Consider the following 57,671-nt stretch of genomic DNA (forward strand, 5'->3'; position numbering starts at 1 on the left):
AATCTTTTATATTCCTCTAACGATAAGTCTTCCAATGTTTTGCCGCTTTCAATGCAGTACTTTACAATGTTTCCTACAATAAAATGTGCATCTCTAAAAGGAATGCCTTTTGTTACCAAATAATCTGCAAGGTCTGTTGCATTTATAAATCCAGATTTGCAGGAATTAACCATATTTTCTTTGTTAATTTTAAGAGTTTTAAGTATTTCATTTATTACTATTAAACTCATTTCTACTGTTTCAATAGAATCAAATAAAAATTCCTTATCTTCCTGCAAATCCTTATTATATGAAAGTGGAAGACCTTTTAGTACTGTCAATAGTCCAATCAAGTTTGCGTATACTCTTCCTGTCTTGCCACGGATAAGCTCCAGAGCGTCGGGATTTTTCTTTTGAGGCATTATGCTACTGCCTGAACAGAAACTATCATCAAGTTCAATAAATTTGAATTCATCGGTATTAAATATAATAAAATCTTCTGCAAGTCGAGAAAGATGCATCTGAATCATAGCACAAATGAATAACATTTCAAGAATAAAATCTCTATCAGATACAGTATCAATGCTATTTTCTGTTATACTTTCAAAGCCAAGCTGGTTTGCTACAAAAAACCTATCTATGTCAAATGTTGTTCCTGCCAAAGCAGCAACTCCAAGGGGATTTTGATTTGTTATATTAAAATTCTGTTTTAATCTTAACAAATCTCTTTTCAGCATCTGTGCATATGCGAGAATGTAGTGAGAAAAAAGTATTGGCTGTGCCTTTTGAAGGTGTGTATATCCTGGCATAATTACATCTATATTTTCTTCAGCCAATTTTATGATAGTATTTATCAACCTTTTTACCAGCTCTTGAAGATATAAGTTCTTTTCACGACAAAATAACCTTTCATCAAGTGTAACTTGGTCATTTCTGCTTCTTGCTGTATGAACCTTTTTACCAACTTCTCCTATTCTTTTTATTAGCTCTTTTTCAATTAACATATGAACATCTTCATCAGAAACTTTATATTCTATTATTCCTGATTTAAAATCTTCTAATATTTGATGTAAAGTTGTTTCAATTAATTTTGCCTCATCTTTACTGATGATATTACATTTTGCAAGCATTTTAACATGAGCTATAGAACCAATTATATCATATTCAAAAAGCTTTATATCAGTAAAAATAGAAGCGTTAAACTGATCAAAGATCTCTAATGTAGATTTTGAGAATCTTCCTTCCCAAAGCTTAATTTTACTCATCCTCCTTTTTGTTTACCATACCATATACTCTCAAAGGTAGGCCAAAAAGATTTATAAAGCCTTCTGCATCTTTTTGGTTGTACATCTGGTCTTCTTCAAATGTTGCAAGGTCTTTGATGTACAGTGAATTTGGTGATTTTGAACCAGCAGAGTAAATATTACCTCTGTACAACACAAGTTTTACTGTACCATTTACAACTTCTTGGGTTTTGTCAACAAATGCTGAAAGTGCTTCTCTTAAAGGTGAGAACCAAAGCCCATCATAAACAAGTTCAGCAAATCTGATAGCTACCATCTCTTTAAAATGCAAAGTAGCTCTGTCAAGGCAAAGATATTCTAATTCTCTATGAGCATAGTGCAAGATTGTCCCGCCAGGTGTTTCATACACGCCGCGCGATTTCATTCCAACAAGCCTGTTTTCAACTATGTCAGCAATGCCAATTCCATGATTTGCAGCTATTTTGTTTAAATACTTTAAAAGCTCAACACAATTCATTTCTTTGCCATTTACCTTTACAGGAACACCTTTTTCAAATTCTATTTCTATAATCTCTGGCTGGTCGTTTAATGAAATAGGATTTTTAGTAATCTTTAGCACTTTATCAAAATTGGGCATATTCCAAGGATCTTCTAAATCGAGTCCTTCATGTGAAAGATGCCATATATTCCCGTCCATACTATAGCTTTCTTCCTTTTTAAAAGGAATGTCTATACCCTTTTGAGCAAGGTAATTTAGCTCGTCTTCACGTGATTTTAAGTTCCACATTCTCCAAGGAGCAATTATTTTTATATTTGGCATAAGTGCCTTTATTGTCACCTCAAATCTTACCTGGTCATTACCTTTGCCTGTGGCACCGTGAGCTATTGCATCAGCATTTTCCTTTTTAGCAATCTCAACAAGCTTTTTTGCAATTAGTGGTCTTGCCATTGACGTGCCAAGAAGATATTTTCCTTCATAAACTGCACCAGCTTTTAGAGTAGGGAATATATATTCCTTTACAAATTCCTCTTTGGCATCTTCAATATAAACCTTTGATGCACCAGTTTTATAGGCTCTTTCTTTTATGGCCTCAAAGTCATCTTCTTGGCCAACATCCACTACAACTGCAATAACCTCACAGCTGAAGTTTTCTTTTAGCCATGGTATTATAACAGATGTATCAAGCCCACCTGAATAGGCGAGCACTACTTTGTTAAGTTGCATCTTCAATTCCCCTCACTTTATAGATTTTTATAAAATTATACACCCAAATGAATAATTATTCAACAGTTCTTTCTTTAATTTTCTTGAGATTTAAAAGGATTTATTTTATTATAATATCTTAGATATGCTTATAAATTCAAGGAGTTTTTAAATGAAAGTAGCTATCTTTGGTGGAACATTTAATCCTATTCATATAGGACATTTGATTATGGCACAGTATGTTAAAAATTTTTCTGAGGTTGACAGGGTTATTTTTGTACCCAATGGTGTACCACCGCATAAAAATGTTGATATCGCATTGCCTGAAGACAGGTTTGAAATGGTAAAACTTTCAATTGAAGATAATCCAGACTTTGAAATAAGCGATTTTGAAATAAAGAATAAAGAGCCGAGCTGGACTATAAATACCTTAAACTACTTTGCCACCTCTTATGAGAAAGTGTATTTCATACTAGGAAGCGACAATCTTTTTGAAATTATTAAATGGTACAGGGCAGAAGAGATTTTAAAAAAATTTCCTATTATTGTTTTGCCAAGAGAAAGGGATACAACTTTGATAAGAAGACAAATTGAAGAGTTTGGTATACAGTTTAGTGCAAAAATGGTTCTGATAGATATGCCTATTATTGACATTTCTTCAACAGAGATTAGAAGACTGATAAGAGAGAATAAAAGCATAAGATATATGGTGCATCCAAAAGTGGAAGAATATATAATAAGAAAGGGGCTTTATAAAGAGTGAATATTGATACAATCAAAGAGAAACTGAAAGAACTTTTGGATGTGCAAAGGTTTGTCCATTCACTTGGGACAATGGACTGTGCAATGATGTTAGCCAAAAGATTTGATGAAGATGTTCAAAAGGCGATGATTGCAGGGCTTGTTCATGACTGTGCAAAGTGCCTCAAAAAAGAAGAGTTGTTGAATTGTGCTTTCAAATCTGGTATAGTTATAGATAACATAATGATAAGTCAGCCAGAGCTTTTACACGGCCCGGCAGGATGTTATCTTGCAAAGGAACTTTTTGGAATTTATGATAGTGATATATTGAACTCTATAGCATATCATACGACAGGAAGAGAGAATATGACAAAATTAGAAAAAATCATCTATGTTGCTGATTTAATTGAACCATCAAGAAAATTCAAATCGGTCGAGCTTATTAGAAAGAAATCATTTGAGAATCTTGACAAGGCAGTAGTTATGGCCATGGACAACACTATCAAGTATGTAATTGAAAAAGGCGGACTTATACATCCTTCTACTATTTTTGCAAGAAATCAGTTAATTCTCAAAGAAAGCGGGGAAGACAGTTGAAGAGGATACGACTTAAAAAACAGGCAAAGATATTTTTAAGTTCTTTTCTGATAACAGTTGCTATTGTGCTTATAGGTATCTTAGCAACTGCATTATATATTAAACAAACAAAGACATTACCTCCAATTTTGAGCAACATTATTGAAAAGGTAACAAACACTGAGCCTGCTGATATAGAAGACAAGCTTCCTATGAATATTCTTGTTCTGGGATGTGATGAAAAGCAGGGTGGAAGGTCAGATACAATAATGCTTGTTCATATACAAAAAGACTTTCAACCAATTGTAATTTCAATACCAAGAGATACAAGAGTAAAAGTTGAGGGGATAAAAGGGTATTCAAAGATAAATGCTGCTTATGCCTATGGGAAATCAAAGCTTGCTGTAAAAACAGTAGAGGATGTTCTTGGTATAAAGATTGACAAGTACGTGGTTGTAAACTATGAGGCTGTTGAAAAGATAGTGGATTTGGTTGGCGGTGTTGATGTTGAGGTACCATTCCACCTTTATTATGTTGACACAACACCTGGCAAAGAGCTTTATATTAATATCCCTGCTGGTCTTCAGCATCTTGATGGCAAAAAGGCTGTGGAGTTTTTGCGCTGGAGACACAACTCAAATGGCAAAGAATATGGTAGAGGCGGCGATTTAGGACGCATAGAGATGCAAAGAAAACTTTTATATGCCCTCATTGAAAAGATGTTAAAACCACAAAACATAGTAAGACTTCCACTAATTGTCCAGACCGTTTCTAAATATACTGACCATAATTTTACAAAAAATGAAATAATGTGGTTTATACAAAATGTTGGAAAGTTCAATACACAAAATATCATGATGACAATCTTACCAGGGTATCCTAAATATATTGACAGAGTCTCTTATTACATCTTAAATGAAGAAAAATGCAAAGCTTTAATTGATGATTTAAATGAACCTGAGGTATTAAAAGATAGTATGAAGATAAAAATCTTATCAGGGTCATTTGATGATAAAGCAACCCAGCTTAAAAATGACCTTGAGTCAAAAGGATACTCAAATGTTAATCTTGGAAGGGTAAGTAAGCTTGAAAGCAGCAAGGTTGAGTTAAAAAGAGTAAATAGAAAATACTTAGAGTTATTAAAAAATGACATTAACCTTTCCACTTATCAAGTTGTATACTCTCCTGATTACAATGACAAATTTGATGTGTATATTAAAGTTAAGTAAACTAAAAAAGGGGTGACAAAATTAAATTGGAAAAGATACTTCAAATTGTAAGGATTCTTAGTCAAAAAAAGGCCCAAGACATTGTAGTTTTGGATATATCAAAGCTTACAATAATAGCAGACTACTTCATAATATGCAGCGCTTCAAATATCCAACACGTTAAGGCGCTTGTTGATGAGATAGAAGAAAAGTCTCCTGCTGATATCCTCAGAATTGAAGGAAAAGAGAGTTATAGATGGGTGGTTGTTGATTATGGAGATGTAATTCTTCATATTTTTCATGAAAAAGAAAGAGAATTTTATAATTTAGAAAGGCTATGGATAGATGCTCCGAAGGTGGAAATAGCAATATAGCTTTTTAAAGTACTCAAAAGATAAGATTAATGGGGGTATGTTTTATGGAATACAATTTCAGAGAAATTGAAAAAAAATGGCAGCAAAAATGGTTTTCACAAAACAAGTACAAAGTTACAGAAGACAGTCCAAAACCAAAGTATTACGTGCTTGAGATGTTTCCATATCCTTCAGGGAAACTCCATATGGGACATGTAAGAAATTATTCAATTGGGGATGTTTTTGCCCGGTTTATGAGGCTCAAAGGATATAATGTATTGCATCCAATGGGCTGGGATGCTTTTGGACTACCCGCAGAAAATGCTGCTATTAAACATGGAATCCATCCTTCTGATTGGACATGGTCAAACATTGAGAACATGAAAAGACAGCTAAAAGAGCTTGGCATAAGCTATGACTGGGACAGAGAGGTTGCTACATGCCACCCTGAATATTACAAATGGACACAGTGGATGTTTTTGCAATTTTACAAAGCCGGACTTGCATACAGAAAAAGGTCGTATGTTAACTGGTGTCCGTCCTGTGAAACAGTTCTGGCAAATGAACAAGTTGTAAACGGAAGGTGTGAAAGGTGTAAATCTCTTGTTGGTAAAAAGGACTTAGAACAGTGGTTCTTTAGAATAACCAAATATGCAGAAAGACTTCTTCGCGATATAGAAAAACTTGATGGTTGGCCTGAGAAAGTCAAGATTATGCAGAGAAACTGGATTGGAAGAAGTGAAGGCGCAGAGATTGAATTTGAAATAGACGGTCTTGGTAAGAGAATAAAGGTTTTCACAACAAGACCTGATACACTTTTTGGTGTGACATACTTGGTTTTGGCACCAGAACATCCACTAACAAAAGAGATAATTGCAGGAAAACCACAAGAGAAGGAATGTCTTGAATTTATTGAGAAGATGCAGTATCTAAACGAAATTGAGAGGACATCAACAGAGACGGAAAAAGAAGGAAGGTTCACAGGTGGGTATGCTATACATCCGCTGACAGAAGAAAAGCTGCCTATTTGGATTGCAAATTATGTACTTGTGGACTATGGAACAGGTGCAGTAATGGGTGTTCCTGCTCATGACCAAAGAGATTTTGACTTTGCAAAAAAATATAACCTACCCATAAAGGTTGTCATTAAAGGTGATGAAGTTGACATACAAAATGTTCAAAGCGCTTATGAAGGGGAAGGAATTTTAATTAATTCGGGTAAGTTTGACGGACTAAAGAACACAGAGGCTATGAAAAAGATTACAGAATACCTTGAAGAAAAGGGTTATGGCAAGGCTTGTGTTACTTATAAACTAAGAGATTGGCTAATTTCTCGTCAGCGTTATTGGGGTGCACCAATTCCTATTATATACTGTGATGACTGTGGAATTGTACCTGTTCCAGAAGAGGAATTGCCAGTAATTTTGCCATACAATGTTGAATTCAAGCCAACAGGCCAGTCACCGCTTGCTTATTGTGAGGAGTTTGTAAAAACAACCTGTCCAAAATGTGGAAAACCTGCAAGAAGAGAAACTGATACAATGGACACCTTTATATGTTCATCTTGGTACTACTTTAGATATACAGACCCCCAAAATTGTGAAAAACCATTTGAAAAGTCGCTTGTAGACTATTGGCTTCCTGTTGACCAATACATTGGTGGAGTGGAGCATGCTATACTACATCTTTTATATTCAAGGTTCTTTACAAAAGTGCTTTACGACCTGGGCTATGTGTCATTTGAAGAGCCATTTAAGAATCTTTTGACCCAAGGTATGGTGTTAAAAGATGGTGCGAAGATGTCAAAATCTCTTGGTAACATTGTTAGCCCTGAAGATATAGTTGAAAAGTATGGAGCTGATACAGCAAGGTTATTTATCCTTTTTGCAGCGCCACCAGAAAGAGACTTAGAGTGGTCAGACCAGGGCGTTGAAGGATGTTTTAGATTCTTAAATAGGCTTTGGAGACTTTACATTGAACTAAAAGATAAGCTTTCTGAAAGCATTTCAACTGGTCAGTCTGAGCTTGACGAGGAACTTAATTATAGGCTAAATTACACTATTAAAAAGGTTACTGAGGACATAGGTGAGAGGTTTAATTTCAATACTGCAATTAGTAGTATAATGGAGCTTTTGAACTTCTTATATGACTATAAAGAAAAAGGCAGTTTAAATAGAGAACTAATTTTAAAGACACTAAAGAACCTTTTGGTTTTAATATATCCATTTACGCCTCATATAGCATGTGAACTATGGGAGATTATGGGATTTGAAGGAGACATCGAAGATGTTTCATGGCCTGAATATGATGAAAGTGCGCTTGTTAGAAAGAATGTTGAGATAGCTGTTCAAATAAACGGTAAAATCAGAGCAAGGTTTGACATTCCTGCAGATATCTCTGAAGAGGAACTGAAACAGAAGATCATGAATGATGAGAAAATTAAAACTCTTTTAAAAGGAAAAGAGATTGTGAAGTTTATATATGTTAAAAATAGACTTGTTAACATTGTCATAAAATAAAGAAAAGAGGGTCAAGATCGATGACCCTCTTTTTATTTTAGCTTTTTGTTTGGAAATGAAGAAAAGTCTATTGTCTTTGTTGACCTTAATCTGAGTTTTACTCTTTTTCTTCTAAGTCTTATTATAGTTGCTATCGCGAAAATAAATATTAACCCTACAACAGCTAAGAGAAAATCAAATAAAAACTTCATTCCTTTGACAAACCCTTTTTTTACAGTATGTATGACTGATGTAACTTTTGACTGAGGAATGTAACTTTCATATGAGAGTATAGGGATTGAAGAAAGCAAGTTCCCCGCACTGTAAATATATACATTTCCAATTACTGTATCTTTGTTTATTGGCGGTTTAATGTCTTTTAAAAAGGTTATATGGTAAGTAATATCTTGGGTTTTTGAATTTGTGTTTTTATTTTTTAGCACATAAAATGAAGATTTGATATAACCATCAATCCACTTTTTATTAACTTTGTCCACCATTACTTTTCCAATAATCTGATTTTGTTTAAACAGCTCTTCTTTTCTGAAATTGTTAAAACCATAGTCAAAAAGTTTGATTGCATCAGCAAAAGCGTCGTCTGAGGATAGAATAACTGCAATAAGGTCTATATCATCTTTTTTAGCAGAGGCAATCAAGCACCTTTTTGCTTGAGCAGTGTAGCCTGTTTTCATGCCATTTGCGTATGGGTAATAATATTTTGAATTTTTACGTAAAAGCTTATTGATATTGTATATAATCTGCCAATCGGGTTTTTTGTGCATAGAAGCTGTTGTAATTTTATATTCAACTGTTGATACAATCCTTCGCAAAGTTTCATTTTTATAAGCTTGCTGGGCAATTAAGCTCAGATCATAAGCTGTTGTGTAATGTTGTGGATTGTGAAGCCCGTTTGGATTTACAAAGTGTGAGTCCTTTGCACCAATATTTAGAGCAAACTGGTTCATTTCTTTAACAAACTCTTGTATGCTGCCAGATATATTTTCAGCAATTACATTAGCAGCGTCGTTTGCGGAAATTAAAAGCATTGCATAAAGTGCGTCTTGAAAAGATATTGTTTCGCCTTCATTAAGGTAATAACTGCTACTCCCAGGCTCTATCATGATGGCGTTTTTGGAGACTTTGAACAATTTGCCAAGGTCTTTTTCCTTCGAGAGTGCAACAAGGGCTGTTAGGATTTTGGTTGTGCTTGCTGGAAAGCACCTTAAGTTTGGATTCTTTTGAAAAAGTATTTGTCCTGTGTTTGCCTCAATGAGAAGTGCCGACTTGGCACTTATATCTGGTAATAAAGTATTACTTTCTTCTTTTGAATAAACCGGTACTGGCATAAGTAAAATTAAGAAGATTAGTAAAGCAATCCTCAAGCAACTAAAAGGAACCTTTTTAGACTTTTGTGTCATTAAAACATGTTGCCTCCTTTAAAAGCCTTTGATATGTATGATAAAATAAGTATATATTATACAGACAAATTAAGTCAATTGTGAACATTCCTAAGCATTATTTTGCATTTGACCAAAGAAGGAAGGTGAAATTGTGTTTTCATTCTCAAAAAGAGAAAAGATGATGATTGCCATAATTGTACTACTTCTTCTACTGAATATATTTCAATATGTAACACACACAAATACAAGTGAAAATCTTGGTCAGCAGATAAAGCTTGACACACAGGTAATAGATGAACAGAGTCAAGAAAAGGTAGATGTGCAAACAGACAAACCCTATGAACAACAAAAGTGTGTAGTGTATGTCTGTGGCAACGTAAAAAAGCCTGGGGTTTATGAACTTCTGAGTGGTAGCAGAGTAAACGATGCAATAGAGGTAGCTGGTGGCGTTTTACCAAACAGTGATATAAATAGCTTAAACCTTGCTGAAAAGATCCAGGATGGACAGAAGATTTACATTCCCAAAATTGGTGAGATGCAGACTCAAAGCAATCTGGCTTCTGAGGTAGCACAAAACAGTACAAGTTCGTCAGGCCAAAGTGGTAAGATAAATATTAATACTGCCTCAAAAGAGGAGCTGAAGACTCTTGATAGAATAGGTGATAAACTTGCGGAAAGGATAATAGAATATAGACAAAAACATGGTCCGTTTAAAAGTATAGAAGAAATAAAAAATGTAAATGGCATAGGGGATAAGATATTTGAAGCTATTAAGGATTCTATCACAGTTCAATAAAGAATTGACAAAACTCAAATAAAAGTTTATAATACAACCGTTATGATATGAGGTGACTTAAAGATGAGATTAGATGTATCAAAACTAAAATCACATGGTGATTCAGAAGAATTTGAATTTTGTGAAACATGGGAAAAGATAGAATTCAGAGGTGATATCTTATTCTTTGTTGAACCAGTTATTTTTTATGGGATTGCAACAAAGAAAGGGAATGTAATTGAGGTAAGTGGTAATATCAGAACAAAACTTAAGACAACTTGTTACAGATGTACGGAGGATGCTTTCATTGAGGTTGATGTTCCATTTTATGAAGAATATTCAAACAAAGTAGAAGTTCGAGATGATGATGTAATTCAATTTGAAAATGAGGTAATAGAATTTGATGAAAATGTCATTGCAACCATTGTATTGTATCTTCCAATGAAATATTTATGTAAAGAAGACTGCAAGGGGTTGTGCCCTATTTGCGGTACCAATCTCAATTTCAATTCGTGCTCATGTGAAAAGAATGAGATTGATCCAAGACTGAGCGTTCTAAAAACACTCATAAACGAACTTGACACAGATGAAAAAAGGGAGGTGTGAAAAAGTTGGCTCAACCAAAAAGAAGATGGTCAAAGCAAAGAACGCATAAGCATAGAGCAAATTGGAAAATTAAGGCGCCAAATCTTGTTGAGTGTCCACAGTGCCACGAGATGAAACTTCCACATAGAGTTTGTCCAAGTTGTGGGTATTATAAAAACAGAAAAGTAGTAAATGAAGACTAATCGAAATAGCCCTGAGTGGATTTTCAGGGCTATTTTTACTTATGAAAAAAAGATATTTTAATTTTTATTAAAAATGTGATAAATTAAAATGCAAAGGGTGAATTTTCTCTTGCAAAAGAAAAAAATAAGAAAGATAATTGGAATTAGAAGAAGACTGATAAGTAATTTTCAAAAGTTGCATCTTGATATATTAGTCTACTTAAACTTAAAGAAATTTCTCTCAAAGTTAAACTTTAATACAGTGTTTGTATATATGAACTTGCCATATGAGGTTGATACAAGCAGGATTATAAATTACCTTTCTGCAAAAGGTAAAAGGATTTGTGTGCCCAAAATTGTTGACAGGATCAGAATGATTGCTGGAGAGTATAGAAAAGATGGCAAACTAAAAAGAAACAGGTTTGGGATTGTTGAACCAAAAGAAACTATAGAGGTAAATCCATCTGATATAGACGTTTGTATAATTCCCCTATTAGCCTTTGACCAAAGTTTAAATAGAATAGGATTTGGCAAAGGGTATTATGACAGGTTTTTAAAAGAGGTGGAGCCTTCTTGTTTAAAGGTGGGGGTAGCGTATCATTTTCAAAAAGTACCAAAAATTTTTTCTGAAAGGCATGATGTTAAGCTTGATGTTATTGTGACAGATAGGTTTATTTTGACAAGAGAAAACAAATATAGGGGAGAATACAATGAGAAGGATACTACTTAAAAATGCCAAGGAGAATATGGTGCTTGCAAAAGACATATACAGTGAGGATGGGAAGGTTTTAGTGGCTTCAGGTCAGAAGCTTACAAACAATATGATAAAGAGGCTAAAGGATTTTGGTGTGTATGATATATACATCGTGGATGACAACATTGACATAGTTGAAATAGAGGATGTTATTACAAAGGAGATTAAAGAAGAAGCATTTAAGGTAGTGAATACTGCTTTCAGCGCAGAGTATATCAATACACAAGAGATTACCCCGGAGATAAAAGTACTTGTTAGCAAGATAATTTCTCAACTTCTTGAGCAAAAAGAAGTTATACTAAACCTTTGTGATATCAGGACAGTTGGAAACTATACCCTTTTTCACTCACTTAACACTACCATCTTTTCCCTTCTTGTTGGAATAAAGCTAAATTATGACTATGACAAATTGCTATCCCTTGGAATGGGTACTTTGCTGCATGATATAGGTAAAGTAAAAATTCCAAGAAATATATTAAATAAAAGAGGACCGCTTCAGGAAAAGGAATACGAAATGATTAAAATGCACACAATTATGGGGTATGATATCTTAAACTCTGAGTACAAATTTGACCAACATGTATCTGAAATTGCTCTTTATCATCATGAAAGACTGGATGGAAGCGGTTATCCTTTTGGGAAGACAAGAGATGAGATACCACAAACGGCCAAAATTGTTGCTGTTGTGGATGTATTTGATGCATTGGTAAGTGACAGGGAGTTCAGAAAACGATTAAAACCTCATATGGCAATTGAATACCTATTGAATTCATGTTCGACTCACTTTGACAGCTATATAGTATCAAAATTTGTTACATTTATATCATTATTCCAAGTTGGAACACCTGTGATTTTGAACACAAGAGAAAAGGGTATTGTAGTACATAACAATCCAAGATTTCCATCTCGCCCTATTGTGAGAATCTTTTATGATAGTGAAGGTAGAAAACTTCCGTATAAAAAAGATATAGATTTGGCATTAAATTTTCACTATTATATAGTGGATGTTTTAGAAGATATAGAACTTTAAAGGCAAGAAAGGTGTAAAATAAGATGAGCTTTGTCCATCTTCATGTACATACAGAGTATAGTTTGCTTGACGGAGCGGTTCGTATAGAGAGTTTATTTGAAAGAGTAAGACAGCTCAATATGCACAGTATTGCGATAACAGACCATGGTGCAATGTATGGTGTTGTCGACTTTTACAAGGCAGCAAAAGAAAACGGGATAAAGCCTATTATTGGCTGTGAGGTATATCTTGCTCCACGTTCACGTTTTGATAAAGAACCAAATATTGACAATGATATTCACCATCTTGTGCTTCTTGCTATAGACAATGAAGGGTATAAAAACCTTTCAAAAATTGTCTCAATTGGATTTGTGGAAGGCTTTTATTATAAGCCAAGAGTTGACAGGGAAATACTTTCAAAGTATTCAAAAGGCTTGATTGCGCTAACAAGCTGTCTTGCTGGGGAGATACCGAAATTTATTCTCAGAGACCAAAAAGAAAAACTAATGGATGCAATTGGTTTTTACAAGGATGTCTTTGGTTGTAATTTTTACTTTGAACTTCAATATCACGGGATTGACGAGCAAAGGTTTGTGAATAGTGAACTTATAAGACTATCCAAGAAATATCAAATTCCTGTTGTTGCCACAAATGATGTGCATTATCTAAAAAGGGAAGACAGAGAGATTCATGACATATTACTTTGCATTCAAACAGGGAAAACAATACATGAAAGTAATAGAATGGAGTTTCCTACAAGTGAGTTTTATCTCAAATCTGCTCAAGAGATGGAAGAGATATTTGGATACATTCCAGAGTCCCTTAAAAATACCTTGGAAATTGCAGAGAAATGTAATGTTGAATTCGAATTTGGGAAGATTAACCTTCCTAAATTTCAGTTGCCAGAAGGAAAATCTGATGCATTTGAGTATCTTAAAGAATTGGCATTTGCCGGATTTGAAAAAAGATATTCCAAAGAAGACAAAACTGCATATGACAGGCTTTTAATGGAATTAAATGTAATCAGAGATATGGGCTTTACTGAATACTTTTTGATTGTCCATGATTTTATTAACTATGCGAAGCAGAATAATATAATGGTGGGGCCTGGGCGAGGGTCTGCTGCAGGAAGTATTGTTGCGTACTGCCTTGGAATCACAAACGTTGACCCAATCAAGTATAACCTACTTTTTGAAAGATTTTTAAACCCCGAGAGAGTGTCTATGCCTGATATTGACATTGACTTTTGTTATCAGCGAAGGCAGGAAGTCATAGACTATGTCACTAATAAGTATGGAAAAGACAGAGTAAGCCAAATTATAACATTTGGTACAATGGCGGCAAGAGCCTCAATAAGAGATGTTGGAAGGGTACTTGGTGTACCATATGCACAAGTGGACGAAATTGCTAAGATGGTACCTTTTTCACCAGGTATGACAATTGATAAGGCGCTTGAAGTAAATCATGACCTTAAAAAGATTTATGAGCAAAATGAGACTGTCAAAAGAATAATTGACACTGCAAGAAGTCTTGAAGGAATGCCACGCCATACTTCTGTTCATGCAGCAGGGGTTGTTATCTCAAGTTGTCCTATAACTGATTTAGTACCTTTGGCAAGGACAGAAGATGCCGTTGTTACTCAATTTCCAATGACCACTTTAGAAGAGCTTGGGCTTTTAAAGATGGACTTTTTGGGTTTGAGGACTCTTACTGTTATTCAAAATACCTTAGAGCTTATAAAAAAACATCGCAAGATTGAAATTGACTTAGACAAGATTGACTACAATGACAGGAGTGTCTACCAATTCATTTCTGAAGGAAATACAAATGGAGTGTTTCAGCTTGAAAGCAGTGGTATGAAACAATTTATGAAAGAGTTAAAACCAGAGAACTTAGAAGATGTAATAGCAGGTATATCTCTTTTTAGACCGGGCCCCATGGACCAGATCCCAGTGTATATCCAAAATAAAAACAATAAAGAGAAAATAGAATATTTACATCCCAAACTTGAGCCAATTTTGAATGTCACATATGGGTGTATCGTTTACCAAGAGCAGGTCATGCAAATATTTAGAGAACTTGCAGGTTATTCACTTGGGAGAGCTGACTTGGTAAGACGTGCAATGGCAAAGAAAAAGGCTGACATTTTAATGGAAGAGAGGGACAGGTTTATTGAGGGCGCTGTAGCAAATGGCGTTGATAGACAGACAGCTGAGAAGATATTTGAAATAATCGAAGACTTCGCAAGCTATGCATTTAATAAATCTCACGCAGCAGCATATGCTATATTGGCATATCAAACAGCTTACCTAAAAAAATATTTTACAATTGAGTTTATGACAAGTTTAATAACCAGTGTGATGAACTCAAATGAAAAGGTTGGGATGTATATTGAGGAGTGCAGAAGGTTTGGAATCTCAATTTTACCACCTGATATAAATAAAAGTAGTTATGATTTTACAATTGAAGGAAATAGTATCAGGTTTGGCTTGAGGGCAATTAAAAGCTTGGGTGAAAATGTGATTTCTCATATTTTGAAAGAACGTGAACAAAATGGAGATTTTAAAGATTTGTATGATTTTGTAATGAGGGTAGATAATAATACAGTGAACAAAAGAATTATTGAGAACTTAATAAAAAGTGGTGCTTTTGATTTTACTAAAATAAATAGAAATTCATTATTAGCTTCTGTAGAAGATATTCTGACAATTAAACAATCTCAAAAGAAAAATGCAAATCAGGTTACGTTTTTTGAGATTTCAGAGGACAAGACGGAGATGTTTTCTTATAAAAACCTTCCTGAACCGACGGCTGAAGAACTTTTGCAAATGGAAAAGGACACAATAGGAATTTACATAAGTGGTCATCCCCTAGAAAAGTATGGAGATTTGATTTCAAAATACAATGTTGTAAGTTTAGCTGAACTTTCTAACATGACAGAAGATGATGAATATAAGTACCAGCAAATACTTGTCTGTGGGATATTAAAAGAAGTGAAAATTAAGCTGACCAAAAATAATCAAACAATGGCGTTTGCTAAAATTGAGGATTTGACAGATACTTTAGAGGTTTTGTTCTTTCCAAGTGTTTATGAGAAGTATTCGCATTTGATTAAAGAGAATGCAATTGTCTTGATTGAAGCCAAAGCTACATTTAGAGAGGACGAGGGTGTTAAAATTGTTGCACAAAAAATAGACAAAGCACAAACATCATCTTCTCAAAAGAATTCCAATAAAGCAATTGCAATAAAAACAGATGAGGACTCTATTTTAAAATCTAAAAAGTTTACCTCATTTGTCAGGTTCTTTACTGGCAGTTCAAAAATCATTCTTTATTACAAGCAAAAAAGACTTGTTTCAAAATCAAACATGTGCATAGATATAAATCCTACTGTAATACAGCAGCTCAAAGAGTGGTTCGGTGAAGAAAATGTGTGGCTTGAAGATTTAGATTCTTGATTTTTAGGTATTTTTGTTATAATATTTGAAAAGAGGTGAGAAACAATAATGAACGAAAATTTATACGAGTACAAGAATGGTGACTATATAGTAGTAAAAGCGTTAGAGAACGGAGTAAATGTAATAGGTCTCACAAGGGGAAAAGACACAAAACTTCACCATACTGAAAAATTGGACAGTGGTGAGGTATTGCTTGCCCAGTTTACTGAGGTGACCTCAGCAATAAAGGTAAGAGGCAAGGCAGAGATTTATACCAAATTTGGGGTTGTGATTTCAGAATCCCAAAATAAATGATTTAGAAGGTGTTTTTATGTGGGAAGTTGTATATATAACCTCCAACAGTGAAATAGCCAACAAAATAAAAGAAGAATTAGAAAAAGTGGGAATACTTGCAAAGGTTAAAGCAATTTCGCAAGAGGGGCAAGAAGGGTATTTTGAGATTATTGTTCCTGAGACAGATGTCAATGAAGCACATAACATAATTATTGAAAAAGGATTTTAAATTTTACGGAAAGGGGTATTGTATATGCCAGAAGTGAAGACAATAGGAGTGCTCACAAGTGGCGGAGACGCACCTGGAATGAATGCAGCTATAAGGGCTGTTGTGAGGACAGGGATTTACTATGGTTTTAGAGTGATGGGTATAAGGCGCGGATATAATGGGCTAATAGAAGGCGATATATTTGAAATGAATTTAAGGTCAGTGTCTGATATAATTCAGCGTGGTGGAACAATACTTTTGACTGCGAGGTCTCCAGAGTTTATGACAGAAAACGGGCTGAAAAAAGCAGCTTCTATGTGCAAAATATTCAAGATTGATGCTCTTGTAGTAATTGGTGGAGATGGGTCTTTTAGAGGGGCAAGAGATTTGAGCAAATTTGGAATAAATGTAGTGGGTATTCCTGGTACAATTGACAATGACATTGCATGTACAGATTATACAATTGGTTTTGACACTGCTTTAAATACTGTACAAGACGCAATCAATAAGATTAGAGACACAGCAACCTCTCACGAGAGAGTTAGCATATTAGAAGTAATGGGAAGACATGCAGGCTACATTGCACTTTATAGTGGTATTGCAGGTGGTGCTGAATCCATTGTAATACCTGAAAAGGGTTTAGATAAAGATGAGATAATAAGAAGAATTATTGATGGTAAGAACAAGGGAAAGCTTCACAATTTAATTATCTTGGCAGAGGGAATTGGTGGGGCAACAGAACTTGCAAAAGAGATTGAAGAGGCAACAGGAATTGAAACAAGAGCAACAATTTTGGGTTATATACAAAGGGGTGGCTCACCAACTGCATATGATAGAGTTATGGCAAGCCTTATGGGTGCAAGAGCTGTTGAAGTAATAAAAGAAGGAAAGAAGAACAGGATAATTGCCCTAAAAGATGGAAAGATTGTTGACTATGATATTGACGAGGCGCTTTCTATGCAAAAGAGCATTGACGAGTACATGTATGACTTGGCTACAATCTTGTCTTTATAAGAAGTTGTGGAGGTTTTAAAGTTGAGAAAGACAAAGATAATATGTACATTAGGGCCGGCAACCGATTCAGAAGAGATTATAAGAAAGCTCATTGAAAATGGAATGGATGTTGCAAGGCTTAATTTTTCACATGGCACCCACGAAGAACATAAAAAGAAGATTGATATGATAAAAAAGATACGAGAAGAGCTTGATAAGCCAATTCCAATTCTGCTTGATACAAAAGGTCCAGAGATTAGGATTGGTTTTTTCAAAGACGGTAAGGTTGAGCTAAAAGAAGGACAGAGATTCACACTCACAACCGAAGAAATATTAGGAAATGAAGAGATTGTGAGCATAACTTACAAAGAACTTGTTAAAGATGTTAAGCCGGGTGATAAAATATTAATTGACGATGGATTAATTGAGCTTGTTGTTGAAGACAAGACAGACAAAAATATAATCTGCAAGGTAAAAAATGGTGGTATTTTGACAAATCAAAAGGGAGTAAACGTACCAGGAATACCAATAAGACTACCTGCACTGACCCAAAAAGACAAGGAAGATATCCTCTTTGGAATTGAAAACGATGTTGACTTTGTGGCAGCTTCTTTTATAAGAAAAGCAAGTGATGTAGTTGAAATAAGAGAATTTTTAAATAAACACAATGGCAAAGACCTTTTGATAATAGCAAAGATAGAAACTCAAGAAGGCGTTGCAAACTGTGATGAAATAATAAGAGTTGCTGATGGAATCATGGTTGCAAGAGGGGATTTGGGAGTTGAACTTCCATTTGAGGAAGTGCCGCTTGTGCAAAAGATGCTCATTGAAAAATGTTATAAAGCAGGAAAGCCAGTAATAACTGCAACCCAAATGTTAGAGTCAATGATAAGAAACCCACGCCCAACAAGAGCAGAAGTCAGCGATATTGCAAATGCAATTTTTGATGGAACATCTGCGATAATGCTCTCTGGCGAGACAGCTATGGGCAAGTATCCTGTTGAAAGTGTTGCTACAATGGCAAAGATTGCCGAAAGGGTAGAAAGTCAAATAGACTATATCAAAAGATTCCAATCCCAAGTATTTGACATGCCAGTAAATGTTACAAATGCCATATCTCATGCTACCTGTACAACTGCGCATGATCTTGGAGCAAAGGCAATCATCACTGTGACAAAGTCAGGCAACACAGCAAGAATGGTGTCAAAATTCAGACCTGCCTGCCCAATTATAGCAACAACACCGTGCGAGAAGGTAAGAAGACAGCTCAATCTTTCATGGGGTGTTTATCCTTTTTTGGCAGAGTATAAAGACTCTACAGATGATATCTTTGACCATTCGGTGGAGATTGCTGTTAAATCAAAGATTGTTAAAAATGGTGATTTGGTTGTAATAACAGCAGGTGTGCCAGTTGGTGTAAGTGGCACTACAAATATTCTCAAAGTTCATGTTGTCGGTCATGTGCTTGTTGAAGGAAGAGGCTGGGGAAGTGGAAAGGTGACAGCAAGAGTATGTGTTGCAAAAAATCTTAATGAGCTAAAGCAAAACTTTGAAGACGGTGACATCATTGTTACAACACAAACAACCAATGAGTTTATTCCTTATATGAAAAGAGCAGCTGGAATAATAACAGAAGAAGGCGGGCAAAATTCTCATGCAGTAATTGTTGGGGCAGCTTTGGATATTCCTGTTATAACCGATGCTAAAAACGCTTTAGAGATACTTAAAAATGGTATTGTTGTTACGATGGATGCACAAAAAGGACTTGTCTTTAGTGGAGAACTTAAAAATTAATTATTGGGGTAATAGAAGATGATAGAGACAGACCTTGTTGTAAGGTATGCCGAAACAGACAAAATGGGGATTGTCCATCACTCGAACTATTTTGTATGGTTTGAGGTTGCAAGAACCGAGCTTATAAAAAAGGTAGGCATTTCATATTCCGAGATTGAAAATAACTTAGGTGTATATTTGCCTTTAATAAGCTGCGGGTGCGAGTTCAAAAAACCTTGTTTTTATGAAGAAAGAGTGAAGGTTAGCGCAAGGGTTAATAATTTGACGCCTGTGCGAATAAAATTCTATTATGAAGTTGTGAAAGACCATGTTGTGTGTGCAATAGGATATACTGAACATGCCTTTGTTGACAAAAACTTTCGACCTATAAATCTTGAGAAGAAGAACAAAGAACTTTTCAATTTGTTCAAGACCTTATTGGAAGAAAATATGTAATATTTAAAATTATTTGACACACCTCAAATAGCTGAGTTATAATAATACCATAATCCCAAGGTTATGTTTTAGAGCCTGGTTTGAGGGGAGGGAAATTGATGTCAGAAGTAAGAGTGGGTGAAAATGAATCACTCGATAGTGCCCTCAGGAGATTTAAAAAGAAATGTGCAGAGGCTGGGGTATTAGCAGAGCTCAGGAAAAGAGAGCACTATGAAAGCCCAAGCGTAAGGAGAAAAAAGAAATCAGAAGCGGCACGCAGGAGAAAACGCAGATAATTTAGGAGGCGTTGTAATTGAGCCTTAAAGAAAAGCTATTGGAAGATTATAAGTCTGCTATGAAAGACAAGGACGTCGTGAGAAAAAATGTAGTTGGTATGGTAAGAGCTGCAATATTGCAGTTTGAAAAAGATAACAAAGTTGTGCTTGACGACAATGGTGTGTTGAATGTCATTGCAAAAGAAATTAAAAAAAGAAAAGACAGCTTGCCTGAATATATAAAAAGCGGAAGACAAGACTTGATTGATGATCTAAATAGAGAAATTGAGATATTGCAATCTTATCTTCCGCCTATGCTCAGCCAGGAAGAGTTAGAAAAGATAGTGCTTGATGTGATAGAAAGAGTAAAACCTTCTGGGATGAAGGATATGGGTAAGGTTATGCAAGAGGTAATGCATAAAGTGAGTGGCAGGGCAGAAGGTAAGGTTGTTAGTGAAATTGTAAAAAAGCATTTGTCAAAAATGTGAAAAAAGCGTGAAAAAGTGGTTCTCTTTGAGAAAAGGGGACCACTTTTTTGTTATAAAAAGATATGAGTATAAATAAAATAAAGGTGAAGATGTTTATTTTCAAGTGAAACTGGTTTGTCGATGAAGAAGTCAAAGACCTTAAAAGAGGTAATACAAGCCTCTCAAGTTCCAAGAGAGATAATCACAAATGAGCCGAGAATTACACTTATTGGAGAAGATGAGGTAGTAGTAGAGAATCACAAAGGACTTATATTGTATGAAGAAGGTTTAGTTAAGATAAATACGGTAAGGCATCCGCTTTATATTAAGGGAAGTGGTCTTCTAATCAAAAAAATGGATGAAGAGGTAATGGTGATTAGTGGAAGAATAAGATCAATTGAGTATATAAGCTTAAATGAGGAGAAGGAAAAGTAGGATGTTTGCAAATCAGCTAATCTTAAAAGTAGAAGGTGAGAATCTAAACAAGTTTTTAAACATGCTTGTATTCAATAAAGTTTTGCTGGACATTAGGGAAAAAGGACAGAATTCATTGGTTATTGTAGTGTATTTAGCCGATTTCAAGAAAGTAGTAAATATTGTCAAGAGAACAAATTCAAGAATTCACATCTTAGAAAAAAGAGGAATTTATTTTTTGATAAGAGAAATAACTACTTTCAAGCTTATTTCTATTTTGTTTTGTATCTTATTACTCTTTTTGTTCAGCCTTTTTATATTTGATGTAAAGATAAAATCTCATGACTCTAATAAATTAATAGATGATAAAATAGTACAAACACTAAAAAACTACAATATAAAGCCATTTACTTTAAAGATGAAGATTGACCAAGAAAAGCTTTCAAAGAAGCTTCTTGCAGATTTGGAAGAGCTAATGTGGGTAAAAGTTAAAAAAGAAGGTGGACTGTTGATAGTAGAGTATGTAAAAAAAGAAGAAGGAGATTTAAAAAACAAATGGGGTAAAATTTTTGCGAAAAGTAGTGGAGTTATACAAAAATTGATACTAAAGTCAGGGAATGCTCTTGTCAAGGAAGGCGATACAGTAATCGCAGGACAACTTCTTATTGATAACAGGGTTGTTACAAAAGATGGGAATGAATACTATGAAGATGCAATAGCAGAGATAGTTGCAACAACTTTTTATTCAGTATCTCGAGACTTTTCTTTGCCTGCATATCAAAAGGTCTATACATCACAAAAAAAGGTTCCATTTATTGTAATTGGTAAACATGAGTTTATACCAAAAATTGTAGTTACTAATAATGAGAATTGTGATAAAATTAAAATAAGAGAGTATAAACTTTTTATTGTTCCAATTCGAGTAGGTATATATGAAATAAAAAGGTATGAGTTAAAAAAACATATAATTAATTTGGAGGAGATAAAAAGGGAGTTAATAAAAAGGTGTAATGATAATTTTAAAAAGATTACTTTGGGTAAAAAAATTCAGAGTATTGTTAAAGTGAAGACATATTTTAAGATTAAAAAGGTGAAAAGTGAAGTAAAGGAAATAAAATGTATAAGAGATTATGAGTGTTTAGAAGATATTACTTTGAAAAAATAAGAAACGTAGGAGGGTAAGCTTGTTGGAAGAAAGATTAATCTCAACTGTCAGTATTGAGGACACAAAGGATTTTTGGAATATCTTTGGTGAGTTTGACTCTAAGGTCAAAACATTAGAAGAGCTTTTAAATGTAAGTATAGTTTTTCGCGACAACGCAATAAAGATTATCGGAAACAATCCAGAAAATATCAAAAGGGCAGAGAAGACAATAAAGATTTTACATGATATGGAAAAGAAAAAAATGGACATTGATGAGCACACAATAAGGTATGTTATTGAGACATTAGAAGATGAAGAAATAAGAAAATTAGAAGATGAGGTTATATTTATCACACACCGAGGAAAACAAGTAAAGCCCAAAACATTAGGGCAAAAAAGATATATTGATGCTATAATGAACAACACAATTGTGTTTGGAATTGGACCTGCAGGAACAGGAAAGACATATTTAGCTATGGCCATGGCTGTTTATTATCTTAAAAAGAAAGAGATAAGCAAGATCATCCTAACAAGACCAGCGGTTGAAGCAGGCGAAAAGTTAGGATTTTTACCAGGCGATTTGCAAACAAAGGTTGACCCTTATTTGCGACCAATTTATGATGCACTGCATGATTTGATTGGTACAGAAGCCTATCAGAGGTATATGGAAAGAGGAATTATAGAGGTTGCTCCGCTTGCATATATGCGCGGTAGAACCTTGGACGATGCTTTTATTATTTTAGATGAGGCCCAAAACACAACCTCTGAGCAGATGAAGATGTTTTTGACACGTCTTGGATTTGGCTCAAAAGCGGTCATAACTGGCGATATAACCCAGATTGACCTGCCAAGCGGTGTTGAATCAGGACTTGTTCAGGTGACAAAGATATTAAGAGACATTGAGGGAATTGAATTTGTGTTTTTGACATATCAAGATGTTGTGAGACATCAACTTGTTCAGAAGATTATAAATGCATACAATAGGTATGAAGAAAAACGAAAGGAGAAACAAAAGGCTTAAGATGTTACAAAACTCCCAGAAATGGCATAGCAGAAGAAAGATTTATCTTTGTCGCATGGTGTCACTTAGCTCTTTTTTTATTGTTTCCATGATATTGATATTAACGTCGAATAGAAAAAGTCAAGATTTTTTGTTTGGCAGAATTTTTACATTTTTAAAAATTAGTACAAATTATCATAATAACGTACAAATAACCAAAGATTTTATAGGAATATTATTACTTCTTCTAATTTTAGTTCTATTTTTGAGTGTGTATTTTTATCTTTTTGAAAGAGAATTTATAAACAGTTGCAATGATATGATAGCAGTAAGTACAGTTTTGATTTTAAACTTACTTTTGGTAAAATTTCTTATTCCAATTCCCGCATTTGCAATCCCAGCCTTTATGGGGATTGTTTTAATTTCTCTCTTGATCGATGTAAGGATTGCAATTGTATTCAACATTGTTGTATCGATTATTACATTGTTAGTTGTAGGAGACAAAAATTTTGATTTTGCTCTTTATCTTTTTATAGGTGGGAGTCTAAGTTCAATTGTTTCGCACAAGATTCAAAGTAGAATTCAGTTTATAAGTCATGGTTTTTTATCAAGCTTAATCTCAGCCCTTTTTGTTTTGGCAATTGAACTTGTCTATCAAACTGATGGGGAAATGATTTTATATAATTCAATAAACTCCTTTGTTGGAACAGCGCTTTCATTTGTGCTCGCGTATGGTACTCTCCCTATATGGGAATATATCTTTGACTATGCAACACCAATTAGACTTATGGAACTTTCAAACCCTAACCATCCATTGTTAAAAAGGTTACTATTAGAAGCTCCTGGTACGTATCATCACAGTTTAATTGTGGGAAATTTGTCAGAAGTTGCTTGTGAAGCTGTTGGTGGAAATTACCTCTTAGCACGAATAGGTGCTTATTACCATGATATTGGAAAATTGAAAAGACCATTTTATTTTAAAGAAAATCAAATTGTAGAGGAAGACCCTCACAACAAAATATCACCAACACTTTCTGCACTTATTATAACATCTCACACAAAAGATGGTGTTGAAATTGGCAAGGAATATAAATTGCCTAAGCAGGTGTTGGATATTATAAGGCAGCACCATGGAACTACAAAGGTGGCTTTTTTCTATGGCAAGGCTTTGACACAAAATCAGCAAGTTAGTGAACAAAAGTTTAGGTATGAAGGTCCTGTCCCCCAGAGCAAAGAAGCAGCAATAGTTATGCTTGCAGACTCTGTTGAGGCGGCGGTAAGAGCACTATCATCGCCAACACCACAGCTGATTGAAAGTACTATAAGAGGGATAATTTATGAAAAACTTATGGACGGCCAGTTAAATTCAAGCAATTTGACATTTAAAGAATTAGAAACTATTTGTGATAGCTTTATTAAGGTGTTGACGGGTGTTTTCCATAAAAGAGTCAGTTATAATTTAGTTGATGACACTACAAATAAAATGGAAGAGGTGGTAAGCAGAAGTGAAAATTATCATTCAAAATCAGCAGGATAAATATCAAATAGATGAGAGCATTTCCAAGATAATAGAAGATTCGGTATTGAATACATTGAAGATTTTTATGGATGACGAAAACTATGAAATTAGTGTAATGATTGTTGATAATCAATTTATAAAAGAGCTAAACAAACACTATAGGAGTATAGACAGAGAAACTGATGTGTTATCATTCCCTATTTTTGAGTTTAAAAATGGAGAGCTTCAGGAAGATATAGCAATTGTAGAAGAGGAAATTCCACTTGGAGATATTGTAATCTCAATTGAAAAGGCTTATGAACAAGCAAAAGAGTTTGGACACTCTGTTGAAAGAGAGATTGCGTATTTGACTGTCCACTCGGTATTGCACTTATTGGGCTTTGACCACATAGAAGAAGATGATAGAAGGCTTATGAGGAAATATGAAGAAATGGTTTTAGAGGGTATGGGGTTGACAAGATGAAAAGAAAAAGAACACTTCTTGAAAGTTTTGACAATGCAATAAATGGGATAATTATTGCGTTCAAGTCACAAAGGAATATGAAGATACATTTTTTAATAGCCTTTTTAGTATTGTTTTTTACGATAGTATTTAAGCTAAACAAAATTGAAACAGTAATAATTTTGATTTGTATTGGATTTGTTATAACTGCAGAACTTATAAACACGGCGATAGAAAATACTATTGACCTTATGGCCAAAGATTTTGAACCCAAAGCAAAGATTGCAAAAGATGTAGCAGCAGGTGCTGTTTTAGTGACTGCTCTTTTAGCCTTGACAATTGGATACTTTCTATTTTATGACAAAATGAAACTACCCTTAGAGATTACCTTAAAGCATATTAGAGGAATTTCTTTTCACGTAGTTTTTTTGTCGCTTATAATTGTGGCAATGGTAATAGTTGTCGTAAAAGCTGTCAACAAGAGGACAAAATTTATGCAAGGCGGAATGCCAAGCGGTCACACAGCTTTAGCCTTTGCAGCAGCAACTGCCATTATTATGCTTACAAATAATCTGATAATTGTTTCTTTGGCAGTTTTTATGGCACTTTTGGTCTTGGAGAGCAGATTGGAAGCAAAGATTCATACAATTTGGGAAACAGTTGTAGGAGCAATAATTGGTGTGCTTGTGACACTTTTAATATTCAAGATTAAATGAGAGAGGGACAACCATGAAAAGGATTTTCTTAAAAAGATTGGTATTTAATATTTGTATAATTGCAAGTGTGATAATTTTGCTTATATCGTTGTTAGCAGGTTGCGGAAAGAAAAAGGTTTGTGCTCACAGCGATTCTGAAATCAATAAAGTGAAGCAGACTGAAAAAGAAGAACATAATAATGTAACAAGTTTTAGTTCAGATAATTACATATGTAAGCTCACAGGTGAGGTTATATATCAAAAGGACGAGCACCAGGTAATTGCGGTGATGATAAACAATGAACCTGGCGCAATCCCTCAATCTTCTTTAAATCAAGCAGAATATCTTTATGAAGCGCTAATAGAAGGTGGAGCAACACGTATAATGGCAATCTACCACCATACATATCCAAAAAAAGTGGGGCCAATCAGAAGTGCAAGACCTTACTTTATGCAGATAGCAAAGTCACTGAATGCATATTATATTCACTGTGGAGGAAGTCCTCAAGCCTATAGGCTCTTTAAACAAGGTTATATCCCTCATATTGACGCAATTTACACAGGTGGAGGAATTTTTTATAGAACATCTGATAGAAAGGCACCACATAATTTGTATTCAACAATGGAAAGTCTAGTAAAGTACTTTGATAAAAAAGGGTACAAAAAACAGCAAGGTTATAAGTTTTATCCTTTAACAGACAGTGTAGTCAATAAGTATACTTCAGGAAACTCAAAAGTTAAAATTCGATTTTCTGGTTGGTATTATGTTAAGTACGAGTATGACCCTGTAAAGAAGGCTTATAAAAGGTTTGTGAAAGAAAAGCCACATATTGACAAGGAAACAGGTGTTGAGCTTTTTGCAAAAAATTTGATAATATTAGTTGCTAAATATGATACAATAAAGAATGACGACAAAGGACGACAAGAAGTAGATTTTTCTAAAGGGAAAGGATACTTACTTCAAGAAGGAAAAACTATTCCAATAACTTATACATTTGATATAAAAAACTCATTTACAATGAAAGATAATGATGGCAAAGAGATTAAGCTTCTGAAGGGTAACACATGGTTTGAAATAGTACCTCAATATGGGAAAATAGAGATTAATTGAGGGGAGAGAGGATTTTTGAAAGTAACCTTTTTAGGTGCTGCTCAAACTGTGACAGGTTCATGTTACTATTTTGAATTCAATGATAAAAAATTTTTAATTGACTGTGGAATGTTTCAAGGTGGGCATGCAGAGGATGAGCTAAATTTTGAGGTATTTCCATTCAATCCATCAGAGATTGACTTTATGATTTTATCTCATGCTCACATTGACCACAGCGGGAGAATTCCTAAACTTTACAAAGATGGGTTTAGAGGGATAATTTATACAACTGATGCAACTGTTGATTTATGTTCCATTATGCTTCCAGACAGTGCGCATATTCAAGAAAGTGATGTAGAGTGGAAGAATAAAAAGAGAAAGAGAGAAGGCAGAGAGGAGCTAAAACCCCTTTACACTATTGACGATGCCTATGCGTGTTTAGAGCTTTTCAGTGGTGTGAAATATGAACAGGTAGTTGAGATAGATAGCAATCTTCGATTTGTATTGAAAGATGCAGGTCATATGCTTGGTTCAGCAATAGTTGAGCTTTATATAACTGAAGATGAAAAAGAGTACAAGTTAGTGTTTTCGGGCGATTTAGGGAATAGAAACGTTCCCATTTTAAAAGACCCATCAACAATAGATGGCTGTGATTATCTTTTTATTGAAAGCACCTACGGTGATCGACTGCATGAAGATGTGGAAAATAAGTCTAAAAGGCTAATAAGAATAATTTGTGATACCATTTCAAATGGTGGTAAGGTTATAATTCCTTCGTTTGCAGTGGGAAGAACTCAAGAGATCTTATATGAGATAGCAAAGGAACTTACTACAGGTTCTGATGAGGCAAAGCTTATTCAAAGTATTGATATATTTGTTGACAGTCCATTGGCTACCTCAGCAAGTAGTGTGTACAAAAAACACATAGACTACTTTGATGAAGAGGCTGCAGAGTTTATAAAAAAGGGAATTTATCCACTTGAACCTAAGAATTTGAAATTTGTCCGTACAGCTGACGAGTCAAAGATGCTAAATAACTATGAAGGAAGCTGTATAATAATCTCATCAAGCGGAATGTGCGAAGCTGGGCGAGTAAAACATCATTTAAAACACAACCTTTGGAAAGAAAACAATACCATCCTATTTGTAGGTTATCAAGCACCAAATACCCTTGGAAGAAAACTTTTAGATGGTCAGAAAAAGGTCAAGATCTTCGGTGAAGAAATTGAAGTCAAAGCGAAGATAGAATATATCGAAGCATATTCAGGACATGCTGACAAAAACGGACTTATCAAGTGGATTGATAGTATGAAAAACAAGCCCCAACAAGTCTTCATTGTACATGGTGAGAAAGAATCACAAGTTGAATTTGCACAGGAGCTTAAAAGAAACTTTGGTTTTGATGTTCATATTCCTGCACGTGGCGAATTTTACGTAATAGGTCCGGAGCAGATTGTGACAAAAGACAGACTATTTTCAGAGTCGCCTTCATTTGTCAATCTCTCTATTTTGGCTCAGATTGAAGATATTGAAGATGATTTAAATAGACTAAAAGAATATATAAAAAGTGCTTCTGTCTCACCAGAGAGATTGAATGCTATAAACAGTAATCTTGAAGAGCTCCGGTATCTTATTAGCTTAGCACTCAATGATTATTGATATTTTCACCTTATGTCTACATTCTTTAATACAAAAAGTTTGTCGGAAAATTTGAAATAGATATTTATAGATGAGGTCTGGTAAGGTAGAGGTAGAAATTTGGCATAGAATTTTACTTTATACCCGAGAGGTCTATCTGTAGGGAAGTTTTCTATTTCATAGTACGGAATAGGGTAGAATTTTTGTTTTGTAGTTGTATCTTCGATGTAGATGTATTCAAATGCTGATTTATCAATATTTTTTCTTGCTAAATCTTCGATAATAAGTGTCAGACCAAAATAGCTTTGGTTGCCCGTAATCTGGGAATAGGTTATAAAATACTTCTCCTTTGTTATTTTTTCAAGGCTTACTTTAAGCACTCCTATTATTGAGAAATATTTAGACTCGCCAAAACTTAATTTTACCATCGAAGGTTCATGGTACACGTATATATGCTGATTTGAACTTCTCATAATGAAAATACTGAGGATAATGTATACAATTAAAATGACACAAAGTATACTCACAAGCTTTGTCTTCATCTCTTTAATATACTTAAACATGTTCATTTATATTATATTTTTTGCGACTTCTTTTTTTGCAAGTGAATGAAATTATTTTTTGTTTGGGGTGAAAAGATGAGATTCTTGGACGCAGGTGAAACACACGGCAGATGCTTAGTAGGAATTGTTGAAGGATTTCCAGCAAATGTAAAGATTAATATTGATAATATCAATAGGCTTTTAGAACTTCGCCAAAGAGGTTATGGTAGAGGCAAGAGAATGGAAATAGAAAAAGACAAAGCTATAATTTTGTCGGGTGTGAGAAACTCATATACAACAGGAGCGCCTATTACAATAATGATTGAGAACAGGGATTATGTAAATTGGCAAAAGTATATGGATCCAATTTTATGCGACACTATAACTAAAAAGGTTACTGTACCACGTCCTGGGCATGCTGATTTGCCAGGCTGTCTTAAATATGGATTTGATGATGCAAGACCTGTGCTGGAGAGGGCAAGTGCGCGTGAGACTGCTATGCGTGTTGCAATAGGGGCTTTGTGTGAAGAGCTTTTGAATGTTTTTGGTATAAAACTCTACAATCACGTTGTTGAAATAGGCGGGGTCAGAATCAAAAAAGAGTATAGTACTGACGATGTAAATTTATTCGAGGAGGCAGAAAACTCTGACCTTTTTTGTATTGACAAAGAAGCTGAAAATGATATGAAGCAGGTAATAGATAGCGCAAAAGAAGCGGGAGATAGTGTTGGTGGTGTTGCTGAGGTAATTTGTAAAAATGTACCTTTTGGTCTTGGAAGTCATGTACACTGGGATAGGAAACTTGACGGACTGCTTGCTCAGGCTGTTATGAGCATCCAGTCTGTTAAAGGCGTTGAAATTGGAATGGGATTTGAAGTATCAAGAAGGTTTGGTAGTGAAGTGCATGATGAGATTTTTTACGATGATCAAAAAGGCTTTTATAGAAAGACAAACAATGCAGGTGGTATTGAAGGTGGAATTTCCAATGGTATGGATATTGTAATAAGGGCTGCTTTCAAGCCAATTCCGACATTGTACAAGCCACTCAGAAGTGTAGATTTACAAGGTTTAAAGAAAAAAGAAGCAGCAGTTGAAAGATCAGATACTTGCGCTGTACCAGCAGGAAGTGTTGTAATGAGGGCTGCTGTAGCTTATGTATTAGCAAATAGCTTGATTGACCGCCTGTCAGGTGATTCTTTAGATATCATGATAGATAATTACAAAAGATTGTACCAGAAGTAAAAGATGGATACATACCCCCTACATTAAAAACTCAAAATAAGGTGTAGGGGGTGTTTTTGTATATGTCCAAGAAAATCAAGTTTTCTGTTCTATTGGTTATAGTAAGTTTAAGGATTTTAAGCTATTATAATGAATGCTATGCAGGTTTGAAATGTGACATTCAAGTCACTGCAAAATCGGCAATAGCAATAGAATGGACCACAGGCAAAATTTTATTTGAGAAAAACAAAGATTTAAAGCTCCCTATGGCAAGTACTACTAAAATAATGACAGCGATACTGGCGATAGAAAATTGTGACCTCAACAAGGAGATTGAAATTCCTGCTCAAGCTATTGGTGTTCCTGGCTCGTCGATTTATTTAGAAAAAGGTGAAAGGCTTAAAATAATTGAGCTTTTATATGGACTTATGCTTGCCTCTGGCAACGACGCTGCGGCTGCTTTGGCAATTAGCGTTTGTGGAGATGTTAAAAAGTTTGTTAATTTAATGAACAAAAAAGCAAAAGAGCTTGGACTTAAGAATACTATGTTTTCCTCCCCACATGGACTTGAAGAAGGAGAACATTACACTACCGCACATGATTTAGCACGTCTTACTGCTTATGCCATGAAAAATCAGACATTTAGAGAGATTGTAAGCACAACTCAAAAGGAAATAAGGTGGACAACAAGGCCATATAGTAGAGTTTTAAAAAATAAAAACAAGATGCTAAAATCTTATCAAGGTGCAGAAGGTGTTAAGACAGGGTTTACTAAAAGAGCTGGCAGGTGCCTTGTCACCTCTGCTTGCCGAGATGATTTTAGGGTTATTTGTGTTGTGCTCAACGCACCTGATATGTGGAATGATACCAAAAAAATTCTTGATTTTGCATATCAAAATTACAAAATTCTCAAAATTGCCAGAGGAGAGATTGGTTATTTGAGAGTAAAAGATTCAAAGGAGAATTGGGTAAAATTGGGGATAACAGAACAAAATATTTTTGTTTTGACAAAGGACCAGTATCCAGGTCTCAATGTTGTGATTTCAAAGAAGGTATCAGCACCAGTTAAAAAGTATACAGAGGTGGGGAAGCTTGAGATAAAATATGACCATCAAACCTACTCAGTTCCTATTGCGACTCTTCAAGAATGTCAGAGAAAAACCTTTTGGGACAAGTTAAAAGAGAGGTTTTTCGGGCAGAAAGCCTCTCAAAAATAAATTTAGCGTGGGCTTTAGCCACGCTAAATTTATTTACTTTTCTATAAACGGCTCAAGCTCTTTTAACAGGTCTTCGCAGTTGTCTGAATGAATCTCTACCTTAATAGGCTTGCTGAGGTCAAGGCTGAATATGCCCATGATTGACTTTGCATCAACTACGTACCTGCCAGATGTTAGGTCAATGTCAAATGGATACTTACTAACAATGTTGACAAAGTTCTTAACTGAATCAATTGTGTTTAGTCTTACTGTTACTGTTTTCATTTTAAATTCCTCCCTTCACAACTAAAATAATACTCACATTTATTATCATACATATTTTTAAGACTTAAATCAATTAACCTCTTACACATTTTCTATACCCTTTTTTCATTAAAAAATAACAATCCATTTTGATTTTCATAAAAAAGGCTGAAAAGCAATTATGACTCTTTATTTATTGTAAGCTAAATATTATAATATAACTTAAACATGGAGGTGAATGTTATACGTTGAAAATTGCTTTTTATACACTTGGGTGCAAGGTAAATCAGTACGAAACACAGGCTATTGCTGAAACCTTTGAAAGATTGGGTTATGAGATAGTAGACTTTGACCAAGAAGCAGATATATACGTTATAAACACGTGCACAGTTACAAATGTAAGTGACAGAAAGTCAAGACAGGCAATAAAACGAGCTAAAAAGACATCACCAGATAGTATAGTTGTTGTAATGGGGTGCTATCCGCAGGTTTACCCGCAAGAGGTTCAAAAGATTGAGGGAGTTGATATAATTGTTGGTACAAGGGATAGAGAAAAGATTGTAGAGTATGTAACCGAATATTTAAAACAGAAAAAGAAGATTTTAGCTGTTAATAATGAATATAAAAGGGATACTTTTGAAGAGTTAAAAATTTCAAGCTTTAATGAGAGGACGAGGGCTTTTATAAAAATAGAAGAAGGTTGCGAACAGTTTTGTTCTTACTGTATAATTCCATATGCAAGAGGTTCTGTTGTGAGCAGAAGCTTAAGTTCCATTTTAGACGAGGTACAAAGACTTGCTTCAAATGGGTACAAAGAGTTTGTAATTACAGGTATTAATATCTCAGCATATGGCAAAGATTTGGATTATAAGGTTACACTTCTTGATGTAATAGAAGAAATTAGCAAGATTGAAAAGGTAAGACGAATTAGGTTGAGTTCTCTTGAGCCAATTGTTATGAAAGAAGATTTTATAAAAAGATTAGTAAAGATAGAGAAGTTATGTCATCACTTGCATCTGTCACTTCAAAGTGGAAGTGACAAGATTTTGAAACTTATGAATAGGCACTATACAACTGATGAGTACAGACAAATTGTAGAAATGGTAAGAGGTTATTGGGATGATGTTGCTTTTACAACAGATATTATCGTGGGTTTTCCAGGGGAGAGTGATGAGGATTTTGAAAGGACTGTAGAGTTTGTAAAGGAGATAGGATTTTCAAGAATCCATGTTTTTAGGTTTTCACCAAAAAAAGGTACAAATGCATATAATATGCCAAATCAAGTAAGTAGCGCAGAGAAAGAAAAGAGAAGCGAGATTTTAAAAAGTGTAGCAAGAAAACTTTCATTTGGTTTTCACAAAAAGTTTGAAGGGAAAATAGTGGATGTTTTAATAGAAGAAAACTCAAGCTTAGAAGGATATTTTGAAGGGTACTCGGGAAATTACATTCGTACACTTGTTCCAAAGACAGAGTCAATTAGAGTTGGTGAAATTTACAAGGTCAAGGTGAAGGAAGCTTTTGAGCAGTATGTTATTGGTGATATAATATTTTAAAAAAGGTGGTGTTTGTTTTGAACATTGACATCTCAAACTTAAAAGTTCAGTGTATGGGTGAAATAGCAAATGTTAAAAATTTAAAAGAACTTGAAGAGTTTCAAATAAAGTATTTAGGGAAAAAGGGTATTGTTAAAAATATGCTAAAAGAACTCTCCACCCTCCCTTCGGACAAGAGAGCACAAGCTGGAAGACAGTTGAATGAACTGAGAGACTTTATTGAATCCCAGATAAATGAGTTGCGCAAAAAATTTGAGGAAGAGGAAAAACAAAAAAGAATACAAAAAGAGAGAATTGATGTTACAATACCAGGAAAAAGAGTAGAAGTAGGGGCAATTCATATCCTGTCGCAGGTACAAAAAGAGATTAGTGAGATATTTTTAAGCATGGGCTATGAGATTGCTGAGGGACCTGAGGTAGAGCTTGATTATTACAACTTTGAAGCTTTGAATATTCCTGCTGACCATCCAGCGCGTGACACTCAGGATACTTTTTATATCTCAGATGATGTTTTGCTAAGAACACATACATCACCAGTTCAGATTCGAGTTATGAAGAGCAAAAAGCCCCCAATTAAAATAATTTCACCTGGAAGGGTTTACAGATCTGATGAGGTTGATGCAACACATTCGCCTATTTTTCACCAGATAGAAGGACTTTTTGTGGACAAAGGGGTTACAATGGCTGATTTGAAAGGAACGCTTGAGGTTTTTGCAAAGAGGTTTTTTGGTGAGGAAACAAGAGTGAGATTCAGACCTCACCATTTTCCGTTTACTGAACCATCTGCTGAGGTTGATATCTCATGTATATTTTGTGGGGGAAAAGGATGTAAAACTTGCAAAGGAGAAGGGTGGATTGAAATCTTAGGTGCAGGAATGGTACACAGAAAGGTTTTGGCAAATTGCGGCATTGATCCAGATGAATACACAGGGTTTGCATTTGGTATGGGTGTTGAAAGGATAGCACTGTTAAAATATGAAATTGAGGACATTAGACTTTTTTATGAAAATGACCTGAGATTTTTGAAACAATTTAGATAAAATTAAATTTAACTTACAGAAGGAGTGAAGAGTTTTGAAAGTATCTCTTGAGTGGCTAAAAAGCCTTGTAGAGATAGACTGTTCTGTTGATGAACTTGTTGAAAAGCTCACAATGAGTGGAACGAAAGTTGAAGGGTATGAGAAAAGACTTGATTCTGTCAGGAATGTAGTTGTTGGCAAGATATTGGATGTATTTTTGCATCCAGAGAATCCCAATTTGTTTGTTTGCAAGGTTGATGTAAAAGAATGTGTATTGACAATAATCACAGCTGCTAAAAATATTTATAAAGGTGCTTTTGTACCTGTTGCAAAACCTGGTGCAAGTCTGGCAAACGGCAAGGTGATTGACAAATTAGAATTCAAAGGTGTTGTATCAGAAGGCATGCTTTGTTCCTTAGATGAACTTGGACTGACAAGCGCTGAGTTTCCTTATGCTGATGAGAATGGGATTTTCATTCTTGAGGGTATAGATGATGACAAACTTGGAATTGATATAAAAGAGGCTTTAAAGATAGACGATATAATTGTAGACTTTGAGATAACATCTAATAGGCCAGACTGTTTGAGTGTTGTTGGTTTAGCAAGAGAGATTGCAGCTGTTTTGAAGAAAAAATTAAAATTTCCGAACTTAAGCTATATAGAAGTTGATGACAAAATAGAGAATTATCTTGATAAAATTGAGATTCAAGATGGGAATATTTGTAAAAGATATATTGGCAAGGTAATAAAAAATGTAAAAATTGGACCATCACCTGAATGGCTTAGAAAAAGACTTATAGCCTGTGGTGTTCGTCCAATAAATAATATTGTAGATGTTACAAACTACGTAATGCTTGAAATAGGCCAGCCTCTTCATGCATTTGATTTGAGCAAAATTCATGGCAGAAATATCTTTGTGAGACTTGCAAATGATGGTGAAGAGATTATTACTCTTGATGGTGTAAAAAGAACTTTGAGGTCTGTAGATATAGTAATTGCGGATGAAGATAGGGCAATTGCAGTAGCTGGTGTGATGGGTGGCTTGGAAACAGAGGTTGACGAAAATACTAAAACGGTGCTTCTTGAGTCAGCTACATTCAACCCTGCAATGGTGCGAAGAACTTCAAGGTATTTAGGTCTTAGAACAGAAGCATCAAACAGGTTTGAAAAAGGTCTTAGCCCTTACTTTGCGGAGGTTGCAATACAACGAGCATGTGCACTTATTGAAGAAATAGGTGCTGGTGAGGTTGTAAAAGGCACAATAGACACTTATTTAGTTCCTCAGCAGCAGGTCACAGTTAAAGCCGATTTTTCGTATATAGAAAAGTTACTTGGAGTAAGTGTACCACATGATAATGTAATTGAAATCTTAGAAAGGCTTGAAATTTTGTATGACAGCCAAAAAAACGTTTTTATTGTTCCACCATTTAGGGTTGATATTGCTGATATGGCAGATATATCTGAAGAGGTAATAAGAATCTACGGTTATGATAAAATACCCTCAAGAGTTTATATGGGAAATGCAATCTCCTCAGGACTTACTCAAAAACAAAAGATGGTAAATGAAATCAAAAGTTTTCTTGCAAATAGTGGTTACTATGAGATTTATTCGTATTCTTTTGAATCACCGAAAGTTTATGAGATTTTAAAAGGGTACAATTTAGATGATGCTGTTAAAATTTTAAATCCGCTTGGAGAAGATTTTTCAATTATGAGAATGCAACTTTTAAGTTCAATCCTCAAAGCTATCAATCTTAATCTTTCACGAAATATCAAAGATATTAAGATATTTGAACTTGCGCCTGTGTTCAAAAAATCAAACGAGAAGTTACCGGATGAAAAGCTTGTATTGGCATTAGGAAATGTTGGGCAGGATTTCTACTTTGTAAAAGGAATTTTAGAAAACCTTTTTGATATGCTGAGAATTGAAGATGTAGAATTTTCTTCTGACCATACTAATTTAAATCTGCATCCAACGAGGTCTGCTAAAATTACATCAAAAGATAAAATAATAGGGTATATTGGTGAGGTCCATCCAGATGTTTTAAGTGGTTTTGACATTCAAGGAAGAGCAATATATGCTGAAGTTTACATTGACAAGCTTTTAGAGCTTGAGAAAAAGGAAAAGAAATATGCACCACTCCTCAGGTACCCAGCTATTGAAAGAGACTATGCATTTTTGGTACCTGACGAGATTGAAAGCAGAGTAATTGAAGATGTATTTAAAAAATATGCGTCAGAGATTTTAGAAGAGTTTTATTTATTTGATGTTTACAAGGGACAGCAGATAAAAGAAGGATTTAAAAGCTATGCATACAAAGCAGTTTTCAGGTCAAAAGAAAAGACATTGTCAGACGGCGACATCTTGCCACTGCAAGAAAAGATATTAGGTGAGCTAAAAAATCACAATATTGGTCTTAGGGAGTAGTAGAGGAAAATGGAGTGGTTGAAAGAGTTAAATGAAGAACAATTAGAGGCGGTTCTTTCAACGGAAGGACCGCTTTTAGTATTGGCCGGAGCTGGTTCTGGCAAAACAAGAGTAATCACATACAGAATTGCATATATATTGAATATGGGATTGGCAAAACCAAGCAATATATTGGCTATAACATTTACTAATAAAGCAGCGGATGAGATGAAAGAACGCATAAAAAAGCTTGTAAGTGTGGAGTCTTTTTCGGAGATGTGGGTTTCTACCTTTCACTCTGCATGTGCTAAGATACTTAGAATGGAAGCACATAATATAGGATTTTCTAATAACTTTGTCATATTTGACATGCTAGATAGAAACCAGCTTTTAAAAGAGTGTTTTACAAGGTTGAATATTGATGAAGAGAGACTTGAACTCAGGTATGTTTCAAAACTAATTAGCAATTTCAAGAATATGCTAATAGGTCCATCTGATGTTTATAAAGAAGGAGATGTGGACCCACATGTTGTTGAGGTTTACAGGCTTTATAATAAACTCTTAAAAGAGTACAATGCTTTTGACTTTGACGACCTTTTGTACTATACTATAATGCTCTTTAAAACAAACCCAGACATATTAGAAAAGTATCAGCATAAGTTTAAATATATTTTAGTGGATGAATATCAAGATACAAACCATGCACAGTTTTATTTGATTTATCTACTTTCACAAAAACACAGAAATATCTGTGTTGTAGGCGATGATGATCAGAGTATTTACAGCTTCAGGGGCGCAGATGTAAGGAACATATTAGAATTTGAAAATGTTTTTCCAGATACAAAGGTGATAAAGCTTGAAAAAAATTATCGATCTACAAAGATAATCTTGTCCGCTGCAAATGAGGTTATAAAGAACAACAAATACAGAAAGTCAAAAAGGCTTTGGACAGATAATAACGAAGGCGAAAAGATTTATCTTTATTCAGCAGTTGATGAGGTTGACGAGGCAAATTTTGTCTCAATGTCAATAAAGAATCTTATACAAAGTGGAATTAAGCCTTCTGAAATAGGAATCCTATATAGGACAAATGCTCAGTCGCTAAACTTTGAAAATTCTCTTTCTTCTCATTCAGTCCCTTATAAAGTGGTAGGAAGTTTGCGATTTTACGAAAGAAAAGAGATAAAGGATATTATTGCATATTTAAGACTCATAACTAATCCTGATGACAACTTAAGTTTGTTTAGAGTTATAAATGTACCAAAAAGGGGAATTGGGCCAAGCACAGTAGAAAAGATAAAGGTTTTGAGTGATGAGTATGGAATTTCTGCTTATAGGTTGTTAAAAGAAAGAGGGAATTTTGAGTTTGACAGAAGAACGTATGCAAAATTATATGACTTTATTTTACTATTAGAGAGCATGAGATTTGAAGCTGAGTCAAAATCAGTGGTTGAGGTAATCAAGCTTGTGCTTGATAAGACAAAGTATATGGAGAGCTTGCTTTCAAGTAAAAATGAGGAAGATTTCCAAAGAGCAAAGAATATAGAACAACTAATCAGTGCAGCAGCTATGTTTGATGAAGAAAACGAAGATAAAAGCTTACAAAACTTTTTAAACTCAATTACCCTGAGCTTTGAAGAAGATGACAGTCAAAAAGAAGATAAAGTCATGTTAATGACAGTCCATGCTGCAAAAGGTTTAGAATTTGAGGTGGTATTTTTGACTGGTCTTGAAGAAGGGTTATTTCCTCTTATGAGGTCAGAAAATGAAATTGAGTTGCAAAATGAACTTGAAGAAGAAAGAAGGCTTTGTTATGTGGCAATTACAAGAGCAAGGAGATTATTGGTTCTAACATATGCAAACAACAGAAGAGTTTTTGGGCGATTTTCATCAAGGCAAAGATCATGTTTTATTGACGAGATTCCAACAAAATATATCCAGCAGATATATACACCACTTATGATTATAAAATCTTCTGGTACACAAATCAGTGGTAATACAGAAAGTAGTACCAAAAAGGCTTTGGCTGTTGGTGATATAATACAGCACAAGAAATTTGGTATTGGGAAAGTATTATCTGTTTCAGAGGATATGAATGAGGTGTTGATAGACTTTGAGAAGTTTGGACAGAAAAGGTTGCTTTTATCATATGCAAATCTCATAAAGATTGGTTGATGGGAAGATGAAACAGGTCATATACGAAATAGTTACAAACAAGGCTCTACAAGTTGGTTTTGTTAGCTGGTTTATAGCCCAGTGTTTAAAGATAATAATAACCTTCTTTGTGTCCCACCAAATAGACTTTAGAAAATTCATAAGTTCAGGTGGAATGCCAAGTTCTCATTCAGCATTTGCTTGCGGGCTTTCAACTGCGGTGGGGTTTATAGATGGTTTTAGCTCAACAAGTTTTGCTATTTCATTGACATTTACATTGATTGTGATGTATGATGCAGCTGGCGTGAGAAGAGAGGCTGGCAAACAAGCACAGACATTAAATGAGCTCATAGAAATGTATTTTTCACCACATTACAAGCCCCAGCACAAATTAAAAGAACTTATAGGGCACAAACCTACAGAGGTGTTTGTTGGAGCACTTCTTGGCATTTTAATAGCAACTATAATGATTTGAAGCTAAAAAGAGGCTATGGTATAATATTATTCAGAAAACTAAATAAGAAATGTCTGCAATATGGGATAGGGTGATGCAGTATCCTAGTCAGAGTGGCTGCTTTCGAAGGCGGGCCTAAAAATCCGCCAAAGGGCACACCGATGAAGTTCCTGGTTTTGGCTTCTGACGCCCAGTCAGGGGTTGAAGCTGGGAGTAAGGGATAAGGGAGTCCTGCAATGGCATGCAGGATGGAACCCTTTTCCCGTGGAGGCTAACGCACAAAAGGAAGGTTAAATTCTTTTTGTGCGTTAGTAAAACCTACCGCCAGGTACATCTATAATTAAGTAGATGTGCTTGGGGTAGTGTAGCCTGCCTTGAGCGAGATAGACGGATGGCCGAATTTATGGCTCCTTTAAAAATAGGGCCCGTTTTTAGAGGAGTCTTGAGGCCTGAAATCTATTTCGCAAAAGAGGCTAGAAAGCATGCCCTCTGTCGAGGAAAGCTCCTAGGCTGTGCCGACTTTCGGCTTTACGAAGGGGATTAAAGTGCGGACTTAGTGGCGATCTGGTTGTGTGTTGGGCAACCGCACACCCAAACTTTTAAAGGGAAACCGCCTCCTGGCGACGGGGGGTAAGTTTGGGGGAAATCCTACCAGACCTCAAGCCGCAAAATTTACCCTTCGTAAAATCACCCTATCCCATAAATTTGTATACTTTCAATGTAAGATAAAAAAGTTTTTTATATATTGGGGAGGAAAAATGGGGAGTAAGAAGACACAAACCAAAAAGTCAGAGTATTTTAAATGGGTAGTGTTTTTATTTGTATTGTCCTTTTTGTTGTCAGCTTCTCTAAATTACATCTCGAGTATTGTGTCTGAAAAATTACCAATTACTATATCATTTGTATTATTGCTTGTAATAATTCTTTTGGGAATTTTATTTGATATAATAGGTATAGCAGCTACTGCTGCTGATGAAGTTCCTTTTCATGCCATGGCTGCAAAAAAAGTTAAAGGAGCAAAAAACAGTATTTGGCTCATTAAAAATGCAAGTAAAGTTTCTTCAATTTGCAATGATGTAATAGGAGACATCTGTGGGATATTGAGCGGTTCGCTCTCAGCAAGTATTGTTTTCTATATTTCAAAGAATAGTAACGCTGATATTGTGTTTCTTTCACTGATTTTAACAGCAACTGTTGCTGCTCTTACAATTTCAGGCAAGGCGATTGGCAAGTATTTTGCAATCAAAAAAAGTTATGATATAGTGAAAATAAGTGGAAAAATTTTCAGCATATTTATAAAGACATAGAAGTAGGAAGTGAGATGATTTGAGTATATTAGAAAAAGTAAACTATCCTGAGGACATAAAAAAGCTCAGTATATCAGAATTATATACTTTATCTGAAGAGGTAAGAGAATTTTTATTATATAACATTGCCAATACGGGTGGGCATTTAGCAGCAAATTTAGGTGTTGTGGAACTTACACTGGCACTTTTGTATATATTTAATCCGCCTGAGGACAAAATTGTATGGGATGTGGGTCATCAGTGCTATGTGTATAAGATTTTGACAGGAAGGAAAGAAAAGTTTGCTACTTTGCGAAAATTAGGGGGGTTGAGTGGTTTTCCAAAGTCAAAAGAAAGTATCTATGACTCATTTGACACAGGACACAGTTCAACTTCTATTTCAGTTGCGTTAGGATTTGCTATTGCTCGTGACCTAAATCACAAAGATTATAATGTAATTGCTGTAATAGGAGATGGAGCGTTGACAGGTGGGCTTGCATATGAGGGGCTTAACAATGCTGGAAGGTATAACGGAAAACTTCTTGTAATATTAAATGACAATCAAATGTCAATCTCAAAAAATGTTGGCGCGATTGCTAAGTATTTGTCTAAGGTTAGAACACAGCCCAGGTATTTTAAACTAAAAAAAGCTACCGATGAATTGGTTGCAAATATACCCTTTGTTGGAGAAAAACTTAATCAATTGGTAAGAAAACTAAAAGGTGGTCTTAAATATATACTTTTTCCGGGTATGCTTTTTGAAGCTCTAGGCTTTGAATATTATGGACCGATTGACGGACATGACATAAAGAAGATGTGTGAAGTTTTTGAAAATGTTAAAAATTTGACAAAACCTGTTTTGGTTCATATTGTCACACAGAAAGGAAAAGGATATGAACATGCTGAAAGGTTCCCTGAAAAGTATCATGGTGTTCCACCATTTGACATAGAGACAGGCAATCATTTAACAGATACAAATTCCAAAAGTTTTTCAGAAGTATTAGGAGACAAGTTATGCGAACTTGCAAAGGAAAATCAAAAGATTGTGGGAATAACGGCTGCTATGCCTGATGGAACAGGGCTTACTAAGTTTGCGAAGATGTATCCAGAGCGATTTTTTGATGTTGGGATTGCCGAAGAACATGCTGTGACGTTTGCAGCAGCCCTTGCAAAGGAAGGTTTCAAACCATTTGTGGCAATATATTCTACATTTCTACAACGAGCATTTGACCAAATTATTCACGATGTGTGTCTTCAAAACTTGAATGTGGTATTTTGTGTAGACCGGGCAGGACTTGTTGGCGAAGATGGCGAGACACATCACGGCAGCTTTGATATATCGTATTTGACATTAATACCAAACTTAACAGTGATGGCTCCAAAGGATACAAAAGAGTTTGAAATGATGTTAGACTTTGCCGCAGCATACCATGATGGACCTATTGCAATAAGGTATCCAAGAGGAACAACCAAGATTGTTGGGGTTTATGAACCAATTTTATTTGGCAAGTCTGAAATATTAGTAGAAGGCAGTAATTTGGCTATTTTTACAGTTGGAAGACATGTTTCAATGTTGTATGATATTATTAAAGAAAACAATTTGAACATAACGCTGATAAATGTAAGATTTTTAAAACCTTTAGATGCTAAATTTATAGAAAAAATAGCAAAAACTCACAGGAAAATATTAATTGTTGAAGATAATACTGTAGTTGGTGGTCTTGGCGAAAAAATAAAGGGTATCATTGGTGAAATCAATAGCAAGAATTTGGTAAAACATATTGGACTTCCGGACAGATTCGTTCAGCACGGGTCAATTAGTGAACTTTATTCTTTGCTTGGTTTAGACAAAGAGAATTTGAAAAATGCCATTATGGAGTTGATAGTAAATTGAAAAAGAGAGCAGATATTTTGCTTGTTGAGAAAGGTTTTGCAGAGTCACGCGAAAAAGCAAAAGCACTTATCTTGAGTGGAAATGTCTATGTGAACAATCAAAAGATTGAAAAGGCTGGAGAGCTAATTGATTGTAATGCTCAGATTGTAGTAAAAGAACAACTTAAGTATGTGAGCAGAGGCGGACTTAAACTTGAAAAGGCATTGAATTTTTTTAGTATAGATGTCTCAGGAAAAATTGCCTTAGACATTGGAGCATCTACAGGTGGGTTTACAGACTGCCTTTTGCAGCATGGTGCAAAGAAAGTTTACTGTGTTGATGTTGGCTATGGCCAGCTTGCATGGAAGCTAAGAGAAGATCAAAGAGTTATCAATTTTGAGAAAACAAATTTTAGGTATTTTGAGAGAGAAAAGATACCTGATAGAATTGATATAGTTGTATGTGATGTTTCATTCATCTCATTGACGCTTATAGCACATAAAATAAAGGAGTTTATGGAAAAAGGTACTGAAGGCATTTTGCTAATAAAGCCTCAATTTGAAGCAGGAAGGAAGGAGGTTGGGAAAAAAGGAGTCGTAAGGTCAAGTCAAACACATGTTCGTGTTATTAAAAAGGTGATTGATTGTTATTTCTCCTTAGGTATTAGCATAAAAGGCTTGACGTACTCTCCTATTAAAGGTCCAGAAGGAAACATTGAATATTTACTTTGCCTCAAACAAGAAGATTTTCCGCAAAATGTATTAACAGAAGGTAAGGTGCAAGAGGTTGTCAGTGAAGCTTTTGAATCTTTAGGAGGAAAAAGAATATGAAGTTGGATGGAGGTTTTTAAAGTTATGAAATTATCAAAAATAAAAGATCTTTTAAAATGTAAGGTTTTTTTTGAGCCTCAAGAACTTTCTGAAGAAGAATTTTTAAATGCTTGTGGTTCTGATTTGATGAGTGATGTTTTAGCCTTTGTAAAGGAAAAGGTAATTCTACTTACTGGTCTTGTCAATCCTCAGGTTATTCGTACAGCTGAAATGATGGATATAAAGGCTGTTATAATTGTTCGTGGAAAGCAACCCTCAGAAGAGATGTTGAAGTTGGCAAAAGAAAAATGCATAGCTCTTTACTCTACAGACTTTCCAATGTTTCAGGCATGTGGAATACTCTATGAAAATGGGTTGGGAAAAGAAAGGTGCTGAAAAGATGCTGCTTTCAATGGAGTTTGACATCAAAGCTGGAGATTTTGTATTAGCTGGAGAGGCCTCAAGCAAGATTAAGGATGCTTTAAAAAAGTTGGGAGTTAAGCCTGAAATTTTGAAAAAGGTTGCCATCATTTCATACGAAGCAGAGATGAATATTGTTATACATTCTGTAGGTGGAATTTTGAAAGCCATCATCTCAAAAGACAAGATTGAAATAATTGCTGAAGACAGAGGCCCTGGAATAGAGAATGTTGAACTTGCAATGATGGAAGGGTACTCGACAGCTCCTGAAGAAATAAGAAACTTAGGATTTGGCGCGGGTATGGGTCTTCCTAATATGAAAAAATATTCTGATCATTTTGAGATTGAGTCCCAAAAAGGCAGTGGAACAAGGGTGTATATGGTCGTGTTCAACAAATAATTTAAATTATCTTAATATTCTTTTAAGGAAGTGAATTTTAAAATGCCTTTTAATCTGCATTCGATAATGCTTGACAGAGAGAAGTGCAGAGGGTGTACAAATTGTATTAAAAAGTGTCCAACAGAAGCAATAAGAGTGAGAAGTTCAAAAGCCAGAATTATCGATCAAAGATGTATAGACTGTGGTGAGTGTATACGAACATGCCCGTATCACGCAAAATATGCTGTAACAAATAGTTTAGATGATATAAAAAAATACGAATATAAAGTTGCTCTACCAGCACCCTCATTTTATGCTCAATTTGAAACAGATGATATCAATAAACTATTACATGCATTGTTAGAAATAGGATTTGACGACATATTTGAAGTGGCAAAAGCAGCAGAGATTGTAACAGAGTTTACAAAGGAGTTTATTTCAAAAAAGAGAGATAAAAGACCCATAATTTCTTCTGCCTGCCCAGCAGTGGTAAGGCTTATCCAGACAAAATTCCCAGATTTGATTGATAATATCCTCCCACTTGCTTCTCCAATGGAGGTTGCTGCCCACCTCGCAAAAAAGAGAATAAACAAGCAAAAAGGCATTGAGATGGATAGGATAGGTGCTTTTTTCATCTCACCTTGTGCAGCAAAGATGACTTACGTAAACTTGCCTCTTGGATTTGAAAAGTCATATGTTGATGGAGTAATTGCTATCAAAGATATCTATGGACTTGTTAGAAGCAAGCTAAAAAGTATAAAAGATGCGAAGCCTATTTCTATTGCATCCGGAAAAGGAATTGGATGGGCAGCCTCTGGTGGAGAAAGTTTAGCTTTGGGAATTGATGAGTATGTAAATGTGGATGGGATTCATAATGTTATAAAGGTTTTGGAAGAGATTGAGAATGGAAGGCTGAATAATATTATTTACTTTGAAGGACTTGCATGTAGTGGAGGTTGTGTTGGTGGGCCGTTGACGGTAGAAAATCCATATGTTGCCAAGAATAGAATCAAAAAGTGGTCTTCTAAACTTGCAGACAAAGCTCAAATGTTAGAAGAAAATACTCGAAAAATTGTCAATGACGTTGGAATAAAGATGGAAGACCTTTTGTTTAGAAAAGAATTGGAGGCAAACCCTGTATTAGAACTTGATTCTGACATCGAAGAGGCTATGAAAAAGTATGAGAGAGTAAATGAGATATTAAAAATTTTGCCTGGTTTGGACTGTGGCGCATGTGGTTCTCCAACATGCAAAACCCTTGCAGAGGACATAGTCAGAGGCTTGGCAAACGATACAGATTGTATCTTTATCCTTCGTGAAAATATTAAAGAGCTTGCAAATAAAATGGTTGAGCTTTCGAATAAACTACCACCATCACTTGAAAGGGATGAGGAATAAATGCCAAGAGTTGCGTACCTAAGAAAATATTTTAACCTTGTGAATGATGTTATTAGAGATAATGATGTGTATGAAAATGTGTATATTGGAGATGTTTTAAGCTTTGCAATTTCACATATCAAAGACAATAGCATTTGGATTACAATTCAGAACAATATAAATGTCATTGCAGTGGCAACTTTGAGAGATGTGAAGGCTATCATATTAACAGAAGGAGTAAAGCCAGATGCCAATATGCTTCAAAAATCTAAACAGGAAAATATTCCTATTTTCACAACCGAGCTTTCTCATTTTGAGACTGCAAAATTACTAATTCTTCAAGAGAAGGAAGGTCAAAATGAAACTTTATTATGACCTGCATATTCACTCTGCACTCTCACCCTGTGCTGACAATGACATGACCCCAAATAATATAATAAACATGGCAAAGATAAAGGGACTAAATGTAATTTCCATAACAGACCATAATTCTACATTGAATTTAAAAGAGTTCTCAGAGGTTGCAAAACATCTTGGGATTTTATTTATCCCTGGTGTTGAGATAGAAACTTGTGAAGAAGTCCATGTTCTTTTATATTTCAAAGATTTCTCTGTAGTGGAAGAGTTTCAAGAGATTATTGAAGAAAATCTTCCAAACGTAGCCTTGAGAGAGGATATATATGGAAATCAGTTCTTAGTGGACAAGGAAGACAATATTGTCGGAAGCTACGAAAAACTCCTGCTACAACCACTGAATTTAAGTATATCTCAAGTTTATGAAATTTCAAAGTTTTACAATATGATTTTTGTTCCAGCTCATATCAATAGACAATCCTATGGAATAATTGGAAGGCTGGGGACATTACCAGATGAACTAAAAGATGTTTCAATTCTTGAAGTCTCAAAAGTCAACGAATTTGAATTTTCAAAGTTTTTGCCGAAAGATAGCAGGTATATCTTTTTACACTCCTCTGATGCACATCATCTGTGGGATATTAACGAAAAGGAATTTTTTATTGAAAGTGATATACTGTATACAATATTTTTCAAGTAAATTCTCCAAAATTTATACTTCATTTATACCCTATTATATGTTACAATAGTGAAAGTAGGTGTAATTGAATATGTTAAATTTCTAACAATAGAAGGGGGATGCGATTTAATGTCTTGTTGCCAAGGCAAAAATCTGACCGAGGAAAATTTCAAAAAACTTGATGAAATTATTGAAAAAAACAAATCAAGAAGAGGTGCTCTAATTCCTGTTTTGCATGAGGCACAAGAGCTATTTGGATACTTGCCATACGAGGTACAAAAGAGAATTGCAGAGGGTCTGAACATACCAATGGCAGAGGTTTATGGGGTAGCAACATTTTATACAAGGTTTACATTAAAACCAACAGGGGATCACAAGATTAGTGTATGCATGGGAACTGCTTGCTATGTAAAAGGTGCAGATAAAATTTTGGAGAAATTAAAAGAGCTATTAAAGATTGACGTTGGTGGCACAACTGAAGATGGGAAATTCTCTATTGAAGCAACAAGATGCTTAGGAGCTTGTGGACTTGCACCTGTTGTTGTAATTGATAACACTGTCTATGGGAAATTAGCACCTGAAGATATTGAAAATATCTTGTCAAGATATTAACTTAACAAAATGTCTGTGTGATAAGAATAAAATAGGGTGATTTGGTTGAACGAACTTTCACTTTATATCCTTGACCTTGTGCAAAATTCAATTGAAGCTGGGGCAACGTTTGTCAAGATTGAGATTGTCGAAGATTTAGAAAATGATATATTTTCGATCTCGATTGAAGACAATGGGAGAGGTATACCAAAAGAGTTAATAAATGAGGTGACAAATCCTTTTTATACTACAAGGAAGACAAGAAAGGTAGGACTTGGTTTGGCACTTGCCTCACAGCTTGCAAAAGACTGTAATGGAAAGCTTTTTATTGAGTCATCTGAAAATGGCACAAAAGTAAAAATTAAGCTTCAGCATTCGCACATTGACAGGCCACCACTTGGAAATATTGTTGATACTCTCCTACTTTTGATATGTGGTGCGCCAGATGTGGATTTTGTTTATGTGCACAGAGCTGACAAAAAAGAGTTTGTTTTTGATACAAATAAGCTAAAAAGTGTTCTTGGAGATGATGTACCTCTCAATTTGCCAAGTGTACAAGAGTTTATTAAGGAAGAGCTCTCAAGAGGGTTATCAAATTTATTTGGAGGTGCGAATTTCAATGATTAAGTCTATTCAGGAACTTGAAGAGATAAGAAAAAAGGCATTGGAAGAGCTTGAATTTAGAAAACAGCAAGGAGAGGGAATCAGAATAGTAGTTGGTATGGCAACATGTGGAATAGCAGCAGGTGCAAGACCTGTTATGCTAAAGTTTGTTGAGGAGATTCAAAAAAGAAATCTTAAGAATGTAACAGTTGTTCAGACTGGCTGTATAGGTCTTTGCAAATATGAGCCAATTGTAGAAGTATATGAGCCAAACAAAGAGAAGGTAACATATGTAAAAATGACACCTGAAAAAGTTTCAAAAGTTGTTGCTGAGCATATTGTGAATGGAAAGCCAGTTTATGAATACACAATTGGCTATGAAGAAAATAAAGAAGCAAACAAATAAAAGGGAGGTAAGCAATAATGCCATTATATAGAGCACATGTTCTTGTATGTGGTGGGACAGGTTGTACATCAGGTGGGTCAGACAAGATATATGATGCATTTTTGAAAGAGATAGAAAATTTCAACTTAAAAGATGAGGTTCAAGTAATTCGTACGGGATGTTTTGGACTTTGTGCAGAAGGTCCGATTGTCATTGTCTATCCCGAAGGTGCATTCTATAGTAAGGTTGCAGACTCTGATGTAAAAGAGATTGTGGAAGAACATCTTTTAAAAGGAAGAATAGTAAAAAGGCTTTTGTATAAAGAGTCACTTGAAGAAGGCCAGATAAGGTCCTTAAATGAAGTCAAGTTCTACAAAAAGCAGATGCGAATTGCTCTTAGAAACTGCGGTGTTATAAATCCAGAAAACATTGAAGAGTATATAGCATACGACGGATACAAAGCTTTAGCAAAGGTCTTGACAGAGATGACTCCAGAGCAGGTAATTGACTGGGTAAAAAGGTCGGGCTTAAGAGGAAGAGGTGGCGGTGGATTCCCAACAGGTTTGAAATGGGAATTTGCAGCAAAAGCACCAGGTGATGTTAAGTATGTTGTCTGCAATGCTGACGAAGGTGACCCTGGTGCGTACATGGATAGGAGCATCTTAGAGGGTGACCCACATTCTGTTATTGAGGCTATGGCAATTGCTGGTTATGCAATTGGCTCAAAACAAGGCTATGTTTACGTCAGGGCTGAATATCCGCTGGCTGTCAAGAGACTTGAGATTGCGATAAACCAGGCAAGAGAGTATGGGCTTCTGGGCAAGAATATTTTGGGAACAGACTTTGAATTTGATATAGAGATAAGACTTGGTGCTGGTGCATTTGTTTGCGGTGAGGAGACAGCTTTAATGACATCAATTGAAGGTCATCGTGGAGAGCCAAGACCAAGACCACCATTCCCAGCTGTAAAGGGACTTTGGAGCAAACCAACACTTTTGAACAATGTTGAGACGTATGCAAATATTCCTGTGATAATCCTCAAAGGACCAGAGTGGTTTGCATCAATCGGAACAGAAAAGAGCAAGGGTACAAAGGTATTTGCACTTGTTGGAAAGGTCAACAACACAGGACTTATTGAAGTTCCAATGGGGACAACTGTAAGAGAAATAGTCGAAGACATTGGCGGTGGAATACCAGGTGGTAAGAAATTCAAAGCTGTTCAGACAGGTGGACCATCTGGTGGATGCATTCCTGCATCACTTATGGATACACCAATTGACTTTGACTCACTCACAGCTCTTGGTACAATGATGGGTTCTGGTGGCATGATTGTAATGGATGAAGATACCTGTATGGTTGATATAGCAAAGTTCTTCTTAGAGTTCACAGTTGATGAGTCATGTGGAAAGTGTCCACCATGTAGAATAGGAACAAGAAGAATGCTTGAGATTTTGCAAAAGATTACAAGTGGAAACGGGACAGAAGAGGATTTAGAGAAGTTAGAAGAGCTTGCATATTCAATTAAGGACAGCGCTCTTTGTGGACTTGGTCAGACAGCACCAAATCCAGTTTTGAGTACACTCAGATACTTTAGAGATGAATATGAAGCACATGTCAAAGAAAAGAGATGTCCAGCAGGGGCATGTAAGGCACTTTTAAGAATTGTAATTGACAAAGATCTTTGCAAAGGCTGTGGTATCTGTGCTAAGAACTGTCCTGCAAATGCTATAACTGGGCAGATTAAAAAGCCGTTTGAGATTGATCAAGAAAAGTGTATTAAGTGTGGAGTATGTATAGAAAAATGTCCATTCAAAGCAATCTCTAAGAAGGCTTAAGAAGGAGGGTACAACAAATGGAGATGGTGAATATAACAATAGATGGCAAGAAACTTCAGGTACCAAAGGACTACACTGTTTTGCAAGCAGCACGTGAGGCAGGAGTTGAAATTCCAACCCTTTGTTACTTAAAAGGTATAAATGAGATTGGCGCTTGTAGGATGTGTGTTGTTGAAATAAAAGGTGCAAGGAGCTTGCAAGCAGCTTGTGTTTATCCTGTGTCAGAAGGTATGGAGGTTATCACAAACAGTGAAAGAGTAAGAAGAGCAAGAAAGGTTAATCTTGAGCTGATTTTGTCCAACCATGACAGAAACTGCTTAACATGTATAAGGAGTGGCAATTGTGAACTTCAAAGACTGGCTGAGGATTTAAACGTAAAGCAGATAAGATATGAAGGTGAAAATATAAGACGGCCACTTGACGACTTTTCACCTTCAATTGTTAGAGACCCGAACAAATGTGTACTTTGCAAAAGATGTATTAATGTATGTAGAAATGTCCAAGAAGTTGGTGTTATAAATGCAAACTATAGAGGTTTCAGAACAGTTGTCTCAACAGCGTTTGACAGAAGTTTAAATGATGTTGCATGTACAATGTGTGGTCAGTGTATCCAAGCATGCCCTGTCGGGGCACTTCGTGAAAAGGATTCTACTGACATCGTATGGAAGGCTTTGGCTGATAAGAACAAATATGTTGTTGTTCAAACAGCACCAGCTGTAAGAGTTGCGCTTGGTGAGGAATTTGGTCTTCCGATTGGGACCCGTGTGACAGGTAAGATGGTAACAGCTCTTAAGATGCTTGGATTTGACAAGGTATTTGACACAGACACAGGTGCAGACCTTACAATCATGGAAGAAGGCACAGAGCTTATAAATAGAATCAAAAATGGTGGGAAGCTTCCGCTTATTACTTCATGCTCACCTGGATGGATAAAATTCTGTGAACACTACTTCCCAGAATTCTTAGACAATTTATCAACTTGCAAATCTCCACATGAGATGTTTGGAGCAATTTTGAAGACATACTATGCGCAGAAGATGGGAATTGATCCTGCTAACATGTTTGTAGTCTCCATAATGCCATGCACAGCCAAAAAGTTTGAAGCGCAAAGAGAAGAGCTTGCAGCAAGTGGATATCCTGATGTAGATGCTGTGCTGACAACAAGAGAACTTGCTCGGATGATAAAGGAAGCAGGAATAGATTTTGTTAACCTGCCAGACAATCATTTTGACGATCCAATGGGTGATGCAACAGGTGCAGGTGTCATTTTTGGCACAACAGGTGGTGTAATGGAAGCAGCACTTAGAACAGTATACGAGATTTTGACAGGGAAGCCACTTGAAAATGTAGAAATTACACAGGTTCGTGGTTTGGAAGGAATTAGAGAGGCAGAAATTGATGTTGGTACAATGAAGATAAAGGCTGCAGTTGCACACGGGCTTGCTAATGCAAAGAAACTGCTTGAGATGGTTAAAAACGGTGAAAAGGAATATCACTTTATAGAAATCATGGCATGTCCTGGTGGTTGTATAATGGGCGGTGGCCAGCCAATTATCCCAGCAAAGGTAAGAGAAAGGGTAGATGTTGCAAAACTCAGAGCAAGTGCTATATATGACGAGGATAGGTCACTGCCAATAAGAAAGTCTCATGAAAATCCAACTATTAAGAGACTTTACGATGAATTCTTAGAACATCCAAATAGTGAAAAAGCACATCATATACTTCATACACATTACAAAAGAAGACCATTGTATTAAAAAGGAGCCATAAGAATATCTTACAATTTCCTGGAAGAAGCTGGTTTGTTCATTTGCCAGCTTCTTTTTTTATCGAAAGTTATTTTTTTTGCAACATTTAAATGATATAATAAATTATCAGAGGTCTCAATTTTACCACAAACTAAAAGTGAGGTTATAATTTCAAAAAAAAGCGAAAGGGGTTATATTTCGAAATTGAAGAAAGTGATACTTGCATCTTCTTCCCCACGGCGAATAGAACTTTTAAAACAATTTGGAATAAAGTTTGATATAGTTCCTTCAAATGTAGATGAAATTATTGACCCTGACTTACCACCAGAGAAAAATGCGATGAATTTAGCTAAGAAAAAAGCTGAAGAGGTTTTCAGGAGGCTTGGTGAGAGTGCAAAAGATTCTTTAATAATTTCAGCCGATACAATTGTTTTCATAGAAGGCACTATTCTTGGCAAACCATCAAATGAAGAGGAAGCTTTTTACATGTTAAAAAAGATAAGCGCCAAACGCCATACAGTTTTTACAGGTGTCTGCATAATTGATGATAGTTGTCGCCAAATTTTAGTTGACTTTGAAAAAAGTTATGTTTATATAAAACAGATGAGTGACGAAGAGATATTAAGATATATAAAGACAGGTGAACCTTTTGACAAGGCAGGAGCATACGCGATTCAAGGTTTTGGAAGTTTGATAGTTGAAAAGGTAGAGGGTTGTTTTTACAATGTTGTTGGTCTTCCCCTGTACAAGCTAAACACCATGCTACAAAAATTAGGATATGACTTGATGAAAGGAGAGTTATAATGGGATTATTAAAGTCGCTTTATAGAGATTTAGGAATTGACTTGGGCACAGCAAATACATTGGTTCATTTACGTGGCAAGGGCATTGTTGTAAACGAGCCTTCTGTTGTTGCTGTTCAAAAGGATACAGGAAAAATTTTAGCGGTTGGCAATGAAGCAAAAGAAATGATTGGAAGAACACCTGGAAATATTGTAGCTATCAGACCGCTAAAAGATGGAGTTATTGCGGATTTTTATACAACTCAGGTTATGCTAAAATACTTTATAGAAAAAGCATACAAAAAATCTTTGTTGGGTCTTAAGCCACGAGTGGTTATTTGTGTCCCATCAGGAGTGACTGAGGTTGAAAGAAGAGCAGTAGAGGAATCAGCATATAAAGCAGGTGCAAAAGAGGTTTATATAATGGAAGAGCCAATGGCAGCAGCAATTGGTGCTGGTCTTCCGATTGACGAGCCAGCAGGGAGTATGGTGGTTGATATTGGCGGTGGGACTTCTGAGGTTGCAGTAATCTCGCTTGGTGGTATTGTGACCAGCAAATCTTTGAGAATTGCTGGTGATGAGTTTGATGAAGCTATTTCAAATTATATAAAGAAAGAATACAATCTTATGATTGGTGATAGAACAGCAGAAGAAATAAAAATAAAAATTGGCTCAGCATATCCATTGGAAAAAGAAGAATGGTATGAAATTAAAGGGAGAGACTTAATAACTGGCCTTCCAAAGACAATAAAGGTTTCTTCATCTGAGATACGGGATGCCTTAAGAGAACCTGTTATGGCAATAGTTGATGCAATTAAACAGACCCTTGAGAAGACTCCTCCTGAGCTTGCAGCAGACATTATGGAAAGGGGGATAATGTTAACAGGTGGAGGAGCACTTTTAAAAGGGCTTGATAAGCTAATTAAGCAAGAGACAGGTTTGCCTGTTCACATAGCAGAAAGACCACTTGACTGTGTTGCGCTTGGAGCAGGAAAGGCGTTAGAAGAGCTTGAAACATTGCAGAAGGTTATGATTAATAGGAGCTCAAGATAGTGGAGGATGAAATGTTTTGAAAAAGAATGTTTTCATTGCAATAATTATTATAGTGTCTTTTTTGTTTAGCATTATTGCAACTATAATTTCTATCCAAAACTATGGCTCAAATATAATTTCGAAAAAGATGAAAGATGGCTATGTTCCTGTCAATTCTAAGGTTGTTAAAATAATTAGAAGTATAAAGGAATATATAAATGGTATTACACATTTGAATCAGATTATTGCCGAAAATAAACATTTAAAAGAACAGCTTGACAAACTAAGCACTGATAGAGTAACAATTGAAGAAATAAAAAGTGAAAACAAAAAGTTAAAAGAACTTCTTGGGCTTAAAAATCAAATTGAAACAGCTGCTGATTATGAAGTGGCACGGGTCACACTCAGGTCGTCTGAGGGGTGGTTAAGTTATTTTATTATAGACAAAGGTTTGAAAGATGGAATTAGAAAGAATATGGTGGTTGTAAACAACCGAGGCTTAGTTGGTAGTATTGTTGACTGTGGCCTGAATTGGGCAAAGGTTGAGACTTTATTAGATGCAGATTTCTCGGCATCTGCCATGGTTGTAAGAACAAGGGATATTGGAGTTGTAAGGGGAAATCTTAACCTTATGGGAAAAGGGCTTTGTGAACTGAAATATGTTTCAAAAGATTCGAAGGTCAAAGTAAATGATGTTGTCATTACATCTGGAATGGGTGAGATATTTCCAAAAGGCATTGTTATAGGAAAGATTGTCCAAATAAAAAATGACAAGTTTGAACTTACGAAGAACATACTAATAAAGCCTGCAGTAGATATCGAAAATATAGAGTATGTCATGGTACTAAAAAAAGTAAAAGGTATAAATTTTTCGGTAGGTGTTAGGTGAATTGTTTAAAAATAAGGTAATATTATACGGTGCAAATATAATTGGAGCGACTGTGCTGCAGACGGTTTTACAAGAAATTGTGTATATAAAGGGAAATTCAATATTATTGTACATTCCACTTCTTGTGTGTAATGTAATTTTTTTTGAGTTTACTGATGCTCTAATTGCAAATATGATTTTAATTTTTATATTTTGTTCCATATTTACCAACAGCTTTTTTATAGATGTCTTCCTAATGGTTGCGCTCCTATTTGTAAACAAACGATTAAAAGAGAGGATCTATTTGGAGAGAATAGAAATCTTTTTAATCTATCTTTTCAGCTTTTTGCTGTCTAAAAATCTTTTACAGTATTTAATAGAGAGCTATGTAAACAAAACCATACCTAATGTGTCTTTGATTTTAAGTACCTCAGTGATTCAGTTCATTTTAGACTCAATATCTGGAATATTTATTTACCTTGTTATATCAAAAGAGAGTAAATATCTTCTCAGACTTAAAAAGGGGAGAAATTTAAAAGAAGAATGAAGATATTATTCATTGAAAAATTAAGAGAAAAGAAAGTTTTCAATAGGTGGACATTTTTATACATACTTTTTATATGCATGACAACTATCTTAATTATTCGGTTAGGTTATCTTCAGATAATCAAGGGCAACTATTATTATGAGGTTTCAGAGAGAAGAATTATGCAAAAAGCAAATTTAGAGGCGCCAAGGGGAATCATCTTTGATAGAAACGGAAGGCCTCTTGCTGACAACAGACCAGCATATGTCCTGCAGATTTTAAAAACTCAGCAGCTTAGAACAGAAGAGGAGAAGAAGGAGTTTACAAGAAAGATCATTGAAATTGTTAAGATTTTAAATAAAAATAACGACAAGATATTAAATCAGTTCAAGATTGCTATAAATCCTATAAGATTTGACTTTGGTATAAATGACAAAAAACTTGCTAAAAAGGTTGAATACCAATGGAAAAAGGACAGGAATATACCTTTAAATTATACCGCTGAGCAAGCATTTAATCTTCTTAGAAAAAGGTTTTACATCCCAGACAATCTTGATTTGAACCTGACCCTTCAGGTTATGGCAATTGAGGATATGTTATTTTACAATTATTATCAGATGTACCAACCTGTTACAATAGCAATAGATATTTCAATGAAAACTATTGCACAAATAGAGGAAAGACGAAAAGAATTTTCTTTTGTCAACATAGATGTGAAGGCAGTAAGAGTTTATAAAGATGCAGTTTATAATGCTTTTGTCGTAGGAAGAGTAGGGAAAATTACACAAGAGCAATATGAAAAGTTAAGAGACAAAGGATATTCAGCAGACAGTCTCATTGGCGTTGAGGGAATAGAAAAGAAATATGAAGATTATTTGCGTGGCAAAGATGGAATACAGCTTATTGAAGTTGACAAGTTTGGGAGAATAAATAATGTCAAGGTTGAAAAAGAGCCAATAAAAGGAGCAAATATTTACCTCACAATTGATGACAAATTGCAGCAGGTTACTTATAACTCGCTCAAAAATGTATTAGAAAAAATAAGAAACGGAGAGTTTGGAGAAAGATTCCCAAAGGCAACAGCAGGAGCAGCTGTTGTGATTGATGTAAAAACAGGAAATGTCCTTGCACTCACAAGCTATCCTTCTTATGACCCAAACATATTTATAAAAGGAATTACAATAAATGAGTGGAATAAACTAATAAATGACCCTAACAGGCCAATGTTTAATAGAGCTATTGCAGGTGTTTATCCACCTGGTTCAACTTTTAAGATTTTGACGGCAATAGCAGGCTTGCAAGAAGGTGTGATAAAACCCAACGAGAAAATATTAGATACGGGCCGATACATGTACTATGCAAAATCTGGTTTTATGCCAGCTTGTTGGCTGTGGAATAGGTACCGCAGAACACACGGATGGGTAGATGTTGTCAATGCATTGAAAGTTTCGTGCAACGTGTTTTTTTATGAAACTGGTAGAAGGCTTGGAATTGACAGGATTGACAAGTATGCCAATTTGTTTGGACTGGGCGGAAAAACAAATATCCAACTTGATGGAGAGTCCAATGGTATTCTTGCAAATGAGGAAAACAAGAAGAATATATTCAACCAGCCATGGTATCCTGGTGACACAGTTTTAGCAGCAATTGGTCAGTCTATAAATGCATTTACTCCCGTTCAGATGGCTAGCTTTATTGCAACTGTTGCAAATGGCGGAACAAGGTATCAGGTAAATCTGATAGATAAAATTGTTGATGCAAATGGAAAGGTTATTTACAATTCAAAACCAAAGGTTTTGAGTAGGGTCAATATGTCGCTTGCTACAAAACAAGCAGTTTTTGAAGGGATGAAGAGTGTCACAACTGAAGAAGGAGGTACGGCAAGACAAGCGTTTAAAAATTTGCCTTTTACTGTTGCAGGAAAGACAGGTACTTCACAGTATTCTACCTCTTCGGATGCACATGGTTGGTTTGTCGGTTTTGCTCCCTACGATGATCCGCAAATTGCCTTTGCTATTGTGTTAGAAAATGGTGGACATGGTTCTTATGCTGCATATGTTGCAAGGGATATAATTGATAGCTATTTTGACTTGCAAAATGGGCAAGGCGCTACATCGCATTAAAAGGGGGAAACAGGTTTGAGTGAACCAGTTGTATTGAAAGGTTTTGGGAAAGGAATAGCTGTTATTTTGGACAATAGCTGTGATTTTGATACCATTTGTGATTACTTTAAGCAGAAGATTGTTAATGGTAAAAACTTCTTTTCAGGCTATGAAATTCCAATTCAATTTATAGGAAGAAGACTAAATAGTTATGAATTGCAAAAATTGATAGATATCATGAAGACATTTGGAGGAGTACATGATATAATATTCCCGTGGGACGAAATTAACTTTCATCACCTTGTGCCAATGTCAAATGAGTCAGATGAGAAGAAGATGTTATTTTCAACCAGTTCTAAAGATGCAAAAATATACAAAGGTACGTTACGGTCAGGGCAGGTTGTAAAATCAGATACGGATATAATAATAATTGGGGATGTAAACCCAGGGGCTGAAGTCATATCAGCAAATAACATTATTATATTAGGAGCTTTGAGAGGTGTGGCGCATGCAGGAGCATCAGGCAACAAAGATGCAGTTGTGTTCGCCATTGAGATGAATCCCGTTCAAATTAGAATTGCAAATATAATTGCCAGAGCACCTGACGAACAGAATCAAGAGCAAGAAAGAGTCCCAGAAGTTGCGTACATTGAAGATGACACAATTGTAATAAAGCCTGTAAGTCAATTTTAAAAACTTAATAAAAAGGAGAGTTTTAAAGAATGGGAGAGGTATATGTAATTACATCTGGTAAAGGTGGTGTTGGTAAAACAACAACCACTGCCAATGTGGGGACTTACTTGAGTATACTTGGTAAAAAGGTTCTTTTAATTGATGCAGACATTGGTCTTAGAAACTTAGATGTTGTTATGGGTTTAGA

Annotated in this window: 58 protein-coding genes (1 of these 58 running past the window's edge); 53 read left to right on the forward strand and 5 right to left on the reverse strand. The window is 35.3% G+C overall.

Features of this window, described 5'->3' with window-relative positions; translation table 11 throughout:
- Both argH and H964_RS11025 read right to left on the reverse strand, forming a co-directional pair.
- Positions 1-1,244, reverse strand: a 1,244-nt coding sequence (argH, locus tag H964_RS11020; protein WP_051109343.1) for an argininosuccinate lyase, incomplete at its 3' end; no start/stop codon positions are given.
- The gene (locus H964_RS11025) at positions 1,237-2,448 is read right to left on the reverse strand and encodes an argininosuccinate synthase (RefSeq protein WP_039767641.1); all 1,212 of its coding nucleotides are present in this window, start codon (positions 2,446-2,448) and stop codon (positions 1,237-1,239) included. The genes argH and H964_RS11025, both read right to left, overlap by 8 nt.
- 151 nt (positions 2,449-2,599) lie before the next feature.
- Between H964_RS11025 and nadD the strand changes: the two genes are divergently transcribed.
- From nadD to leuS, 5 genes are read left to right on the forward strand one after another with little or no spacing between them, the layout of a single operon-like run.
- Complete coding sequence (nadD, locus tag H964_RS11030) at positions 2,600-3,190, forward strand: nicotinate-nucleotide adenylyltransferase (protein ID WP_039767643.1); 591 nt, start codon at positions 2,600-2,602, stop codon at positions 3,188-3,190.
- Positions 3,187-3,765 (forward strand): bis(5'-nucleosyl)-tetraphosphatase (symmetrical) YqeK, encoded by a 579-nt coding sequence (gene yqeK, locus H964_RS11035; RefSeq protein WP_039767646.1) that lies wholly within the window; start codon positions 3,187-3,189, stop codon positions 3,763-3,765. The genes nadD and yqeK overlap by 4 nt, the downstream gene beginning before the upstream one ends.
- Positions 3,762-4,973, forward strand: coding sequence for an LCP family protein (locus tag H964_RS11040; protein ID WP_039767648.1), 1,212 nt, complete (start codon positions 3,762-3,764; stop codon positions 4,971-4,973). The genes yqeK and H964_RS11040 overlap by 4 nt, the downstream gene beginning before the upstream one ends.
- A gap of 26 nt (positions 4,974-4,999) precedes the next feature.
- Positions 5,000-5,326 carry a ribosome silencing factor gene (rsfS, locus tag H964_RS11045; protein WP_039767650.1) on the forward strand — a complete coding sequence of 109 codons (327 nt, stop codon included), beginning with the start codon at positions 5,000-5,002 and terminating at the stop codon, positions 5,324-5,326.
- Positions 5,327-5,370: 44 nt separating this feature from the next.
- Positions 5,371-7,824, forward strand: a complete 2,454-nt coding sequence (gene leuS / locus H964_RS11050) for a leucine--tRNA ligase (protein ID WP_039767652.1) — start codon at positions 5,371-5,373, stop codon at positions 7,822-7,824.
- Positions 7,825-7,856: 32 nt separating this feature from the next.
- On the opposite strand, the gene H964_RS11055 is transcribed toward leuS, so the two are convergent.
- The gene (locus H964_RS11055; protein ID WP_039767654.1) at positions 7,857-9,221 is read right to left on the reverse strand and encodes a D-alanyl-D-alanine carboxypeptidase family protein; all 1,365 of its coding nucleotides are present in this window, start codon (positions 9,219-9,221) and stop codon (positions 7,857-7,859) included.
- Between the two features lie 133 nt (positions 9,222-9,354).
- Here H964_RS11055 and H964_RS11060 point away from each other — a divergent pair, with 133 nt between their 5' ends.
- From H964_RS11060 to H964_RS11160, 21 genes are all read left to right on the forward strand, one after another.
- Complete coding sequence (locus H964_RS11060; protein ID WP_039767656.1) at positions 9,355-9,999, forward strand: helix-hairpin-helix domain-containing protein; 645 nt, start codon at positions 9,355-9,357, stop codon at positions 9,997-9,999.
- 63 nt (positions 10,000-10,062) lie between these two features.
- Entirely contained in the window at positions 10,063-10,584 is a 522-nt protein-coding gene (locus H964_RS11065; protein WP_039767658.1) for a YceD family protein, read from the forward strand.
- A gap of 5 nt (positions 10,585-10,589) precedes the next feature.
- Positions 10,590-10,766: a 50S ribosomal protein L32 gene (gene rpmF / locus H964_RS11070; protein WP_039767660.1), complete on the forward strand. Its 177-nt coding sequence runs from the start codon at positions 10,590-10,592 to the stop codon at positions 10,764-10,766.
- A 109-nt stretch (positions 10,767-10,875) separates the two neighbouring features.
- A complete protein-coding gene (locus H964_RS11075; RefSeq protein WP_039767662.1) occupies positions 10,876-11,475 on the forward strand; it encodes a 5-formyltetrahydrofolate cyclo-ligase in 600 nt (199 codons plus the stop codon).
- On the forward strand, positions 11,456-12,529 hold the full coding sequence (locus H964_RS11080) for an HD-GYP domain-containing protein (protein WP_011917345.1): 1,074 nt from the start codon (positions 11,456-11,458) through the stop codon (positions 12,527-12,529). The genes H964_RS11075 and H964_RS11080 overlap by 20 nt, the downstream gene beginning before the upstream one ends.
- A gap of 23 nt (positions 12,530-12,552) precedes the next feature.
- Complete coding sequence (locus H964_RS11085) at positions 12,553-15,966, forward strand: DNA polymerase III subunit alpha (RefSeq protein WP_039767664.1); 3,414 nt, start codon at positions 12,553-12,555, stop codon at positions 15,964-15,966.
- A gap of 48 nt (positions 15,967-16,014) precedes the next feature.
- Positions 16,015-16,260: a trp RNA-binding attenuation protein MtrB gene (gene mtrB / locus H964_RS11090; protein ID WP_011917347.1), complete on the forward strand. Its 246-nt coding sequence runs from the start codon at positions 16,015-16,017 to the stop codon at positions 16,258-16,260.
- Between the two features lie 16 nt (positions 16,261-16,276).
- Positions 16,277-16,468 (forward strand): hypothetical protein, encoded by a 192-nt coding sequence (locus H964_RS11095; RefSeq protein WP_011917348.1) that lies wholly within the window; start codon positions 16,277-16,279, stop codon positions 16,466-16,468.
- A 24-nt stretch (positions 16,469-16,492) separates the two neighbouring features.
- Positions 16,493-17,461, forward strand: a complete 969-nt coding sequence (gene pfkA / locus H964_RS11100) for a 6-phosphofructokinase (protein ID WP_011917349.1) — start codon at positions 16,493-16,495, stop codon at positions 17,459-17,461.
- Between the two features lie 21 nt (positions 17,462-17,482).
- Positions 17,483-19,234: a pyruvate kinase gene (gene pyk, locus H964_RS11105; protein WP_039767668.1), complete on the forward strand. Its 1,752-nt coding sequence runs from the start codon at positions 17,483-17,485 to the stop codon at positions 19,232-19,234.
- Between the two features lie 18 nt (positions 19,235-19,252).
- Entirely contained in the window at positions 19,253-19,669 is a 417-nt protein-coding gene (locus H964_RS11110; RefSeq protein WP_039767670.1) for an acyl-CoA thioesterase, read from the forward strand.
- 98 nt (positions 19,670-19,767) lie between these two features.
- Positions 19,768-19,944: a 30S ribosomal protein S21 gene (gene rpsU, locus H964_RS11115; protein ID WP_011917352.1), complete on the forward strand. Its 177-nt coding sequence runs from the start codon at positions 19,768-19,770 to the stop codon at positions 19,942-19,944.
- A gap of 17 nt (positions 19,945-19,961) precedes the next feature.
- Positions 19,962-20,411: a GatB/YqeY domain-containing protein gene (locus tag H964_RS11120; RefSeq protein ID WP_039767677.1), complete on the forward strand. Its 450-nt coding sequence runs from the start codon at positions 19,962-19,964 to the stop codon at positions 20,409-20,411.
- 120 nt (positions 20,412-20,531) lie between these two features.
- Complete coding sequence (locus tag H964_RS11125) at positions 20,532-20,825, forward strand: YabP/YqfC family sporulation protein (RefSeq protein WP_011917354.1); 294 nt, start codon at positions 20,532-20,534, stop codon at positions 20,823-20,825.
- 1 nt (position 20,826) lies between these two features.
- Positions 20,827-21,969, forward strand: coding sequence for a sporulation protein YqfD (locus H964_RS11130; protein WP_039767679.1), 1,143 nt, complete (start codon positions 20,827-20,829; stop codon positions 21,967-21,969).
- Between the two features lie 22 nt (positions 21,970-21,991).
- Positions 21,992-22,969, forward strand: coding sequence for a PhoH family protein (locus H964_RS11135; RefSeq protein ID WP_011917356.1), 978 nt, complete (start codon positions 21,992-21,994; stop codon positions 22,967-22,969).
- A gap of 55 nt (positions 22,970-23,024) precedes the next feature.
- Positions 23,025-24,485 carry an HD family phosphohydrolase gene (locus H964_RS11140; protein ID WP_237738288.1) on the forward strand — a complete coding sequence of 487 codons (1,461 nt, stop codon included), beginning with the start codon at positions 23,025-23,027 and terminating at the stop codon, positions 24,483-24,485.
- On the forward strand, positions 24,454-24,930 hold the full coding sequence (gene ybeY / locus H964_RS11145; protein ID WP_039767682.1) for an rRNA maturation RNase YbeY: 477 nt from the start codon (positions 24,454-24,456) through the stop codon (positions 24,928-24,930). Before H964_RS11140 ends, ybeY begins: the two co-directional genes overlap by 32 nt.
- Positions 24,927-25,625, forward strand: coding sequence for a diacylglycerol kinase (locus tag H964_RS11150; RefSeq protein WP_039767684.1), 699 nt, complete (start codon positions 24,927-24,929; stop codon positions 25,623-25,625). Before ybeY ends, H964_RS11150 begins: the two co-directional genes overlap by 4 nt.
- 13 nt (positions 25,626-25,638) lie before the next feature.
- Complete coding sequence (locus tag H964_RS11155) at positions 25,639-26,715, forward strand: DUF3048 domain-containing protein (protein WP_039767686.1); 1,077 nt, start codon at positions 25,639-25,641, stop codon at positions 26,713-26,715.
- A 15-nt stretch (positions 26,716-26,730) separates the two neighbouring features.
- Positions 26,731-28,353, forward strand: a complete 1,623-nt coding sequence (locus H964_RS11160) for an MBL fold metallo-hydrolase RNA specificity domain-containing protein (RefSeq protein ID WP_039767688.1) — start codon at positions 26,731-26,733, stop codon at positions 28,351-28,353.
- A gap of 5 nt (positions 28,354-28,358) precedes the next feature.
- On the opposite strand, the gene H964_RS11165 is transcribed toward H964_RS11160, so the two are convergent.
- Positions 28,359-28,901 (reverse strand): hypothetical protein, encoded by a 543-nt coding sequence (locus H964_RS11165; RefSeq protein ID WP_237738282.1) that lies wholly within the window; start codon positions 28,899-28,901, stop codon positions 28,359-28,361.
- A gap of 69 nt (positions 28,902-28,970) precedes the next feature.
- Between H964_RS11165 and aroC the strand changes: the two genes are divergently transcribed.
- On the forward strand, positions 28,971-30,116 hold the full coding sequence (gene aroC, locus H964_RS11170; protein ID WP_039767778.1) for a chorismate synthase: 1,146 nt from the start codon (positions 28,971-28,973) through the stop codon (positions 30,114-30,116).
- A gap of 62 nt (positions 30,117-30,178) precedes the next feature.
- Positions 30,179-31,312 carry a D-alanyl-D-alanine carboxypeptidase family protein gene (locus tag H964_RS11175; protein WP_039767690.1) on the forward strand — a complete coding sequence of 378 codons (1,134 nt, stop codon included), beginning with the start codon at positions 30,179-30,181 and terminating at the stop codon, positions 31,310-31,312.
- A 33-nt stretch (positions 31,313-31,345) separates the two neighbouring features.
- Here H964_RS11175 and H964_RS11180 read toward each other — a convergent pair whose 3' ends face one another.
- The gene (locus H964_RS11180; protein ID WP_011917365.1) at positions 31,346-31,576 is read right to left on the reverse strand and encodes an HPr family phosphocarrier protein; all 231 of its coding nucleotides are present in this window, start codon (positions 31,574-31,576) and stop codon (positions 31,346-31,348) included.
- A gap of 227 nt (positions 31,577-31,803) precedes the next feature.
- Between H964_RS11180 and mtaB the strand changes: the two genes are divergently transcribed.
- From mtaB to minD, 25 genes are all read left to right on the forward strand, one after another.
- Positions 31,804-33,108 (forward strand): tRNA (N(6)-L-threonylcarbamoyladenosine(37)-C(2))-methylthiotransferase MtaB, encoded by a 1,305-nt coding sequence (mtaB, locus tag H964_RS11185; RefSeq protein WP_039767692.1) that lies wholly within the window; start codon positions 31,804-31,806, stop codon positions 33,106-33,108.
- Positions 33,109-33,125: 17 nt separating this feature from the next.
- On the forward strand, positions 33,126-34,148 hold the full coding sequence (gene pheS / locus H964_RS11190; RefSeq protein WP_039767694.1) for a phenylalanine--tRNA ligase subunit alpha: 1,023 nt from the start codon (positions 33,126-33,128) through the stop codon (positions 34,146-34,148).
- Between the two features lie 34 nt (positions 34,149-34,182).
- Positions 34,183-36,555, forward strand: coding sequence for a phenylalanine--tRNA ligase subunit beta (gene pheT / locus H964_RS11195; protein WP_039767697.1), 2,373 nt, complete (start codon positions 34,183-34,185; stop codon positions 36,553-36,555).
- 9 nt (positions 36,556-36,564) lie between these two features.
- Positions 36,565-38,709, forward strand: a complete 2,145-nt coding sequence (locus tag H964_RS11200; RefSeq protein WP_039767698.1) for an ATP-dependent helicase — start codon at positions 36,565-36,567, stop codon at positions 38,707-38,709.
- A 7-nt stretch (positions 38,710-38,716) separates the two neighbouring features.
- Complete coding sequence (locus tag H964_RS11205; protein WP_039767780.1) at positions 38,717-39,163, forward strand: divergent PAP2 family protein; 447 nt, start codon at positions 38,717-38,719, stop codon at positions 39,161-39,163.
- A gap of 737 nt (positions 39,164-39,900) precedes the next feature.
- On the forward strand, positions 39,901-40,449 hold the full coding sequence (locus H964_RS11210) for a hypothetical protein (RefSeq protein ID WP_039767699.1): 549 nt from the start codon (positions 39,901-39,903) through the stop codon (positions 40,447-40,449).
- A 19-nt stretch (positions 40,450-40,468) separates the two neighbouring features.
- On the forward strand, positions 40,469-42,322 hold the full coding sequence (gene dxs / locus H964_RS11215; protein ID WP_039767700.1) for a 1-deoxy-D-xylulose-5-phosphate synthase: 1,854 nt from the start codon (positions 40,469-40,471) through the stop codon (positions 42,320-42,322).
- Entirely contained in the window at positions 42,319-43,131 is an 813-nt protein-coding gene (locus tag H964_RS11220; RefSeq protein WP_039767701.1) for a TlyA family RNA methyltransferase, read from the forward strand. Before dxs ends, H964_RS11220 begins: the two co-directional genes overlap by 4 nt.
- Positions 43,132-43,155: 24 nt before the next feature.
- Entirely contained in the window at positions 43,156-43,506 is a 351-nt protein-coding gene (locus H964_RS11225; protein WP_039767782.1) for a DRTGG domain-containing protein, read from the forward strand.
- A 4-nt stretch (positions 43,507-43,510) separates the two neighbouring features.
- Positions 43,511-43,930, forward strand: coding sequence for an ATP-binding protein (locus H964_RS11230; RefSeq protein WP_039767784.1), 420 nt, complete (start codon positions 43,511-43,513; stop codon positions 43,928-43,930).
- Positions 43,931-43,972: 42 nt separating this feature from the next.
- Entirely contained in the window at positions 43,973-45,307 is a 1,335-nt protein-coding gene (locus H964_RS11235; protein ID WP_039767702.1) for a [Fe-Fe] hydrogenase large subunit C-terminal domain-containing protein, read from the forward strand.
- Entirely contained in the window at positions 45,308-45,661 is a 354-nt protein-coding gene (locus tag H964_RS11240) for a DRTGG domain-containing protein (RefSeq protein WP_011917377.1), read from the forward strand.
- A complete protein-coding gene (locus H964_RS11245; RefSeq protein WP_039767703.1) occupies positions 45,645-46,340 on the forward strand; it encodes a PHP domain-containing protein in 696 nt (231 codons plus the stop codon). Before H964_RS11240 ends, H964_RS11245 begins: the two co-directional genes overlap by 17 nt.
- A 108-nt stretch (positions 46,341-46,448) precedes the next feature.
- Positions 46,449-46,931, forward strand: coding sequence for an NADH-quinone oxidoreductase subunit NuoE (gene nuoE / locus H964_RS11250; RefSeq protein WP_039767704.1), 483 nt, complete (start codon positions 46,449-46,451; stop codon positions 46,929-46,931).
- Positions 46,932-46,976: 45 nt separating this feature from the next.
- Entirely contained in the window at positions 46,977-47,537 is a 561-nt protein-coding gene (locus H964_RS11255; RefSeq protein WP_039767705.1) for an ATP-binding protein, read from the forward strand.
- Positions 47,530-47,919 carry a (2Fe-2S) ferredoxin domain-containing protein gene (locus H964_RS11260; RefSeq protein ID WP_039767706.1) on the forward strand — a complete coding sequence of 130 codons (390 nt, stop codon included), beginning with the start codon at positions 47,530-47,532 and terminating at the stop codon, positions 47,917-47,919. Before H964_RS11255 ends, H964_RS11260 begins: the two co-directional genes overlap by 8 nt.
- 17 nt (positions 47,920-47,936) lie before the next feature.
- Positions 47,937-49,733, forward strand: coding sequence for an NADH-quinone oxidoreductase subunit NuoF (nuoF, locus tag H964_RS11265; RefSeq protein WP_011917382.1), 1,797 nt, complete (start codon positions 47,937-47,939; stop codon positions 49,731-49,733).
- Positions 49,734-49,750: 17 nt separating this feature from the next.
- Complete coding sequence (locus H964_RS11270; RefSeq protein ID WP_039767707.1) at positions 49,751-51,490, forward strand: NADH-dependent [FeFe] hydrogenase, group A6; 1,740 nt, start codon at positions 49,751-49,753, stop codon at positions 51,488-51,490.
- A 186-nt stretch (positions 51,491-51,676) separates the two neighbouring features.
- Positions 51,677-52,285 (forward strand): Maf family protein, encoded by a 609-nt coding sequence (locus tag H964_RS11275; protein WP_039767708.1) that lies wholly within the window; start codon positions 51,677-51,679, stop codon positions 52,283-52,285.
- Complete coding sequence (locus tag H964_RS11280) at positions 52,285-53,316, forward strand: rod shape-determining protein (protein ID WP_011917385.1); 1,032 nt, start codon at positions 52,285-52,287, stop codon at positions 53,314-53,316. Before H964_RS11275 ends, H964_RS11280 begins: the two co-directional genes overlap by 1 nt.
- A 16-nt stretch (positions 53,317-53,332) precedes the next feature.
- Complete coding sequence (gene mreC / locus H964_RS11285; protein WP_039767709.1) at positions 53,333-54,184, forward strand: rod shape-determining protein MreC; 852 nt, start codon at positions 53,333-53,335, stop codon at positions 54,182-54,184.
- Position 54,185: 1 nt separating this feature from the next.
- Entirely contained in the window at positions 54,186-54,710 is a 525-nt protein-coding gene (locus tag H964_RS11290; RefSeq protein WP_039767710.1) for a hypothetical protein, read from the forward strand.
- The gene (gene mrdA, locus H964_RS11295) at positions 54,707-56,812 is read left to right on the forward strand and encodes a penicillin-binding protein 2 (RefSeq protein ID WP_039767711.1); all 2,106 of its coding nucleotides are present in this window, start codon (positions 54,707-54,709) and stop codon (positions 56,810-56,812) included. The genes H964_RS11290 and mrdA overlap by 4 nt, the downstream gene beginning before the upstream one ends.
- 15 nt (positions 56,813-56,827) lie before the next feature.
- On the forward strand, positions 56,828-57,484 hold the full coding sequence (gene minC, locus H964_RS11300) for a septum site-determining protein MinC (RefSeq protein WP_039767712.1): 657 nt from the start codon (positions 56,828-56,830) through the stop codon (positions 57,482-57,484).
- A gap of 29 nt (positions 57,485-57,513) precedes the next feature.
- Positions 57,514-57,671, forward strand: the start of a protein-coding gene (gene minD, locus H964_RS11305; RefSeq protein ID WP_039767713.1) for a septum site-determining protein MinD. Its footprint extends 643 nt past the window's final position; only the first 158 of its 801 coding nucleotides appear in the window; it begins with the start codon at positions 57,514-57,516; the stop codon falls past the right edge of the window.

This window comes from Caldicellulosiruptor sp. F32 (genome assembly GCF_000404025.1).
Lineage (GTDB): Bacteria > Bacillota > Thermoanaerobacteria > Caldicellulosiruptorales > Caldicellulosiruptoraceae > Caldicellulosiruptor > Caldicellulosiruptor saccharolyticus.

What these genes read in the sequence shown, in the direction of transcription:
- H964_RS11025 (WP_039767641.1), bottom strand. Translation starts at nt 2,448, where the DNA reads ATGCAACTTAACAAAGTAGTGCTCGCCTATTCAGGTGGGCTTGATACA.
- nadD (WP_039767643.1), top strand. Translation starts at nt 2,600, where the DNA reads ATGAAAGTAGCTATCTTTGGTGGAACATTTAATCCTATTCATATAGGA.
- leuS (WP_039767652.1), top strand. Translation starts at nt 5,371, where the DNA reads ATGGAATACAATTTCAGAGAAATTGAAAAAAAATGGCAGCAAAAATGG.
- H964_RS11055 (WP_039767654.1), bottom strand. Translation starts at nt 9,221, where the DNA reads ATGACACAAAAGTCTAAAAAGGTTCCTTTTAGTTGCTTGAGGATTGCT.
- H964_RS11065 (WP_039767658.1), top strand. Translation starts at nt 10,063, where the DNA reads ATGAGATTAGATGTATCAAAACTAAAATCACATGGTGATTCAGAAGAA.
- H964_RS11080 (WP_011917345.1), top strand. Translation starts at nt 11,456, where the DNA reads ATGAGAAGGATACTACTTAAAAATGCCAAGGAGAATATGGTGCTTGCA.
- H964_RS11085 (WP_039767664.1), top strand. Translation starts at nt 12,553, where the DNA reads ATGAGCTTTGTCCATCTTCATGTACATACAGAGTATAGTTTGCTTGAC.
- mtrB (WP_011917347.1), top strand. Translation starts at nt 16,015, where the DNA reads ATGAACGAAAATTTATACGAGTACAAGAATGGTGACTATATAGTAGTA.
- H964_RS11095 (WP_011917348.1), top strand. Translation starts at nt 16,277, where the DNA reads ATGTGGGAAGTTGTATATATAACCTCCAACAGTGAAATAGCCAACAAA.
- pfkA (WP_011917349.1), top strand. Translation starts at nt 16,493, where the DNA reads ATGCCAGAAGTGAAGACAATAGGAGTGCTCACAAGTGGCGGAGACGCA.
- H964_RS11110 (WP_039767670.1), top strand. Translation starts at nt 19,253, where the DNA reads ATGATAGAGACAGACCTTGTTGTAAGGTATGCCGAAACAGACAAAATG.
- rpsU (WP_011917352.1), top strand. Translation starts at nt 19,768, where the DNA reads ATGTCAGAAGTAAGAGTGGGTGAAAATGAATCACTCGATAGTGCCCTC.
- H964_RS11125 (WP_011917354.1), top strand. Translation starts at nt 20,532, where the DNA reads ATGAAGAAGTCAAAGACCTTAAAAGAGGTAATACAAGCCTCTCAAGTT.
- H964_RS11130 (WP_039767679.1), top strand. Translation starts at nt 20,827, where the DNA reads ATGTTTGCAAATCAGCTAATCTTAAAAGTAGAAGGTGAGAATCTAAAC.
- H964_RS11140 (WP_237738288.1), top strand. Translation starts at nt 23,025, where the DNA reads ATGGTGTCACTTAGCTCTTTTTTTATTGTTTCCATGATATTGATATTA.
- H964_RS11150 (WP_039767684.1), top strand. Translation starts at nt 24,927, where the DNA reads ATGAAAAGAAAAAGAACACTTCTTGAAAGTTTTGACAATGCAATAAAT.
- H964_RS11155 (WP_039767686.1), top strand. Translation starts at nt 25,639, where the DNA reads ATGAAAAGGATTTTCTTAAAAAGATTGGTATTTAATATTTGTATAATT.
- H964_RS11165 (WP_237738282.1), bottom strand. Translation starts at nt 28,901, where the DNA reads ATGAACATGTTTAAGTATATTAAAGAGATGAAGACAAAGCTTGTGAGT.
- aroC (WP_039767778.1), top strand. Translation starts at nt 28,971, where the DNA reads ATGAGATTCTTGGACGCAGGTGAAACACACGGCAGATGCTTAGTAGGA.
- H964_RS11175 (WP_039767690.1), top strand. Translation starts at nt 30,179, where the DNA reads ATGTCCAAGAAAATCAAGTTTTCTGTTCTATTGGTTATAGTAAGTTTA.
- H964_RS11180 (WP_011917365.1), bottom strand. Translation starts at nt 31,576, where the DNA reads ATGAAAACAGTAACAGTAAGACTAAACACAATTGATTCAGTTAAGAAC.
- H964_RS11200 (WP_039767698.1), top strand. Translation starts at nt 36,565, where the DNA reads ATGGAGTGGTTGAAAGAGTTAAATGAAGAACAATTAGAGGCGGTTCTT.
- H964_RS11205 (WP_039767780.1), top strand. Translation starts at nt 38,717, where the DNA reads ATGAAACAGGTCATATACGAAATAGTTACAAACAAGGCTCTACAAGTT.
- H964_RS11210 (WP_039767699.1), top strand. Translation starts at nt 39,901, where the DNA reads ATGGGGAGTAAGAAGACACAAACCAAAAAGTCAGAGTATTTTAAATGG.
- H964_RS11225 (WP_039767782.1), top strand. Translation starts at nt 43,156, where the DNA reads ATGAAATTATCAAAAATAAAAGATCTTTTAAAATGTAAGGTTTTTTTT.
- H964_RS11230 (WP_039767784.1), top strand. Translation starts at nt 43,511, where the DNA reads ATGCTGCTTTCAATGGAGTTTGACATCAAAGCTGGAGATTTTGTATTA.
- H964_RS11235 (WP_039767702.1), top strand. Translation starts at nt 43,973, where the DNA reads ATGCCTTTTAATCTGCATTCGATAATGCTTGACAGAGAGAAGTGCAGA.
- H964_RS11240 (WP_011917377.1), top strand. Translation starts at nt 45,308, where the DNA reads ATGCCAAGAGTTGCGTACCTAAGAAAATATTTTAACCTTGTGAATGAT.
- H964_RS11245 (WP_039767703.1), top strand. Translation starts at nt 45,645, where the DNA reads ATGAAACTTTATTATGACCTGCATATTCACTCTGCACTCTCACCCTGT.
- nuoE (WP_039767704.1), top strand. Translation starts at nt 46,449, where the DNA reads ATGTCTTGTTGCCAAGGCAAAAATCTGACCGAGGAAAATTTCAAAAAA.
- H964_RS11260 (WP_039767706.1), top strand. Translation starts at nt 47,530, where the DNA reads ATGATTAAGTCTATTCAGGAACTTGAAGAGATAAGAAAAAAGGCATTG.
- nuoF (WP_011917382.1), top strand. Translation starts at nt 47,937, where the DNA reads ATGCCATTATATAGAGCACATGTTCTTGTATGTGGTGGGACAGGTTGT.
- H964_RS11270 (WP_039767707.1), top strand. Translation starts at nt 49,751, where the DNA reads ATGGAGATGGTGAATATAACAATAGATGGCAAGAAACTTCAGGTACCA.
- H964_RS11280 (WP_011917385.1), top strand. Translation starts at nt 52,285, where the DNA reads ATGGGATTATTAAAGTCGCTTTATAGAGATTTAGGAATTGACTTGGGC.
- mrdA (WP_039767711.1), top strand. Translation starts at nt 54,707, where the DNA reads ATGAAGATATTATTCATTGAAAAATTAAGAGAAAAGAAAGTTTTCAAT.